This is a genomic window from Siphonobacter sp. (assembly GCF_048595215.1).
In the GTDB taxonomy this organism is placed as follows: Bacteria; Bacteroidota; Bacteroidia; order Cytophagales; family Spirosomataceae; genus Siphonobacter.
Genome location: NZ_JBMDWJ010000010.1, coordinates 1 through 52,997 on the forward strand (window position 1 = coordinate 1; position 52,997 = coordinate 52,997).

Sequence of the window (52,997 nt, forward strand, 5' to 3'; positions counted from 1 at the left end):
ATCAGCGAATCCCGAGTGGTTGTAGAATTTACTGCGGGGATCGTCGCCTTTCAGCCATTCCCCGTTCTTTTCATCCTGATATTCACCGAGGTATAGTTTGCCGTTCATGACGTGCGAATCCGCGTATCGGCGTAATTCATCGAAGAACTGAGCCCGGCTGACGGTTTTATTATGCTGGTAATTCGTCAGAAAATGCGACAGGGCTTTCAGGGTTTGCGTCGTAGCGAAGGGCCAGAGCGGACCGTCCCACTCGCAACCGTGTCCCGAACCGTGCGTCCGGAAACCGGGATGGCGGCGTTCGGCTGTGGTCAGGCCCCAGGGAGCCTGAAACCCAGTCGTATCACCGAGTTGTTTCCAGGCGGCGGCGTATTTAGCACTATCGTCGGGCAGGTTGAAGTACCAGGGAATGAATCCGATGGCTTCGCGGGCGTTGGCAAAGGTTCCGTTTTCCAGTTTCACCTCGAAAAACTGATCGGCGTCGTTCCATAAGGTCTGCTGCGTCAGTTGCTTCAATTGCAGGGCTTTTTGCAGATAGGTTTCCCGCAGCGTATCGTTTTTCAGCAGTTGCCCCAGAGCGGCCAGGGCTTTGGCGTTGCCGTACATGTAACTGTTGATGGTAGGTCGCACGTTTTTCACTTTTCGTCCCCCACTGATGGATTCCTCCATGGCATCTTTCACGTCGTGTTGCCAGAAAAGCTGATTGGGCAATTGCCGCTCCGACTCCCAGCGGCGGTAGTCGGCGGCCAGAGCGGGAGTAACTTTCCGCACAAAAGCCTCGTCCGTATTGACCAGATACCGCTGGTACACGGCGTCGGCGAGCCAGCTACTGAAGGAATGGAACCGCTGCACGGTATGCTTGGGATCGACGTACAGCCAGAAGGAAATGTACTCGTCGATGTACTGCGGATTGCGGAGCCAGCGACCTTCGTATACGTGGTGACCCAGGGCACTGCTGATGGCATTGTGCTTCCCGGCGTGTTTTACCGGCGTAATGAATTCCGTGAAAATAAAGCCGTCGGGCGTTTGCTTGAGGTGTTTGCGGAAGGCCCACCAGCGGTAGTAATACAACTGCGTAAGTACGGAATCAGGACTATCGAAGTACGGAATATTCTGGGAAAGCCAGGCCTGCGACTGGGCGTTGGGGACGTAGTTTTTCACGGCCTCTTCGTCGGCTGCGTTGAAGGCCGTTACGTATTTCTGAAGGGACTGATCCGTTAATACGCTTTGAGCGAAACTACTGAAAATCAGACAAGCGAGCATTCCGCTGAGGAGGTACTGACGCATAGAGAAGCTTATTTTTGGCTGGGATGTGCCGGGGTTGTAGTCCTGGTTACTTTTGTTGAACTCCTTCGGAGTTGGGTTGATCGGTTTATTCGAATAACCAGTCGATGTTTTTTTGATTACCGGCCAGTCCACCGTCGAATACCGGAATTTCCTGAGCCCCTTCCGCAAAACCCAGCAGTACGCACTGCCCCCGACCCAGGTGTAAAGTATGATTGCCGGGAGCAAACGTGAATGCATGTACGTGAACGGGTGGGAAGCCTTCAATCTGGATGGCGTTGGAAATCTTGATTTCCGCCTGACCGTAATCGTTGGCACTGGCGTCGGTTTCCAGCTCGGGTGCCCGCAGGTACGCCGGATTTTTTTCGTTGTAAAAACCCACCAGCAGTTTCACGGGTTTATCGGCACGGAACGTCAGCGTAGTACGCTCCGATTGCTGTTGTTTCTTACTCATTTTCAAGCCCTTCAGGTCTTTCAGTTCGGGCGTCAGAGCGACGATTTTTGCCAGCGTATCGGCATAAATGCTTTCGCCTGCTTGTACCGGGAAGTAGCTGGCGTTCGTCAGTTGAACCGTCGCGGGTTTAAAAGCCATTCGCTGCTGAGCGGCGACCCCCGTGTGAGCTTTCAGCGAGTCAATCTTCCGTTCGAAAGTCTGAAGTTCCTTTTCAAAAACGGGCAGCATTTCGTACCAGTTTTTATACGTCGCATTGACACCCCGCATCGGAATTTTCCGCTGGGCCGTTTGCATACTGTTGGCGTAGAGATAGGTGTCTTTCGTCAGCTTGGTTAGCTCCGCGTAATGAGCCACGCTCGATTTCAGCAGCGGTAAGGCTTTTTCCAGATCCTCGACTTTGCCGGAATACTTGTAACGTAGCACCGCCACGGCCGCCCGGGCTTTGTCGGCATAAAACTGAGCCATGGCGTTCTGAGCGTAGACATCGTTTCGTAATCGCTTGAATTCTTCCTGATCTTTAGTGACGGCGGGCGTCGCTTCGTCGATGGCCCGCACGGCGTTTCTGCCGTGTTCAACTACTTCCTCCGCTACCCAAATCGGCGTTTCTCCAATGTGCTTTTCCTGCTTCGCTTCTTTCTCGGCGTACTCAATGATCATCTCGCCCTCGGGAGCTTCCGATTCGTACAACAGCGTGAAGAGGCCGTACCGCCAGGGGTTGATGAGTTGCGTCATCAGCATGCCCAGCGTGAGCGTCTGGCGGTTGCCGTCGGTGATACCGTACCGCCGTAATAACTTCGGTGAAATCTCGCCCGTTTGTTCGTAGGCTTCCAGTACGGCCTTGCCTTTTTCCAGCGGCAATCCGTATTTCCGAGCCAGCTCATTTCCCCAATACGTAACTTCTCCCGCCCGATCGCGATTGGCTTTCCAGGCGTAGCGAGCCCAGGTCTGGTACCAGATCCAGTCGCGATCGACCTGTAACAAACGTTTCGGAGTGGCATCGGCGGCGTAGGGCCAGTCCCAGTACGAAGCCTGCGGGTACAGGTGCAAGCCATTGGCTCCGTAAACGTTGTGCATGGCCTGTACGGACTTTTGTACAAAGTCCGCCGAACCGTAGCGGAAAGGCTCCAGATTGGCCAGAATGTGGACGTTTTCGATGTGTACCGTACCGATATTGCTCAACGTGCGATGCAGCTCGGCCCACTTTCCCCGGGGAGTATACGTCGTCAGAGCCTCGCCGTTAAATTTTGCCATCGTGTACAGATTCTTGTACAAAGGCAACGCTGATTTCATCACGCGGGGGGCATCCGTATCGTGAGCCCGCAGTACAATGGGCGGTTCGGTTTTCTGCCCAATCGTTTTTAAACCGTCCTGTACACCCGGAATGATGGTTTTCGTAAACCAGTCCACATCGTCCTGACCAACGCCTTCCATGGCTTCGCCCAGCGTGATGAGCAAACCAACGTTGGGATACTTAGCCACGAAAGCGGCGATGGATTTCCGCGTGTAATCGGACATGAGCGGCATGATGGGTCGCTCCCGATCCTGCGTTTTCAGGTTATGTTTTTCGGCGAAGGGTTTCGACAACAGAATGTTATAAAACATCTGAATCACCCAGATGCCGCGTTTGTCGGCTTCCTGCGTCAGGAAACGGAACATTTCTTCATTTTTCTTAAACGTCGCATCGTCTACCTCTACGGCGTACGGGTATTCCTTGAGTTTTACCAAAGAAGCAAAGGGGTGGCCGTTCCAGAGGTACAGGGAGTTATAGCGGTTTTCCACCATCATATCCAAGTACTGAATCCACAGCTCTTTGTCGTAAAACCAGGGAAACGTTTCGGGCGTGTACGGATACTCATACACCGTACGTCCCGGCAAATAGTACGGTTTCTGGATGCCAATGCAGGTACCTCGCAGCACCATTTCGGGCTGGTCGGTCAGATGCAGGGTTTCGGGTAGTTTGGGTTGCAGACGGGAAGCCAGTTCCAGGCAACCATACAGGGCTCCGGAAGCGTCGCTGCCTTTGATGAACCAGGGCTGCCCTTTTTCTTTGTGTAGAACGAACCCTTCCTTGCCGCTTTTTTCGGTAATGGACTGAACCAGAACGTCACCGGCAATTCCGATACGAATTTGTGAAGGGTCGGCTTTTAACTGATCCTTGCGGACCAGGGTGACCTGATAGCCCGCCGATCGTAATTTCTGCTGTAGTTTTTCGGCTCCGAAGCTGACCCGTTCCGGGCTTTTCGACGGCAGTACCAGGGTCAGTTTTTGCTGAGCCTGCCCCTGGATATGGAAAGCAAAAAGAAGGAAAAGGAATAGAAAGAATCGATTCATAGTACATGTTCAGAGCGAATGAATTACAAAACTACCAGCGTAAGTCAGCCTGATTATCTAACATTTTCTCTTTTAATTGTACCATCTTAGCCAGAGCCTTGCGAACATTTTGAGCGTAATGGTCAGCGTATGTTTCTTTAGTCTTTTCTAAAGTATTGTCAGGCTTCCTCACTTGTCACTACCCTTTTCAGGAATACTGGCTTCTTTTTTCCAGAGATTTCGCTGACTATTCAATTTACTGCATGATGGGTATATTCAGACTTTCGTTGATTGCTGTACTTCTGTGGTCTTGGGCCGGAGTTTGTGCTCAAACGCCTTCGCTAACATCCTACAATGTAGTCTGGGATACGCCCAGTCGAAACGCTGCAGAGTCTATGCCCTGCGGCGGCGGCGACGTGGGCCTGAACGTCTGGGTAGAACAGGGCGATCTGCTTTTCTACGTCGCTCGCAGCGGTACCTTCGATCACAACAATACGCTACTAAAACTAGGACGCGTTCGAGTGCGACTTTCCCCCAATCCTTTCGAATCTGGAACCCGTTTTCGACAGGAACTTCGGCTGCAGGAAGGCCACGTACGCATCACGGGTAACAAGGGTACACACACGGCTCAGATCGATGTTTGGGTAGATGTTTTTCGACCCGTCGTTCATGTAGATATAAGCAGTAATCGGGCCGTTCAAACCCAGGCAACGTACGAAAGCTGGCGGTACGCCGACCGTCCCGTAAAAGGCAAGGCTAACCATGCGAACTCGTATAAATTTGCTCCGCAGGGTGAAATCGTCACGCGAAAAGACCAAGTACAGGCTCAGGAAAATGAAATTTTCTTTTACCACGCCAACGGTTCCGGCCCTTCGGTATTCGACGTAACGGTACGCCAACAGCAACTCGATTCGGTCAAGAATCAACTGTACAATCCGTTGAAAAACCTGACGTTTGGGGGCGTCCTTTCGGGACTAGGGCTGAAAACGGCGGGTACGGTTGAAGGGAAGTACCAGGATACGGACTTTCGGGGCTACCAGCTCGTCAGCCTTCGCCCCCAGCGGCAACAGTCGCTCACGCTTCATTTACATACGGCTCAACATGAGTCGTTTCACGAATGGAAAAAAGGATTAACGGCCCTTCAAAATGAATCCGCCCAAACGGCCCGTTCGGCCCGAAAAGCGACGCTGGACTGGTGGAAAGCCTTCTGGGAACGAAGTTTCATTTCCATCGGAGCGGCAAATACGCCCGAATGGAAGGTAGGCCGCAATTATCAGTTGTTCCGCTACATGCTAGGTTGTAACGCCAGCGGGCACTGGCCGACCAAATTCAACGGGGGTCTCTTTACTTACGATCCCGCTCTGACGGATTCTTCGATGCATTTCACGCCCGATTTCCGGAACTGGGGGGGCGGTACGCATACGGCCCAGAACCAGCGGCTGGTGTACTGGCCGATGCTGAAAAGCGGCGACTGGGCCTTGATGAAACCCCAGTTTGCCTTTTACCAGCGGACGTTGGCTAACGCCGAACTACGGACGCGGGTGTACTGGAAACACGCCGGAGCCAGCTTCACGGAACAATTGGAAAACTTTGGCCTGCCCAACCCCGCGGAGTATACCTGGAAGCGGCCACCGGGTTACGATCCGGGCATGGAATACAATGCCTGGCTGGAGTACGAATGGGATACGGTACTGGAATTTTGCCTGATGATGCTGGAAACCGAACGGTACGCTGGAGACGCCATTCAGGCCTACGTACCGTTCATTGAAAGCTGCCTGACGTTCTTCAATGAGCATTATCAGTATCTGGCGAAGAAACGCGGGAGTAAGACGTTTGATGGAGCGGGAAAGCTGATTCTCTATCCCGGTTCGGCGGCAGAAACGTATAAGATGACGTATAACGCCACCTCCACGATTACCGCCCTGAAAACGGTAGTAACCCGACTGCTCGAACTGCCCGATTCGTACCTAAATCCGGAAAAGCGGCAACACTGGCAATTGATGCTGAGTCGAATTCCGGGTATCAGTTTCCGCAGCTTCGAAGGTCATCCGACGCTGGCACCCGCCCAGCTTTGGGAACGCATTAACAATACCGAAACGCCGCAGCTGTATCCGGTATTTCCCTGGGGTACGCACGGCATGGGTCGGGCCAATCTGGATACGGCGATTAACACGTATCGATACGATCCCGATGCGTTGCGGTTTCGGAGTCACGTGGGCTGGAAACAGGATAATATCTTCGCTGCCCGGCTCGGACTTCGCGATGAAGCCGCTCGCCTCACCTTACTGAAACTTCAGGATTCGGGCCGTCGCTTTCCCGCCTTCTGGGGTCCTGGCTACGACTGGACACCCGACCACAACTGGGGCGGCTCGGGGATGATTGGATTGCAGGAAATGCTCCTACAGGCCGATGGCCGGAAGCTGTACCTTTTTCCCGCCTGGCCTCAAAACTGGGACGTACATTTCACGCTCCACGCTCCTTACCAAACGACGGTGGAAGGGGTACTGAAAAATGGAAGGCTGGAACAACTGAAGGTATGGCCCGAGGAGCGACGGAAGGATGTGGTGATGCTGTTGCCGGAGTAAGTTCTGGTATTCCCCGCATTGCATGCGGGGAATACACATCCACATCACGAAAAACTTTACCGCACCACCGGTAGCCATACCGCCATTTCTGAATGCCCCCGGTTACTCCAGGCGTAGTACGGAATGAGGCGAACGGTAGTAGGTACAGGCTTGAGCGTCTGGAGCGGTCGGTAGAGCTGCTGGTTCCAGTTCGTAGGCCTTAGCGGGCGAGCCTTTCCTTCCAGTACCATCACTTCGGTCCCTTCCACTCGCAGCGGCTGGGTTTTCCAGGTCGTTTCGGCTAGTAAAGCCACCTGATCCGTGGGTACAGAAGGGTTATCTACGGATTCCAGGCAGTACACCAGTGGTCCGCGTTTCACGGCCACCTGATTGCGGGTTTCTTCCACCAGCGGGTTGGATTCCATCAACTGTACGGGCATGGGCAATTTGATTTCTACCACATCGCCTGTTTTCCAGATTCGGCGGATTTCGGCGTACGTGCCAGACGTCGCGGATTGCGTTTTCCCATTTACGCTCAACGTCGCTCCCGTACACCAGCCCGGAATTCGTACAAAAAGCGAATAGGCCCGAGTCGGTACTTTCTCCATGCGTACCTTGATCGTACCCTGCCAGGGGTATTCCGTTTCCTGCGAGACGACCAGCGGCGAGCCATCGGGCAGCTTCGTATTTAGCCGATTACTGCCGTATAAATTCAGCCATAAGCCCTGATCTGACGTACTATACAGATAATTACTGACCTCGGCAATCGTCCGGACGGCATTCGGCGGACAGCAGTTGGACAAGGCGATGTACGGCGAACGGCCACCCATCCAACGCATCTGGTACGGATATGCATCCGAAGCCCGCAAAGGGTTGGTGTAGAAGAACTTCGTCCCGCCCAGATCAATGCCCGAAAGAATGCTATTGTACAAAGCCAGCTCCATCACATCCGCGTATTTAGCATCGCCCGTAATTTGTAACATCCGGTAATTCCAGAGCAGATTACCAATATTCGCACAGGTTTCGTTATGGGCCGACAGGTTGGGTAGCTGATACGCTTTTCCATAAGCCTGATGGATTTTCTGAACGGTATCCGGCTGGTACGAAGTGCCCTCGGGCGATACGCCATCGTACAAAGCTCCGCAACCACCCGTGATATACATTTTGCGGTTGACGACGTCGTCCCACACCAGATCGAGCGTGGACAGCAGCGTACTATCTCCCGTTTCAGCGAATACGTCAGCGGCTCCGGCAAAGAGATAATTGGCTCGTACGGCGTGCCCAATCACTTTTTTCATCTCGCGAAACGGTACGCGGTCGGAGTTGTCGTCCGTACCTTCCGTCATCCCCCGAATATCGATAAGCTTCTGGGCCAGAGCCAGGTATTTCGGCTCGTGCGTGGTTCGGTACATTTCCGTAATGCCCATGTAGTGCGAGGGACAGATGGCGTTACGGGCCTGCTCAGGACTGGCTTTGGTATAGAAATCAATCAAAAAATCGGTGGCTTTTCGGGCAATGTCGAGAAAGCTCGTTTGCCCCGTAGCCCGGTAATGAATGCAGGCGGCGGTCATCAGGTGGCCGAAGTTGTAGGCTTCAAAACTGAGTTTGTCGTCAAACATCTGCTTCTTACCCGTCTTCTTTTGCTCGATGATCGCTTTCGTATAAATGTATCCGTCGGGCGTTTGAGCCTTGCCGATGACGGCAATCGCCTCGTCCATGTGCTTTTTCAGCTTCGGATCTTTGGTCAGGGCGTACATACTCGCCACCGATTCAAGCGTCTTGTAGAAATCACCATCGTGAAAAGACGGTCCTTTGAAAGCTCCGGGTTGAAGTCCGGCGGCCACTTCAAAATTGCGGTAGGCGTGACTGACGTCCGCGTCGGTGTAGGTCTTCCAAAGCTGGGGCACCATTGAATCCCGGCATACCCGGAAGCGGTCGGCCCAGAAGCCCGTCGTCCACTGCACAGCATCGAGATCCAGGCTACGGAGGCGGGAAAATTTACTTTGGGAAGTATTGACCAGACTGTTGGTCTGGGCCAGACTCAGGGTACTGCAACCCACCAGTCCGGCGATGGAAATACGGCGAATGAGGTTAAGCATGGTAAGCAGGCACTTTAGTACGAACAAACGCGGATACAGGGCGTAGTCAAAAGTAGACGATTACCACCCGGCAAAGCTCCGGGAATTTTACCAGAGGCTGTAGGATGTTAGCCTCTTTGCCGGGAACCGTTTATTTTTGAAGGTAATCAGCGGCACCGTACGCCGCCTGTCTTTTACTCGCATGTAGTTATGAATCAACGACGGCCCATCCGCGAACAGGAGCTCGCACTCATCCATCATATGCTGCAACACGTACAGCTCAATCCGGCAGACTATCCCATCGATGAACTAGTCGAAGAATACGAAGGTGGAAAAATGGGCAGTATCTCGCTCGGCGGCAATCCCGAGGCCTATGCAGGTGACGTGGTACAGGTCAATTACATCGACTCCGACCAGACGCCCGTCGTTATTACCCTTACGAAGGACGAACATAACCGCCTGCTGGATTTGGACTTCTGGAAAGTAGATTTTTCGAAATTACTGGAGTATCCCACACCCGAAAAGGTAGTGTTTCAGTAAGTCGCTCAGACGTAGAAATCGGGTCGCCCGGCCTTAACCACAATTCCTTCATAACACTAAAAAGGCTCGGTTGATTTCTCAACCGAGCCTTTTGGGATCATGTTTATTAGTTAGCTGACGAACTCAACTTGTTCATCGAAGCTTTGAAGTTCTTCAGCATTTCATCCAGGTCAATTTCTGAGGGCTCCATGGTTGCCAGATATTTGTTATTTGTCTCCATATTCTGCTGAATCTCAGCGTACAGTTCTTTCGGCATCCCCTTTCTGACAAACGCTTCTTCACTCATTTTAAATACCAGCTGATTCTGCTCAACGACCATATGATCCGCTACGATTTTGATTAACTGGATGAGCATTGTCTTCTGCTCCAGCGTTCGTAAATGATCTGGGGCTTTGCGGGCCAGGTCATAGTCAGAAAAGGTATACCCCGCTTTCTGACTTGTTTTTACACCAGAGCTACGTCCGCTCCTGCACGCAGTAAAGCATACCGCAATGGCCAAGATCAACAGTATTTTTTTCATACGATTGTAGTAAAAAGGTTATCGATAGGTTTCATATCAACCTGATCCGTAGAATTGGATGCATGAATCAGAAACGCCATTAGTGTTTTGCGAAGTTGTGCGATAGCTGTTCTTCTACACGAGTTAAGACAGGAAACCCCATAACTTATTTTCAATAAATTATAACTATTTATATAAAATACATAATTAAACATATAGTATTTTAGACATTTAACAGAATCTGTAGCAATGTTTTTATGTAAAAGAACTTGAACCTCTTATCCGCATCGTCCTTATAAGATGATAAACAATAATCCAATTAGATTTAGTATTGAAATTAGAATATAGAGAAGCGTTATTCAGCAGTCCTTCAAGATGAGTGAAGAAGCTATTTTCTTAAGGTATTACCTAAGATGTATACTTTTACAAGCCTTGTATTTAAAAACAAAACTAAGTCGTATCTTTAATTATTATTTATCAACTCATTAAGTAAACTTTCATAGTAATCTTGCAAAAATGAATTATTCTCAGGATTTCACTCCCTTTATTTGGTATCTAACTCATAAGGCGATAATTTCCTGACAGCTTATCTTTCAGGAATGGGCTATGTTCATCAAAATCTAGTGAATATAAGCAATTTGTACCTGTGAGAACTACTAGAAAGAATTGCTTCAGAAGGCATGAAAGAAGTAAAGTTTAAGTATACACACTTAAAAAATTATCATTTCATGATTAACTCTTCATAATACACACGCATGCAGAAATGAACAGTCGTCGCCAGACTGCCTATTAGAAGTAGCCTCACTAGTAAAAAAGATCGGTACTCATCTTGAAGAGTTCAGGACCAAGACCAGATCAAGTTTAGTTAAATCGCCAAGTCCAAGGAGCTTATTAGTTGCCCATGCAAACCTTTATAAATGTCACGATGCTAGCCGCATCCGGTGAAGGCAAGACTACGTTTTTGTCTTCGATGGATGATACTATCCGCCGCGATTTGGCCAGTAGTATTGGTTTAAATCTAAACCTGGACTCCCAGTTAGCTGCTCAGTTAGATCAAAATAGAGAAAAACTCATCGCATCGCTGGGCAAGGGAACCATCACTTACTTTGATGGTATTCAATCAACGGAGGCAGTAGCTACCTATCCCTTAGAAATTTCTCACAAAAATTCAGAACCTTTTCTGGTCGTTTCGTTCAACGATATTCCGGGAAACTGGATTACCGATGCTACGGAGAAAGTAGTAAAATTCATTCAGGAATCTTCCGTTATTGTGATTCCTATTGATTCCTCGGCCGTCATGAACGACATGCAGGAATGTGAAGCCAACGTCCAGAATTTATTGCAGGTACTAAAGCTGGGACTGGAGAAAAATTCGGATACAAAACTGGTTTTGTTTATTCCCACCAAATGCGAAACGTACCTGGTCAATGATACGCTGACCAAGGACTTAACGCTAAAAATTCATGAAGTGTACCAGAAAATTTTTGACTTTCTGGGTCTTCAGGAAAATCTTAAAGCAGCCCTTATTCCGATTCAGACGCTGGGGAATGCTTCATTCATGTACCATAAAAAGGTGCAACTCATCCATACCAATACGGAAGTATGGAAACCCGTATTCAGTGTAACCCAACGCAATCAATACAATCCTCAGCATATTGAATATCCTTATCTCTACTTATTCTCCTTCATTTTCGAACAGTATTATTTAAAAAGAAAAAAAGGCTTAATTGGCTTTTTCAGGAACCTGTTTAAGGAACTGCATTACCTTAAATTAACCAATGAACGTTTGCACTCCCGGTGTCTGACTTACAGTAACCTAAAAGTGCTCCGATAAGCTGTGAGGTGATTTCGCTCAGCGATTAGGCTGGGTACTCATTTCCGGAATACTACTCAGAAAGGCTACTTTCGATGTATGTTGTCAGGGAAATTCACTGGATCGTTCTATGGTCAATTAAAGATTTGAGCAGGCGTTCGGGGTTCTCTTTGTATTTTCTTCCACCATTCGTATTGAATTAACTCAATGTCTAATTTCATTGTATCCAATATCCAGCAGATCATTCAGAAGCGGGGGCAGTTTGCGGATAAAATCACGCAGGACATGCAGCGGCTTTCGTTGATGAGCCACTCGATGTCGGTGTTGGAAAACGTCAAATTAAAAATATCGGATCATGCTTCCGACCAGGTCATCCAGGCAATTGACCGAGCTAATTTGCCGGCTTTGCTCAAGCGAATTGAAAAGGAGCAACAATATCTGGCTCAGCTCAACCAGCGATTTTCCCGGAAAACCATTAGCATTGGCGTAATTGGCAGAGCCCGCCAGGGGAAAAGCAGACTTTTGCAAAGCCTTTCCGGTCTGAACGCTCAAGTCATTCCCGACGGCAACGGACCGCACTGCACGGGCGTCATGAGCGTCATTGCTAATGATAGTCACAGAGCCCGGGCCTTGGTAGAATTTCACAGCCGGACGAGCTTTTTCCAGTCAACCGTATCCCCTTATTTTCAGGAACTGGATCTAGCGTATAGTCCTGAAAATCTGGCTGAATTCGTTTCTCAGGCCTTGCCGGATCAGCCGCAGGATCCTAATCCGGTTACCGTAGCCCGATACCAGAAGCTACAGGAAATTCACCGTAACTTTTCCTCGTTCAATCACTTACTAACCGGGCTTACGCAGGAAGTACCCCTGCATCAGGTACGTCAATACATTGCCCAGGTCAATGAAAACCGGGAGGCTAGTTACGCGTATCTGGCCGTTAAACAGGTGCACATTGATACGCCCTTTCCGTTGGCGGAGGCTGGACCCATTACGCTCATCGACATGCCGGGTTTGGGAGATACGGGGCTGGTCAATGAACAGAAATTGATTCGATCGCTGGCCAGTGATATTGATTTTATTCTCTTCGTTCGTAAACCCGATGCATTGGGAGCCGTTTGGGAACCCGCCGATCTGGACCTGTACCAGTTCTGCGAAAACTCCCTGGAGCAAATGGAGATTCCCGGAATCAGTCTGCCGGCCTGCTCCTTCCTGCTACTGAATCATACCCGAACCTTAACCGACAACGCCCGCAATTGCCAGGACTTAGAAGAAAGTGCGGGTCGTAATGGCCTGTTTTTCAGCAAGATCGTTACGGTAGATTGTGCGAGTGTCGAAGAAGTCGAAGAAAAAGTACTACGGGCCGTTCTGGATGACATGCAGGATAAACTCGATGACTGGGATCAGCAATATGCTCTGGAATACCAGCGAAAGATGTCCAGTATCGACGGAGCCCTGCATGAGGTAATCAACTATTTTAACGGAATTTTTACGCCTACCGACGACATGACGGATTTCGCCATTTTTAAAAGCTTATTCAATACCCTCTGGCAGGAACTGACCAATGCCTGCGAAGAGAATCTGAAGGAACTCAACGCCCAGCGTGACGCTCCCAACGTACAGATTCAGGAGAAATTCGATCAGATCAAACAATCGTGTCTGCAATACGCCGCCAGTCTGACGATTCGGGATATTGAATTAAGCCGGAATGCCCTAGGTTCTTACAACAAAACGTACGAAGAGTATCTCAACGAACACCGTACGTTCATTACCAAAGAGTTTTTGAAACTGGGGGATACGCTCAATGAAGTCATCCATCAGGTTCGTCAACGGATTTTCGAAATTCTCAAAACGGAAGGTCGTCTGGCCGGAATCGCTCAGGCCCATGAGCCTTTTGAGGTAAGTCTGCTACGCGAGCTGGAATCCATGCCATCGTTACACCTTCCGTTGCAGTCGTTCGCCCAGTTTCAGTTATCGTACCTCGGTTTTCTGCACTTCCGGATTCGGGAACACCTGGATATTCTGACGCCGGATTACGTTTCGGTTCGTCTGTCCCGGGAAGATACGGCCGAAGATATTCTTAACTACATCGTCAGCTCCGTTGAGGCCTGTCTGTACAAGATTCAGAATGAATTCGACGTCTGGGCGAAAGATCTGAATAAAATGTCCTTTGCCTTGGTGGAAGAACTACTCGATCAGCTCTTCAAAGCTAAAAACACTAAGGACAACTGGGAGATTTTCTATCAGCGGAATCGCGTGCGAATCTGGGTGGAGACCTACGAAAAAGTCAATTTCAATCAGCAGGTGCTTCAGCAAAGCAATGAACAGGTAGATCGGTTGAAAAGCATTCTTTCGGCGGAATCCGAAGTACGGTAGTCCTCTACGGCCTTAGCATACTAGTAGAAACCTCATCAATCGCACTCGGATTGGTGAGGGTTTATTTTATCAAAGACCTGCGAGTGTTCAGAACGCTACTTTCACTACGCAGGCGTACTAGCGAGCCCAGCGATACGCCAAAGAGAAGCCACCGTGCACGCCTGCCCAATTCATTTGTCCCCTTTCGCTATTGCCGGTATCGCTGCCTAAAGAGAACAGGTAAGTGCGTCGGTAGGTGTACGCTTTATGTCGAAACCCAATCCCCAGAAACGGGGTAATGTACACGGCCTGATGAGTAGAGAAGGAAAGCCGTTTTCGATTCCATCCCACCAGTACTTTTCCTCCCCAGACATCCATTTCTTCGCTTTTTTGGGCCCGAACGTAGGTACCCTTTGGATTGAGGTACTGTTCATCCAGGCGACTCAGCCACCAATACCGCATAAATAGCTCCGCCGAGACAAAAAAGGATTTACGGGTATCCAGATAGTAGCGGGGGCTAATGGAGAACTTAAAGCCCTGATAATACGGATTAGCCATATTTTGCAAACGGTAATCAGCCGTCATGATTCGCATTAAATCCGCCACCTCTGACGTACCACTGTTCTTGCGAAACCGGTATCCCGCCCCCAGTCCAACGGTCAGTTTTTCCGTCACTGGAAACTCGTATTCTACCACCAGCTCTCTACACAGTACTTGCAAAGGTTGGATTCGCAAGTACTGATTCCATACCGTATCCGACTGGGCGTACGTACCCGTCGAGAACGTGAGTAGTATCCATAATAAGCCTAGTTTGGGCATGGTTTTCAAAGTGATTGGGTTCATGTATACCGCTTGGCTTCGAGACCCTCAGCGAAGGCGATACGCCAGCGATACGCCCAAATGAATACTGGGCGACAGGCTGACAGTACCCCTCTCTTTCTGGTAGGTTACGGGCGTATCATCCAGGGTTCCGTCCCAGGTTTCATAGGTGTAGGTTTTGGACCGAAGTCCGAAACCCAGGAAAGGAGTCCAATACACCAGGTTTTTACCTAGTGAAAACAGTTTACCATTCGTACCTATCAGTAGTTTCCCTCCCCAAACATTCATTCGTTCGGTTCGTACTGCGTCAAAACGGTAGCCTTCTGTATTATCAAACTTAGCCTGTACGTTGTCAAACCACCAATGTCTGACAAACAGCTCCGTTGCTAGAAAAAAGGTTTTGCGGGTATTTAGATAATAACGGGGCGTAATCGAAAATTTTACGGCCTGATAATGGGGATTCCCCATATTTTGCAGGTTATAATCACCCATCATCCCCAGGGCCAGTCCTTTAATTTCTGGCGAATGACTAAACCGACGAAACCGGTACCCGACTCCTACTTCGAGAGTGAATTTTTGAGTGAACGGAAATTCATAGCCCACCACCAGTTCCCTAAACAAAAGCTGTAAGGGCTGTAGCCGTACGTAGTGATTCGTTAGCGTGTCCGACTGGGCAGAAGCCCGGGCAGCAAACGCCAGCAACAGGACGAGTAAGGGTTTATGCATAGATGAGGGTTCTTTTCGTCAGCAATATAGTACCTCCCCCGCTTCATTCTTTGCCGGTCCTTTTATACCAGCGTTTAGATGCCTAGATTTGAGCATTCGTAATACGACCATTAATCTTTTCAAATCTCTATGCTCTCCTCTATTTTACGTACCCTGACCCTTGCCACGGCTACGCTTACTACGATTGGCGGATCCGCGTACGCCGATGATAAAAATCCGCCCGCAGCTCCGGCGGCTACGTCTCTTGAAGGGCGGTGGGATCTAACCGTTCAGTCGGGAAACAACACCATGCCCTCCTGGCTGGAGGTGACACATTCGGGTCATAATACGCTCGTGGGTCGATTTGTGGGCAGCAGCGGCAGTGCCCGTCCGATTTCTAAAGTAACTTTTGCGGATGGTAAACTTAGCTTCGCCATCCCGCCGCAGTGGGAACGAGCCACGCAGGATCTGGTCGTGAATGGTACGCTGGAAGGCGATAAGCTCAGTGGAACCATGACCACACCCACGGGCCAAAGCGTTTCCTGGACGGGCGTACGGGCTCCTTCGCTGGCCCGCACCAAACAACCCAACTGGGGTAAAGCCGTCGATCTCTTCAACGGAAAAGACCTGAAAGGCTGGAAGGCCATGGGCCAGACCAATCAGTGGGTGGTGGAAAATGGCGTACTGAAAAGTCCCAAATCCGGCTCGAACATTCAGACGGAGCAGAAATTTTCAGACTTTAAACTGCACATTGAATTCAAGTATCCCAAGGGAAGCAACAGCGGCGTATATCTGCGGGGACGTTACGAAGTGCAGATTGTAGATAGCAAAGGACTCGAACCACAAATTGACATGCTCGGTGCCGTCTACGGTTTCCTGGTACCCAATGAACTTCCGGAGAATGACGCGGATACTTGGCAGAGCTATGACATCACGCTCATTGGCCGCCGGGTGACGGTAGCCTTGAATGGAAAAACCATTATCTGCGACACAACCATTCCGGGTATTACGGGTGGAGCCATCGACAGCAATGAAGCCGAGCCGGGTCCGATTTACCTCCAGGGTGATCACGGTCCGATTGAGTTTCGGAATATCCGAATTACGTTGCCGAAGGAATAGTAGCGTTTCCTGTCATTCAAGAAAGAAGTCCGTACCTGTGGTTACGGACTTCTTTCTTTGGGGCTAGATCGAGTTAGAAATTCAAGGCATAAAATAATACCGTCTCAGCAATTGCATGGCTTCGGTTTCATCTTCAGCACAGGCTTGGCAGAAGGTTCCTACGCCATTAACGGGCCCTTCGTATTGCCAGGAAAAGGTTTTCGCAGCGTACTTCCCCTTCAAATCGTACACCCGTAACTGATTTCCTTGGGGTGAAAGCAGTAAAACGAGTTGGTTGGGAAACCGTACCTGAAAATGCGTTTTATCCTGTTTTACGTAGCGTACGCGAAGTGTTTTACGATCCTTGCCATACACGTACTGAATTTCAGCAGGTCGATTATTTTTTACCCAGAACGAGAATTCTTCGTAATTCTCCTGCCCGGGTGTACCGTAAGAAAAATTAGCTACGCGGTCATCGGCAACCCGCACGCCCAGCGTAAGTATCAGAAAGGTGAGTAGCGGTTTCATGGGTTTAAGGTTTTGCAGATTCGATACAAAATTGATACCATTCATTCTGGTGACCGAATCGATCCTGTACTTACCACCGAAAGAAAAAAGCGTACAGAAACAAGCCTACCAGAATAAACTCCACCAGCCAGATGTAGAGTACATTACGTTTTAGCATTCCCCAGATAATGATGTGAACGACTACTGCTCCGAACAACAGTGGAACACCGAAGAAAAATTGTAGTACGTTGTTTTCTTCCCCCAGATGCAGCAGGCCCTGACCAATGATGAGCAGTCCGGCTCCGGCCATGAGGGTGAGCGGGGTTATAAATTCAAATAGCTTTTTCATGGAGAAACCTTTTCAAGTTCGCTGAACTAAAGACTAGTTCTGAGCGAAAGGATTAAGCTAAGCCATTGATCATAAATCCATACACAATACCACGACTGATATTTACGGAAATTTGGAAAAAACAATGCCCACCATCTCTTACCACGACCTTGTTTTTTCTCCAGGAATCCTGCTCTTTATCGAATGGATTTAGCATACACAGACAATTCATTGCTACTACTTTATCGCCCTCATCATTCACAGTTAGTATGTATTGCCTGTAATAGTGTTCGAACTGAATGGTATCACTTTCATAATGCAACGAGTCGCCCGTTGTATACGCAAAATCAACATTTCGAGCCTTCATTTCAGCGTTATAGACATTCAGGCGTTCTTTTACTAAACGTTCAGCCAAAAGCAAATCCTGATCGGTAGGTACAAACGTTTTCTCCGAAGTGGACAGAATCGCAATTTTCTCCCGATTCAGCTTAGTGGCTTTCTGTGAATCTCTACAAGCCGTCAAAAAGACTAAAACTAGTAGACTATAGATCCGTTTATTCATACTTACGGTCATTGAAGTATGCGAAGCAACGCTTTTTTTATAAAAGTCAAAAAAAGTTGCCGGTCAGCATACCTTCTTGTACTAAGCTTTTATACTTACACTCGAACATTTTAATAGAAAAGCTGTATTCTTGGCATCGAAATTTTACAGAGCTACATGTTCAACTTTTATACTACTATCTATCTATGCGTTGGTTAGGAGGTCGCGAAAGCGATAACGTCGACGACCGTCGGAGCAGTGGCTCTGGTGGCTTGATCATTGGCGGCGGCATTGGTACCGTCGTCATTGCTTTAATTGTTACCCTGTTGGGTGGCGATCCTTCCAGTATTTTAGGCAATCAACAGGCCTCGACGCAGGCTCCCGTCGACCAGCAAGCCGATGACGCCGCCGCTCAGTTTACGCGTCGCGTACTGGCCAGTACCGAAGACGCGTGGACGAAGATCTTCGCCGAACAGAATGCTCAGTATCCCAAACCGGTACTGGTCATGTACCGGGGCGTCACCTCCTCGGGCTGCGGTACGGCTCAGAACGCCATGGGGCCTTTCTACTGTCCGGCGGATGAGAAAGTCTACATTGATCTTTCGTTTTATGATGAACTGGCCGAGCGTTTTCAGGCACCAGGGCAGTTTGCCATGGCCTACGTCATTGCCCACGAAATTGGTCACCACGTACAGAAACAGATGGGTACGACCGACAAAATGCAGGCCATGCAACAACGGCTGAGTGAAAAGGAATATAACCGTTTGTCGGTACGACTGGAATTGCAGGCCGACTTTTACGCGGGCGTGTGGGCTAACCGGGCTCAGGGCCAAAGTGTAGCACTGGACGAGAAAGACATTGAGCAGGCCATCAACGCCGCTCATGCCATCGGCGACGACAAGATTCAAAAAGAAACGCAAGGCCGCGTGGTTCCGGATGCGTTTACGCACGGCAGTTCGGCCCAACGCGTGTACTGGTTTAAAAAAGGGTTGAAAACCGGCGATATTAAACAGGGAGATACGTTCAACAGCAACGAAGACGCCAACCTTCAGTAACATCATTTCTGCTTGATACAGGCTGCTATGGATTTTTAAAGAATCTATAGCAGTCTTTTTTTATTCCATCCTGCATCCTTTTTCAAGCCTACACTTACCGGATTGAATTCTTTATCTTGTAGGCATGAAAAAACCTCTGCTCTTTATTCTTACGCTCTGGTTGAACGCAAGTTTTGCTCAATCGACGTTACCCCGCATCGCCATCGCTGGATTGGGTATTGAATCCAGTACATTTTCGCCCGCCGTTACGCACGAAGAGGCGTTTCACCCCAAAACGGGAGAGCAGGTTTTTACCTCCTACCCCTTTCTGACGCCCGATTCACCCCTGCGGCAGCAAGCTCAGTGGTTTCCTTCGCTAGTTGGCAAATCTATTCCCGGCGGAGCGGCTACGCGGGAGGCCTACGAATCGCTGGTTACGAAAATGCTGGATCTGCTCAAGCAAAACGCTCCCTATGATGGCCTGTACCTAGACATTCACGGAGCCATGAGCGTACAGGGCCTCGACGATCCCGAAGGCGATCTCATTACGCGAATCCGGCAGGTGGTGGGGTACAAAACTTTACTATCTACCTCGATGGACTTGCACGGTTGCGTCACCAAACGACTGGCCCAAAATACCGACCTCATGACCTGTTACCGTATGGCTCCCCATGAAGATGCCATGCAGACGAAAGAACGGGCCGTCCAACACCTTATTGACCGCCTGAAAAATGGGAAGGGCAAACCCGCCTACAAAGCCTGGATTCCTGTACCCATTCTGCTACCCGGTGAACAAACCAGTACCCGCATCGAACCGGGCAAAAGTCTGTACGCCGAAGTAGCTCCCCTGGCCGACAATAACTCCGGTATTGTGGATGGCGGCATCTGGATCAGCTACGCCTGGGCCGACGCTCCTCGCAATCACGGCGTCATCATGATGGTGGGCGACGATCAGGCGAAAGTGGCCAAAGCAGCGGAGAAGCTGGCGAAGCATTTCTGGAACGTTCGCTCGAAATTCGATTTTGTGGCTCCCGTAGGCAAGCTGGATGAAGTGCTGACGAAAGCCATCGCCAGCCAGAAAAAGCCCTTTTTTATCAGCGATACGGGCGACAACCCAACGGCCGGAGCTGCCGGTGATGTGACCTGGACGATTACGGAAATCCTGAAACGTCCGGAGTTCCGGAAAGCCGACGGTCCGACGCTGATTTACGCCTCCATTCCCGATCCTGCTTTTGTGAAGAAAGCCCAGGCCGTGGGTGTCGGTGGCTCGATTGAAGGTACGGCGGGAGCCATCGTCGATCATCGCTTTGCCAAACCCGTGGCGTTGAAAGGTACGGTTGAGTCCATCATAGAAGGCGACCGGGATGCCGTCGTGGAAGTGGTGGTGAAAGTGGGCAGCGTACACGTCATCGTGACGCAGAAACGCAAGCCCTATCACAAAGAAAAGGACTTTACCCGCCTCGGACTCAAGCCCCGCGAAGCGGACATTGTGGTCGTAAAAATCGGTTACCTCGAACCCGAATTATACAACATGCAAAAAGACTGGATCATGGCCCTGACGCCCGGTGGCGTCGATCAGGATTTGTACCGTCTGCCCTATAAACACATCCAGCGGCCCATGTATCCGCTGGATAAAAACATGAAAACGCCGAATCTGTCGGCTCAGTGGATTCCGGTGTCGGGAAAGTAGCTGTATTCCTACCGAACTATTGGGTGAAGCTTGTTTTCAGCAAAGGAAGAAGCCCCATGGTTCCAAGTGACGCCTGAAACCATGGGGCTTCTTCTCCTTCCAATTGTACATCCGCCAATCCTCCGCTCCGCTGATCCCGATTTACAATCGGGATCTTATGGGTCCAGCGTCTCCGACGCGTTATTCCACCCCCACAAATCCGTTCGTCGCAACAAAGAGCGGCTTCCCCTTACTCCGCTTCCACAAAACGACGTTCAAACTTCTGATACTGCCGTTCAAATGTCGTCTCGTAATTCTGGGCCAGCGTTTCCAGTTTCGCTTCGCGTAATTGCTGGACGATCCGGTTCATCTGAAACAAATTGACCCGTATATCCTCAGCGTCGCCATTGCTGGAAAAGTAGTAATTCAGGTTCTCATCGCAGCGTTTCATCATCGTTTGAGCCATCTCAAGAGCCTTCTGTTTTTCACCCACGGAAATCAGAGGTCCAATGAAGCTCGCTGAAATCTGATCGTAGGGAATCGCCTGATCCGGCATCACTTCCAAACAACGATGCAAAGCCGCTTTCGCCGTATCCAGCTTTCCTTCCTGAATCAACTGGGTCGATAAACGATAAAAAGCCAGTCGGGCCGACACGACGGGGATTCCGCGAATGGTATCATCGTGGTAGACATCCGGGTTGTTCATGCCCCGCCAGGCCATTTTGTGCATCATTTTATCGTACATCAGGTCCGTATTCACGAAGCCATCGGTGGCTCCGGCCACCTTGAACGGCATCAGTCGATACGCGTATCCTTCGATTTGCATGAATTCTTTTAAACCCAGATAATTCGCCGGCGAGAGCGTCGAGGCAAAGTACACGGGCCGTTTGAACTGATTCTGAGCGATAATATCCAGTTGAATCAGTCGATCCTTAATGATGTCGTTCGTACCAAAATCCCAGGTCATCCGGTCTTCCGTAAACAACGGCTCCATGCCCTTCGCCACCACGCCCGATTTCTGAATCGTATCCCGGTCTAGTTTCAGCGAGAAAACCCGCGAAGGCAACACATTGATCGTTCCCAGCGACGTTTCGGCCTGAATGGCGGGGTTGTTTTCCCGAACCAGTTTCAGGTATTCCGTCAGATCAATGCCTTGCTTTACATTCGGATTTTCCGAGAAGATGATCTGATCGTTGATACCCGTCCGGAAATTGTCCATCGCCAGTGAAATCGGCAACGGCTCCGATCCATCCGCTGGCTCCTTCATTTGCTGAATGTACCATTCCGTACCCAGTAACGAAAGGCAGCACACGCGTACATCCTTCCGAAAACCTTCGACTTCCTGCACGTACCAGAGCGGGAACGTATCATTGTCGCCTCCGGTAAACAGAATCGCATTCGGAGCACAGGAACTCAACAGATTTCGGGCAAAATCAACGGCCGTGTACCGATGGGAACGGTCGTGGTTATCCCAGCTTTTCGCCCCCATCAATACGGGTACACCCAGGGCCAGTGCACCCGCCAGCGATCCGGACAGTACCTGATGTTTCGTGATCTTCTGAACCAGATTTTGCAGGGTCAGTACGCCCAGTCCGGCCCATAAAGCGAAGAAATAAAACGACCCCGTGTAGATGTAATCGCGTTCGCGAGGTTCCACGGGTGGAGCATTCAGAAAAAACACCAGAGCCAGACCCGTCATCAGAAAGGCAACGGCAATCACCAGCCAATCCTTATCCCGTTTGGTAAACTGCGTGAAAAAGCCCATCAGTCCTAGCACCAGCGGCAGGTAATAAAAGTTATCGTGTCCTTTGTTCGTACGAATACTTTCGGGCAGAGCCACGCTTTTGCCCAGCCGTGGGTACCAGTCGGCCCAGAGTTGATCACTTTCCCGACCCACGAAATTCCACAGAAAGTACCGCATGTACATAAAGCCCATCTGGCGACTAAACATATACTGCAGATTCTGAAAAAACGTAGGCTTCTGGTACCGCGAGGGGTCCGTGGGGTCTTTGGCTAAGCCCAGCGAGGCGGCATACAGGTCGGCATGACCGGGCAGCTGCGAGCCCATGCGGGGCAGGAAAGACTGCTGGTCTTTTTCCCAGATGTAAGCGGGTTCGTAATCGTAAATCTGGTAGCGTTTTCCTTCCGTTTTGTACTGCGGTTTGCCCCGTTTAAAGTCCGTAACCCGAGCCGTAAACTGCGGTCCGTATAGCAAAGAGCGACTTCCGTACTGATCCCGATTCAGGTAATGCAGGTAATTGATGAGATCAGACGGGTTGTTTTCATTGATCGGCGTATGAAAGTTCGACCGGATCACGATAGATGTGTACGAACCGTACCCAATCAAAATAAACAGCACCGACAGCAGAGCCGTACTGAGCATCGGTCGTTTGCGTTGCTGGGCGAAATAAACGCCGTAGCCCAAGGCCCCAAACAACAGCAGCAGCCACACGACTACGCCCGAATTGAACGGAAAACCGAACGAATTGACCAGCAGACGATCCGTAGCAAAGGCAAGAGCCCCAAGACCGGAAAGCATCCCTCCATTGATCAACCCTACCAGTAAGACCCCAGCTAGTACCGCTCCTATACTCTGTAAAAACGAAGGATTCTGCTTCTTTCGGTGGTAATAGACCAAGGTTAGGGCCGGCAGGATAACCAGATTGACGAGGTGGATGCCAATGGAAATACCCGTCAGATACGCAACCAGAATGAGCCAGCGGTTGGCGGCCGCCTCGTCTTCGATTAGTTCCCATCGCAGCATAGCCCAGAATACCAGAGCGATCAGGAATGAAGATAAGGCGTATACTTCCGTTTCTACCGCTGAAAACCAGAAGCTATCGCTAAAGGTGTACAGCAGGGCTCCAACCACGCCCGCTCCGAAGATGCCAATGGCTTCACTTGCAGATACGGTAGCCGCCGTTTTACCGATGACTTTACGGCCCAGTAAGGTAAGCGTCCAGAACATGAACAGAATAGTACCGGCACTCGCCAGCACCGATACCATGTTGACCCAGTACGCGACCTGCAAGTGGTCACTTCCGGCCAACAGCGAAAACAATCGACCCAACATCAGGAAAATCGGTGCTCCGGGCGGGTGTGGTACCTGAAGTTTGTAGGAGCAGGCAATGAATTCGCCACAATCCCAGAAGCTGGCCGTGGGTTCGACCGTAAAAGCGTACGTAAAGCAGGCAACGGCAAACATGCCCCAGCCCAACCAGGTGTTGATACGTAAAAAGTTTTGCATAAGGTACAGAGAACATTAAAAGGGCTTCGATGAACAGCCCGAAAGTAGAACGCTGTACCAACGCTCTAAAAATCAGAACGTTAATAGTTGTTAAGGACTATGTTAAAAGTTGTTAGCGGAAAATGAAGGGTACATTCGGAGCAGGTTGCTTTCGGATTACAAATCTGAAAGAGCGTGGGGATTATAAAGTCGGAAGAGCTACGCTATTCAACGGCTAACAAAAGCTTTTTTGAGCGTAACGGATTGTTACGAAACGATTGTCTGCCGTAAGAGTGTCACTTTGCTGGCAATAAACGAATGCCTAAATAATCACCGGAAGTCATTCCTAAAAACGAATGTGTACTTTTACAGGCACGCTAACTATATACGCATGCTTTCCCGACTTTTTTGTTTAGCCTTCATTGTTTTAGTATTCAGCAGTTTCAGTAGTGATCCCATTGAGAGAATCGGGATTAAAGGCCCGTTTACCTTCAATCAAACCCAATTCAAATTGGCCTGGACCGCTAAGCCAAACGACTTTTATTACATTCAGGAATACCTGCCCGCGGGCGAAATCCCGGAAAAATTTAACCAGATGATCACGTATTATCTGCTTGATAAAAACGTTGAAGTAAAAGCAGCGGTAAGTCAGAAAGTAAAGGAATTAGAAAATCGCAAAAAGACGGACCCAACGTGTAATTACGTAGTCAGCGAAAGTCCTGACGGAAAAGAATTTATCGTTGATTTTATTCTCAGTGAAAGCCAAGGAAACGAGTTGAGTACGGTCGAATTCAATGTCTATCGGTACCAACGGGTTGAAATTAAGCCAGATCAGCCGGGTGTTCTGGTTTGTGCGTACTCCAAACGGGCGTATGAAAACGAGATTACTACGTTCCTGAATCGCTTGAAAGACGACCGGGTAGCGTTTATCAATGAGATGATTAGCCTGAAGATTCCGACCGTTAAACTGAGCAAATAAAAGCTTTTACTCCGCTTGTCGTTAAACGTATTAGAGTTCTATCGTTTTATGAAACGTCTTCTTATTCCTGATCATAATACGTATAATCTTTGGTAATTTTCCCCTTTTCAATCGTAAAAACGGTGCAAATGGGTAACTCCCATTTATTACCATCGGGCATAGAGCCGGACGATACAAACTCGACAATCACCCGCTTGTCACCGGAAGGGTACACGCCCGTAATTTCATCGTGAATATCCGGCGTTTCTTTGTGCATGGCGGCGTACTTTTCAACGATTTGCTTTCGGGATTGCATCACGGCTTTTGTACCAAAGGCCGGATCTTTGAATTCGGTAGAATCGCTGTAGAGAGCCGCCATCCCTTCCCAGTCATGGGCGTTGAAACGTTCGTATACCTGCCGAGCAATGGTTTCGTTTTCAGGCATCTTCTTTTTTTCAGCATCTGGCTGACAGGCGAAAGCAAATGAGGCAATCAAGCCTAGTAAGATTCGTTTCATGAAGAATAGGGAAATAAGTTAGTACTAGGTAGGCAACGACGATTCACTCGTTATCAATCATTTTATTCGCCTATAGCGGCTTTATGCAATCTTACCTTTTTGATTTTGCCCGATTTTCCTGCATTCGGAAAACTACCATTTTCTCAATCAGCTCGTAGGGAATGGGTTGTGTAAGGGGAAACTGGGCAGAACCTTTCGCTTTTTTGTACGGAGCGAGTTCGGCTTCGAAGGTACTAATACCCGAAGGTGTCGGATAAAAGCCGATGTGATGTTTGTAGGCCGCAAAATGCACGAGGTTACCCTGCAGCCTAAACGTAGGAATGGCGTATTTGATCGTTTCTTCGGCTTCCGGAGCCGCTTTTTTCACTACCGCACGAATTCGCTGGAGAATCGTCTGAACGTCGTCGGGAAAACCGGCGATGTATTCATCCACGCTGGCAGGTGCAGTACTTTTCATACCGATCGAAGGTTTTCGCTTTCTGATACAGCAAGGTACATTTAATTTTGGCTTGATTTATGCTTTAGGCTGAGGGGGTTGGGTTAAAAACCCAACCTTACTAAACGGGTCGAACCTACGACTCTTTGATGTTTAACTCCTGACGGATACAGAGTCGTAGGCTCGGCCACCTCCTAAGAACGGATTTTAATCCGTTCCCACAATTAACGAGAGCGAGCTTCTTCGCCCCTGATTCGTATCTCATTTACTTTTTTAATATTTTCTGGATTTTTACTTAATATTTTAATTAGAACCAGATTTGTCTTTTCTTTTTTGTCTGAAATATGATCAATAATGATTCGAAGCAGATTACTCTCGTCAATAAAGTATTCCGAGTAATCAGAAGTACAAACTTCTCCATCTATACTAAAAATAGCCGACTTATCGCTTAGATCGGTGTATTTGGCTTTCAAATCACTTAACGAAATAAGATTAGGCTTGTACGTACTTTTAGTCTTGATGTACAGCTGATGCTCATAATCGATTCCCTTTACCTGTATTTTCTTGTGCTCAACCGTTAAACTTTCTATTTGTTGAGGCGGTATACCTGCAACGGGAATATTTCCCGCAAATTGATCATTTACAAAAACAGCCAGATTCTGATTTTTTAGTTTTGCGGATTGATCCAGATGAATTACCCGAAATACCGTATCCGGAACTACTGCAATCGATGGGTTAATCGCGTTTCCAGCAACCTCTTTAGGCATTTGTCCATACACGGCTGTCACCAGAAAAGTAAGTCCTAAGCAAAAAAGGTATTTCATCGTTTTAGGGTTTAAAAGGTATTGAGAATTAACGAATCAAGTACGTTTATACGGCCAGATATCCTTTGGTTAAACCTGTAATCCGGCAGTCTAAAAACCTTGGTCTATTCTTTCACTTACGGCCCAACCTGGTACTTTTGCTCTTTTTGAAGACTTCGCACTGCGTACGAAGCAAATTAAATATCCTACGTATGTTTGACGTATTCTTTAAGATTTTTTAACCTGTCTTTTCATTTATTCCGGGCATACTTTTTCTTGCCTACATTCCTCAGCCATGACCCGTTATCTCATTGCCGCTCTCCCACCCGAATCTATCGCCGAACCCATCTGGGCCTACAAACGCTACGTAGCCGAGCACTATGGCAGTGTTCGGGGTTTGCGGGTACTGCCGCACATTACCTATGTAAGTCCATTTACTTTGCCCGAAAACGTATCTAGCTCGGTATTGGAAGAACAACTGGAATCTTTTCTGGGAAGCTTTCAGGCCGAAACTATTCAGCTGACTGATTTTGGGTATTTTTCCACGAATCGGGGCCACGTGATTTACGTAGCCGTTGAAAAGACGGAACGCATGGAGCAACAGTATATCATACTCGATGCGTTTGTGCGGGAAACCCTGCAAGTAGCCCTGCCACCCATCCACCCCGTATTCACACCGCACCTGACCATTGCGTACCGGGACCTGAGTCGCAGGCAGTTTGAACAGGCCTGGCCCTATTTTGAGCAGGAATCCTTTTCCGCTCGCATGCCTTTAGATGCCCTCTGGCTGTTGCAACACACGGGCAAGCAATGGGAACCGCTTCGAAAATTTGACTTTGTCCGTAACGTTTAACTTTTAGCACGAAGTAAGCAAAAGCCTCACGAAGAAACGTTGCTAAATCAGTCACTGATCTACCATAGTAAACGTTTCAGACAATCCCTACCGAGTGATAATCTGTACCGGTCCCCGCAAGCCCGCCTCCAGCAACGGTCTGCCTTCCAGTCGGTACGGAGCGGTGGTATGGGTGATGCGTTGTTTTTCGGGCAATCGATGGTCACCGATGAGCCGATTCGCCCAGGTATTACTCACCTCGATTTGCAGTTGATTTTCCCCGGCTTTGAGGTACTGCGTGAGTTCAACGCGATACGGAAACGTCCAGGCTACTCCGCAGGACTGACCATTAAGCTTCACCTCAGCCATATTGGCTACTTTCCCCAAATCCAGCCAGTAGCGACCTTTTTGATCTGACCACTGAAAGGTTTGCGTATACGTAGCCGTCCCCGAATAGTACCGAATGGACGCGTCGGTATGCTGGCTCCAATCGCTAAGTGTTGTAAAGATTTGAGGCTGGACGGGACCGCCGAACGCCGGATCAAACTGTACCTGCCAGGGTTGTGACAGGGTTTGTACGCGTTGCGGTTCCTTTGCTACCTGACCCGTACCTTCGTTTTGCTTCGTCGGTTTCCGGAAAATGACGAATACCGAAGCGTTGGGTTCCAGACGAAGCGTTACCTCCGTCCGGTTGGAGTGCATTCGCCACTGATCGGTGTTCATAAGTTCGTCGGTGACGGCATTGTACAGTTCCGGCTGTTTACCCCTTATACGAAAAGAAGCCGTAATTTCCCGTACTTTTTCCTGCTGATTTCCAATAAAATACAGATCCATATCAGCATTTCGGCGGTGCGTCCAGGCGAGGTCTTGTGCATACGAACCGTTCGTTTCTGTGAACGCTACATCCCGTTCAATTCCCAGCGATGCGAAAGATTCCAGTTCATAAGGCAATTGAATCACCCGGCCTTTGCCTAATGTCTTGGCGACCAGTCCGTTTTCCATTTCAAAACGCCCTTCCCATAATTCATTGCTAACCTCCTTCGGTCCTTTTCCGGCGGCAAACAAAGCCTGATCTTCGATCAACACCGTGGCTCCGGCTTTCACCAGAGCAACCAGCTTGCTGGCCGTTTCGGGCGTCACGAAAGGCTGATTTACGTTCAGTGGATGCCGGCCAGGAACGACCACAATCCGATACGCCGTTCCCGGAGCAAAACGTACGCTGGAATCGCTTACGGTAGCCAGTCGGGTCAACGCATCGGTACTGAACGAGTCGTAGGTATAACCCCGCAGGGGGTCGACCCAGTGTTCGGGATCCGCCATGTTGGCCGAATGCGATACACCCAGGGGTTTGACGCGTAAGGGTTCGCCCGCATTCGCTAGTCGCCGGGCCTCGCTCTGCACCCGCTCGTTGCCGAAAATACCCGGCAAGGTGTTTATCAGTCGGTCGGGCAGTACCGAACGCCGGGGCAAGTCGTCGCCCGTAAACACGGCGATATCCGCCACGGGTTTTCCCAGTTGCAGTAAGGTCTGGCAACGCCGGGCGTACTCCACCCAGGCCCGACCGGGTTTCCACCAGGTTTGATCGCGTTGAAAGTACAGTCCTACGCCGTCGAGCGTCATACCAGGCCTGCGGTCCAGCCAGGGATTGTGCGAGAAAACGTGATAGACCAGTTTATTGATTCCCAGGGCATAATTTCGATCCTGCAAGGTTTTAAGCATGCCGGGGTGCTCCGACCAGTCCATGCGAACGGTGGTAAATCCCTCGGCCTGTACGATATTTTTGCCGTAAATGTGAGCCGCCGACGTGGCGTCGAGCATGTCGTTGGGTTTATCGTGCGTGGGACTATTCAGCCAGAATTCGCCCATCGGAATATCGACTTTCCGGTAATGAGCCAGTCCATCGCTTGTCATCGTTGGAGCCACGCTTTCCGCCGAAAATTGTACCCCGTGCTGTTTCGCCAGTCCGGCCAGGGTAGTATAGAACTTATCCACGACCAGTTCCGCTACCGTTCGCCGCAAGTCGTATAGTACCTGTTCGGACGTTTCAGCCGATACCAGCGGAATCCCCGCCAGCACGGGCAGGTACGGCAGCATATCGTAGCCCCGGCGTTTTTTAAATTCGGCCGGAAATGTGACTGACCAGTTCTGACTCCCGCATTCCCAGCTATCCACGTGCAGTACTTTCAACACGTCCTTACTCGGCCCAATCTGCCGCTGGGCCTCGCCAAACCAGCGATTGAATTGCAGCGTAATGGCCTGTGGGTTGAATTTGTCACATTCCAGTCCCTTGCCAGCTCCGGCGGTAGCGTTGGTGTGTCCGGTGGAGGTATGGCCCATCCGGATGATCGTCCAGGTACCGGCGGGAGCCTGCCAGTCCAGTCGGCCATCGGCCTTGAGTTTACTCGTCAGGTTAATGATTTTATTCAGCGGAACGCATAATTCCCGGGGAAGCTGCTGTTCGGTCGAACGCGGACTCACCCGCCAGACCAGAGCCGATTTTCCTTCGTACTGATGAATTTTGGGTTCGGCGGACAATTCCAATCCGGTAAGCTTTAGGGTAGGTTTCCACTTCGCCGCGTCCAGATCTTCGGCCCCTGGTTCCGAGCCTTTTTTGTCGTAGATGAACCGAAAGTACCGGGCCGTAGTGGCCGGAATGGCGTGGGTTACATCCGCGTCGGTATCCTGCCAGCCATGCCGGGGCGGCTGTAGCTGCGTCACGGGCCGAAAGGTTTTACCATCGTTACTCGCTTCGATTTTCAGCCGATGGGCCTGTACGTTGTTGCCGGGCGTTCGCACCAGTAGTGACCGAACCGTAACGGGCTGTTCATACGCGTACTGAATCCAGCAGACGGTATCGCTTCGGAAGGCCTGCTTGTTGGTGGGATCAATCAAAAACTGCGGAAGATTCCCGGCTTGACTGGAAGTTATGACTGGTTGGGAAGGAATCGTAGGTGGTGCGGGAATGGCGAATACGGCAATGTCTTTGTAGTAGTTCTCCTGCGTGGGCGGTTGCGGCAACACGCCCGAAAATGGCTGATTCCCCTGCACCTGCGTTGTGGCGTATACCACTTTCTGCATCGATAATTCCGGCGTAATCCAGGGTCCTCCGGCCAGAGCAAAACCATCGCTGACGTGCATGCCCATCTCCAGTTTTAGCCGCTTGGCTTCCTGCATGGCGTGGCGTACCAGATCCCACCAGTGCGGCGTGAGTTGTTCGGCTACGGGCGTGTACACGGGCGGATTTTTCGCTCCCTGAATCGGCATCAGGTACGCCCCCCCGATCCCCGCCGCCTGCATGGCTTCCAGATCGGCGGTGATGCCCGCTTTCGAAACGCCCGCCTGCATCCAGTACCAGAATACCCAGGGTTTGGCCGATGAAGGCGGATTCGGCACGAGTTGCGTCAACCCGCTACCCGACTGGGGAAAACCTGCCGTACTAAGAAGCCAGCATATAGTGAAGAGTAATTTCGGAAAACGGATAAGCCTCATACAAGTAAATTACGGTATCAACCCAAAACCTTCTCCTTTTTCTAAAGGCCCGAACGCTTTAGGGGAAAGACGGATTTTAAGTTTTATTCTTTGGAAAAGAACGGTATTATTCTTTTGCCTGCAACACGACTTCTGATCCCTTCAAGCCTTCCGCGGAAGCTTTCAGCCGAATGGTCCCTGCTTTTTCATGGGTGCGAATGATCGCCAGACACAGGCCATTGTACGCCCGGTGGTACGAGGCCTGGAAGGGTTCGGTGCTGGCCGGGAACCCATTATCAACGCCCGCAATCGTTCCTTCGCCTTCGAGGTCGAAGTGCACCAGATGCCCGGCATTCGGTACCAGATTTCCCTGTTCATCCAGGATTCGAACGGTTACGAAGGACAAATCTTTTCCGTCAGCGGCCAGCTCTTTCCGATCGGCCACCAGTTCGATCCGGGCGGCTTTTCCAGCGGTATTGATTTCTTTGGTCAGAACCGTTTGTCCGTTTTTTCGGGAAACGGCTTTCAGAGTTCCGGGTTCGTACTTCACCCGCCATTGCACGTGCAGGCGTTCGTCCGTTTTCTTTTGGGTACCGAGTGATTTTCCGTTCAGGAACAGTTCCACTTCGTCGGCCTGATTATAGTAGGCCCAGACGTCCACGGTCTGGTTTTTCTCCCAGTTCCAGTGCGGAAACAGGTGTAACATCGGCGTATTAGTCCATTCCGACTGATACATGTAGTACACATCTTTCGGAAAGCCCGCCAGATCAATAATGCCATAGTACGAGCTGCGGGCGGGCCAGGGATACGGGTGCGGTTCGCCCAGAAAATCGAAACCCGACCAGACGAAACACCCCGCCAGATGCGGATATTTTTTGATGACTTTCCAGACGTCTTCGTGGGTGGAACCCCAGTACGCGAACACGTTATCGTAGGCCGAAGCCGTAAAGTCAATATTGCCCTCCACCAGTTTCGATCGGCCGCTGCGGGGCCACAGTTGCAGGGAGTCTGAGGGCATGATATAGTCGCCACGGGTTTGCAGGCCTGAAACGGTTTCGGAAGGCAGGAAAAGCTGATTAGGAAAGGTTTTGGGTAGATCGGCGTAGGCTTCGTGCTTGTAATTAAAGCCCAAGATATCGAGGGCTTTCGACTGATAAATGAAGTTTTTCTCAGGAATATTTTCCGTCAAGGCCGACGTTACCGGACGGCTGGTATCCAGGCTTTTAACGATCTGTACCAGCTCTTTCGCAATCGTAGTACCCGTGGAGTCAAATTGTTCCCGAATCTCATTGCCAATGCTCCAAAGGATAATGGAGGGGTGGTTACGGTCACGTTTTACCAGATCTTCCAGATCCCGGCGATGTTCCTGATCCCAGAACATGGAATAATCTTTCGCGGACTTTTTCTTCTTCCACATATCAAACGCTTCATCCATCACCAGAAAACCCATCCGGTCACACAAATCCAGAAACTCTGGAGCCGGCGGATTGTGCGAGGTACGGATGGCGTTGCAGCCCATGGCTTTCAGCAGTTCCAGTTGCCGCTCCATGGCCCGCCCGTGAACGGCCGCTCCGAGAGCTCCGAGATCGTGGTGCAGGCATACGCCCAGGATCTTCATCGGCTGATCATTCAGATAAAAGCCTTTGCTGGCATCGAAACGGAAAGACCGCACCCCAAAAGGCGTTTCCACCTGATCCACCAGTTGATTGTTCTGGTACAACTGCGTCCGCAAGGTGTACAGATACGGGTTTTCGATGGACCAGCAGGTCGGCTTGGAAAAGGTTAGCTGGATGGGTTTCTGAACATTTTTAGCCTGTTGGGTAGCAATTACTTTCCCCGTCGCGTCCAAAATGGTTTGTATCAGCCGGTCGCCACCCGATACCTGCGTCTGTACCTGCACCTGGGCCTGCTGAACGGTCACGTTCGGCGTCGTTACGAACACACCCCAAGGACGGATGTGCATGGGTGACGTAATAACCAACCGAACATTACGGTAAATCCCGGAACCCGTGTACCAACGGGAATTCGGCTGAACGGAGTTGTCAACGCGAACGGCGATGACGTTGGGTTCGGTACCGAATTTCAAATGTGGCGTCAAGTCGTACTGAAAGGAGCTGTAACCACTCGGTCGAATGCCTAGCGAGTGCCCGTTAATCCAGACTTCGCTGTTGCGGTGTACGCCGTCGAATTCGATGGACACGCGTTTTCCCTGAGCCGTAACGGGCACGGTAAACGTTTTCCGGTACCAGCCGATGCCCGTCGGTAAGGCTCCGCCCTGCGTAGTAGTCAGGTGATCTTTACTAAACTGCCCACCGATACTCCAATCGTGGGGCAGGGTGACGGACTGGCTTTGGGGGTGATGGAAACTAATTTCCCTGGCCTGCGGTACATCCGCAAGGACGAACGTCCAGTCTTTATTGAACGACTCCGTTTGTCGGGGGGAAACCTGGGCGTGCTTGTGGACCGTTTTGACTTCGTCGTAGAACTGCTGCGTTTCCGTTACGGAAATACTGGTTTTCTGGGCAAAAGTAAGAGAAGCGAAAAGAGAATATACTAGAATCAGCGGCGAACGAATCATGGGCAATAGACCTGTTTTGTGCAGTTCCTTCTTTGAACGTTACAAATCTATGGGTACAGCCGCCTGATACTCTCTATCATTTTTTCTAAAGATTGTATGAAATTACCGCTGGTCATTCAATTGACGTTTTGTAAAAAGTGTTTTCCTGCATAAGGTCCACAAAGTTTTCTTTAGATTACTTACTAGCATATTCTTAGTGTTTATAAAGAAAAATAGCTCGCTTGTGACGAGCTATTTTTCTTTATAATGTAGACGATTTATTACTTGGCAACAATCGTCATATTCGTTGCTACATGAGCGTTAAATTCAAAACCAGCGGGAACTTCGGCATTCTTACCTTTCATCGTTAAAAATAAGATACAAACCACGATGCCCAGTACAATCGCCAGGGTTTGTTTATCTTCTCCTTCCTGGTACAAATTACCACCCGTTAAAAAAACTTCCTGTTGATCAACCGCCTGCACGGATTTAATCTGAATTTCAACAAATCCTTCTTTTCCTAAACCCTTTGCTTTTTGAGCCCGCATCACTTGACCCTTTGCAATAGATCCGGCCGGAATGACGACTTGATCCTCTACTTTAACGTCGTATTTAACCCGAAAGTCAATGACCTGTCCGGGAATAACCTGGTCGGATCGAATCAGAGACATCGTTTCCATCGGAATGGGCGTTCCCGCTGACAATACTACTTCGGCATTACCACGCATTCGAAAAGACATGCAGGTACAGCAAATTACTAACAGTAAAGCAACGTACTTTACGTAAGTGGATTGGTAGATTGACTGAATCATGGAGGACAGATTATAGGTGAGAATTATATTGAAGTTTTCGAACGATAGTTTCTTTCCTTTTTTCATTAAATCGTCTGGCACTCTTGACTGCTCCCGTGATGTTTCCGAGGTAAAAACTTAAATTAAACACTCCGGTTAGAGCAGCCATTCCGTAATTTTCTTTCTTTATATTAGAATACGTAGCAAACGTTAAAAGTCCATTGATAAGGAACGAAGCGACTGCCGTTTGTTTGTGGCCCGCATACCAGTATCCAGCCCCTGGAATAATGGATAAAGCTCCCGATAAAGCAGGACTGCGATACTGAATCTTCTCCGCATCGGCAAGCGTTTTAAGGGCTGATTTCGAATTTACTACGTCTGAATCGAACGAAGAAAGAAGTCGGTACGTCTGAGCAGAAGCCTGCCAGTTGTATTGTTTAGCGTATACTAACGCTCGCAGAGCCAGAAACTTAGGTTCTGCACGACAATGCTGACATTGCGTTAATCCTTCCGTGATCAGCGTAAGCGTCTGCGTATAATTTGAAAGCTTATCCTGAACAAGAGCAATCTGGTAGATCAGTTCAGGATCTTTTTTAAGGCGGTCGGAAGCTTTCGTTTCGTACTCAAAAATAGCCTTCTCGTAGTGCCCTAAAGCGTTTAAACAGATAATCTTATTGATAAACAGTTCATTTCCAACATTCTTGGCACTATTCTCTAGGCGTACCATTTCTAAAAGAGCTTCCTGATAGTATTCATTATTTAATAAATTTCTGATTAATCGCAGACTGGAATCCGGTTGACTTATACTGGTATAAGCGTAGAAATAACGGTTAGCAGTATACTCCAGATTCCTGGGAATCGTATCATACGCCGGATAATCGATGTATTTAAATCCAGTTTTACTCAATGTTAGTCCGTAATGATCGCGGTCATGTCCACACCTCAGTAAGCGATCAGAAGTTAATAGAAAGGCATTCACAAATGACGTTTCCTGAAATACTTTTATCCCGTAATTAGAACAGCTAGGATACATGGGACACTGATGTCCTCTAATCGCACTGATATGTTGCTGGTAAATAGAAATATAGTCCGTTACTGAAGATTCTTTGGTGCGTTTTTCATTAAAAAAAGATTGCTCAGTACTTATTTTTTGCCCATCGGAAGTATAGGTAAAAGCCTGAGCATTCAGGCCAATGCAATAAAAAATACAACTAATAAAAGTAAAAAAATACTTCATTTATGGACAGTTAATCACGTCCAAATATAAATTCATTTTTCAGGTTTAATAAAGCTGGGCAAGCAAAGTGATTAATTTTAACTTATCTTAACTATTTGTTCTTTTTATAAGAAATTTTAATAAAATGAACCTCAGCCTTTTGTGGAGATGTATAAAAAATGCGTACCTACTAACTTCTCTTTTTCTATTTCCGGTACATCATAATTAATTTCCATTCGTACGAGTTACCCGAAATTGGTAGTTTCCGGACCCTATAGAGATTTTTATTTTTCCAGATTCTGGATTCATCATCTTCACTTCTTTCGCTTCCTTGATTGGTCGATTATTTTCAGTAATTACGTCCGTTTCAGCCACTGGAAGTACTACCGTAGCCGTCGTATTCGCCGGAATTTCCACGGTTAGCTCAAACGTATTTCCGGACTTTTTCCAGTCACTAACGATCAAGCCGTACGGAGACTGATAGGTCGCTTTGGCCTGCGTTACATCGCCGACAGGTTGCGGTTCGATGACGATTTGTTTGAAGGCAACCGACGATGCTTCCTGCTTGATTCCCGCCAGTCCGGCGTAGAGCCATTCCATCAAATGGCCCAGCATAAAATGGTTGTTCGACGACGTGGGCAAGGCCTCCCAGGATTCCGTCAGAGCCGTCGCTCCTTTCGCCAGCTGATAGCCATAGCCCGGCACGTCGCTGCGGCTGTTCATATCGAAAATCACATCCGAGCGGCCCGCATCTTCCAGTACCCGAAGCAGGTAGCGGTAGCCAATATCACCAGCAGTCAAACTATTTTTCCGGCGTTTTATATCCTGGATAAGGTGTTCAATCACAGCTGGTTTATCCACTTCTTCCACCAGTTTCATGTACACCGCCATGGCATTGGCTGTTTGACTATTGGTGGCGTATTGTTTGGTTTTCGGGTTGAGGAAGGTATCGTTGAACGCCTTTTTCACTGTTCCGGCCAGAGCCTGATACGCTGCTGCATCCTCTGGTTTGTTCAGCAACGTAGCGATTTGCTGAAGAACCGTCAGGTCGTAATAGTACATCGCCGTACCCGTTACGCCCATGGGCGTCAGCTGCGAAGTGCCCGGCGGTTTGGGGCCCAGGTCGTACCAGTCACCTAAGCCCTGCGAGAGAATATGATTTTTCGCTTTCGTCCCTAAATATTGGATATAGCGTTGCATCATCGGGTAACTCGCCGCCAGTTCGCTTTTCTCACCGTACCACTGATACATATACCAGGGAGCCATAATGGCACTGCTCCCCCACTCCGGCGAATCGCGGAAAATGCCGTCACCCCAATGAAATTCCACGTATTCCGGGGCGATTTCCGGAATCAGTCCGTTCGCCAGCTGCGAGGCTTTCATATCCTGAATGGACTTTTTCAGCAACAACGCAATGTCATACGGATACCGAACCGAGCCGCCCATAAGGTGTACCTGCTCCAGCCAGCCGAGTTTTTCGCGGTGTGGGCAGTCCGTAAATACACTCGCCATATTACTCTTGATGGCCCAATCGATCAGCGTATGGGTTTGATTGAAGAGCGGATTCGAACTTACAAACGTGCCCGTATTCGGGGCCACGTTTCGCGTATGCAAGCCCCGTAGCTCCAGAATTTCGGGTTGCCGATCCGGGTTGTTTTGCTTCGTGGGTACGCCGCCTCGCACCTGTACATACCGGAAGCCGTAGTATGAAAACCGCGGCTGCCAGGTTTCGACGCCCTGTCCTTTCAGAATATATTCAAAGTAATACGGTCCGCCCGTCGTTCGCTGGGTAATGAGGCCGTCTTTCAGTAATTCAGCCGGATACATTCGTACGGTATCGCCTTTATTGCCCCGGACTTTCAGATAAATAATTCCGGAGAAGTTCTGTCCGAAGTCGTATAACCACTCACCCGTTTTCGTTTTCGTCACCGATTTCGCCGTGAATACGTCGGCTACTTTCAGCGGCTCCTGTAGTTGGAACGTGAGTACGGGCGAACCCGTTACGCGTAACGGTTTCTTCCAGGATGCATCGTTGAAACCGGCACTATCCCAACCGACTTGCTCGAGGCGGGCGTCGTAATTTTCCCCGCCGTATATGCTGGAAAACGTAAGGGGGGATGGTGCCGTTTTCCAGGAATCATTCGTAACAATATCTTCCGTCGAACCATCCGCATACGCCAGTTGCAGCCGAGCGATGAGCTTGGGATACCCGAACTGTACTTTAAGTTTTCGGAAACGGCCTTTTACGGGCGGCACGTAGTAAAAGCCATTGCCTAGCATGACGCCAATGACGTTTTCACCTTTTTGCAACTGATTGGTCACGTCGAAAGTTACGTACTGGGCTTCCCGGTCGTATTTGGTCCAGCCCGGATCGAGGAAGTGATCGCTTACCTTTTTTCCGTTCAGGCTCATTTCAAAATGGCCCAGTCCACAAACGTAGGCTGTTGCTTTTCGAAGGGGTTTCCGCAGGACGAAGGCTTTCCGAAACAGCGGCAGAACGTTGCTTCCCGTCACTTTATCCTTCACATCATCCCAGGGCAGCGGATTTACCAGCGAATCGGCCAGTTTTTCGTACGCGATCCATTGACTCTCCTTCCAATCGGCGGGCGTGAGCAAGCCCATGTGCCAGGAAGCCGGGGCCGACCATTCGGACGAGTGCTTTTGGGTGTCCCAGACTTTTACTTTCCAGTAATACGTTCGGGTGGAGGCTAAGGGTTTTCCCCGATAGATAATTTGAAGGGACGAATCAGACGCAATTTTTCCCGAGTCCCAATACGTACCCTGCTCGCGGCTTAAGGCCTCTTCCGAGTCGGCTACCAGAATCTGATACGCTCCCTGCCGGACATTCCGGGTATCGGCTAACAATTGCCAGCTCAGGGCCGGATGCTTGCTCTGAACGCCCAGGGGTTCCGTTCGGTACTCGCACCGCAGGTTTACTACTCGCAGCGACTGAGCAGAAAGCTCGAAAAATGCTCCACTTAGGATACTGAATAAAACTAGAAAAAACCGTCGATAACCAATCATTTTAACAACCCATAAAAATGAACAAACTACTCCAATTCTACAGCGAGTAATTCACTCGATAACTTTTCCCCTTTTCAATCGTCATTTCGTACAAACCGCCCCCCGACGATCGGATTTCGCCCTGCTTGCTGGTGGGTTTCTTTTTGCTTTTGAAGCGAAGCGTCCCCGTTCCGGCGGCACCCGTCACCTTGATTTCTTTGGCACTGCAATACACCTCTACCTCTCCCTGCGGCGTCGGCACTTTTCCTTCGATCCACTGCAAACCACCCAAATTTGGTTCAATCAGATAGGTCTGATACGCCGGGGCCGTTGGTTTTACACCCAAATAATACTTGCCCAGCAGGTACAGCGGACTGGCTCCCCAGGCGTGACACAGGCTCTTACCAAATTCGCGACCGTACATGGCGTAATGTTCGGCTCCTTTTTTGTCCGGATTATATTCTTCCCAGAAAGAGGTCGCTCCGAGTTTGAGCATTCCGCCCCAGTAGTCCTTCATTTCTTTGGTTACGTACGGCTGTTCGCCCAGGGCACAGAGGGCTTCCAGCTCGTAAAAACGCATGTACGGCGTTGTGATTTTCGGTACCTGATTGTTCAGTAACACGTGTTGTTTCACTTCCTGCTTTTGGGCGGGGTTGAGGTAATCGAAAAAGACGGCGAACATATTCGCGTACCGGGTTACGTGCGGAGTCGAAACGCCGTCCACCCGACTGTGTACCAGAGCGTGTTTCTCGGGATTCCAGTAGTATTGAAAAAGCTTGCCTTTTACTTCCTTGGCCAGTTGGGCGTACTGACTGGCGTCGTCGGAATGGTTCACAATTCCAGCACACAAGGCCATTGTTTCCAGACTCCGGGCGAAGAGTAATTGTTCGAAACTCACCTCTCCTTTTTTGCTCAGTCCCTCCGCCCAGTCGATAAACACCCAGTCGCCGGACAAGCCTTCCAGCAACCCGTTTTTATTCCGCCGGGTCAGGCAGTAATCCATCAGACTTTTCATCCGGGGATAAAACTGCTGAATGAAGGCTTTATCACCCGTAAACTGGTAGTAATCGTAAATGCTGATGAACCAGTAAAAGGTGTAATCCATGATGGTATTGATGTGGCTCGTTACGGGGTCTTTGCCGCGTAAGGCCAGCATGGTACGAGCTACGGAGGGCGAATCGAAGAAGGAATAGTAATTCATCAGGTAACTCTGGGAGGCATCGCCCGACCAGATCCAGCGGTCGCGTTTGATGCCGTCGATGAAAAATTCCCGGGTATTCAGATGAAGCGTATAGAGAGCAACGTCGTAAATTTTATTGATTTCTTCGTCGGAACAACGGAAGCCGCCCCGCTCCGTAACGGGCAGGAATTCGTAGAGCATGGAAACGCCGTCGATGGCCACACTGCCGTCAAACTGCACGTTGACGTACCGAAAGGCTTTGGTCAACTCCATCACCGAATCGCGTTTGGCGGATTGGTTGATTTTCAGAAAATCCGTGGTTTCGCAGGTCTCCGTTGCCAGGGCTTCTTCCTTCGATTCACCGTAATAAATCCGGACGTTTCCTTTTCCCGTCAGACCTTTCAGCTTCAGGAAGCCAAAGGTTTCTTTCCCAAAATCCAGTAAAAATGACTTTGCCTGCTTATCAACCAGCACGGGGTTTTCTTCCTTCGTATTCAGCTTGAATTGCGAAGGCGGCACGAGCGGATCGTTGAAGTTCCAGGAGCCCGCCTGTAACCAGGTCGTTCCCGACTGGTCGGAGGCTTTTCCCGTTTCGTCGATCCATTCTTTATCCTCGAACGTTACCCGCCAGGAAGCATCGGACTGGATGGTTTTTCCGCGAATAAACACAGCCGGAACGTGGGCCTGGTTAAAGACTTTGAGGTTGATTTTATGTTTTCCGGCGGGTACCGTAATGCGTTTGGGATAGCCCGTGAGAATCTTGCCGTCGAGCTTGACATTGTACCGTCCTTCCACAAAAAGTTCCACCTCTTCCGGTTGGCTCAGGGTAAACTCCTTGTGGAAATCTATGAGGTTGTAATGACTGTCGAGCTTCCAGAACGGCGGCATGAAGGTCGTGCGTTCGGTGCGTCGATTCTGCATCTGGTTCCCCAGCCAGATTTCGTAATCGCCGGGATACCAGATCCAGGTCGCCTGAGCGAATACCGAAACGTTCATCAGGAGCAGGCTTAGGAGGAAGAGGTTCTTTTTCATTGGACTTGAATCAAAAATGTTAATCCGTCAGTACTACAGACTCTTGCACTAGTTTACTTTAACCCTGCTTCTGTTGCTATCGAAACAGCAGATACAGCGTCAGCATCGTAATCATCAGGGCAATCCAGGCCGCCCAGACTTTGGGTGTGGGTTTGACTACCACCTGCGTGGGTTTGACCTGATAAACCGTCGGGTTCCGATCCAGTACGGAAATCAGCATCGCCAGCACCAGCAGGCTTACAAAAATCAAAAACGAAAGCAATAGGTAATGCGGCCAGAAATCGTAGCGGTCGGGCGGTAATACCCACAGATACACAATGCCGACGCCGAGGCTGAATACCGAACCAGCCGACAAAACGGTATTGACGGCCCGTCGCGTAGTTCGCTTCCAGAATACCGTCAGCAGAAAGACGACAGCCAGGGGCGGAGCGATGAAACCCAGTACGGATTGAAACACATCGAATAGGTTCAGTCCTTTGATACTGTCAATGGCCAGGGCCATGCCTACCGCAAACAGGCAGCCCGCAATGACCGTCAGGCGGCCTACCCGAATCAAGTCTTTGTTAGTAGCCGAGGGGTTGATTTTCCGGGCGTACACATCCATCGTAAACACGGTACTCAGCGAATTGAGCGACGAACCAATCGTACCGACCAGTACAGCAATCAGTACCACAATCACCAGTCCGTTTAGTCCGGGCGGGAAGAGGTTGGTCACCATGGTCATGTACGCCTCGGCCGGATCGTTAAGGTTGGGGAACAGGATGTAACAGAGAATGCCGGGCAGAATAAACAGCGGCAACGAAAGGATTTTCAGCCAGCCGATGAAGTTGACGCCGAGCTGTCCCTGCTCCAGATTGCGGGCTCCCAGTACCGACTGGACCATCGCCTGATCGGTACAGAAAAAAGCAATCGCCGCTACCGGATAACCCAGCAGGATGGCGTACCAGGGATATTTCGGATCGTCGGCGGGATGAATCAGGCTCCAGTAATCGGCGGGGGCTTTGGCGTAAACGGCCTCCAGTCCGCCGACTTTCTGAATTCCTAACAGAGTCAATGTCAGCGATACGCCGATCAGCAACAGCATCTGAAAAACGTTGACGCGGGCGATGGCTTTTAACCCGCCGGTATACGCAAACAATCCGGCAAAAGCGACCAGTACCACCACCGACGGCCCCATGGGTAAGCCCAGAATCTGTCGTACCAGAAATCCTCCGGCGAACAGGCCGAGCGAAAGCCAGGAAATCAGAATCTTGATGAGGGCATACCAGGCCAGGATGGTTTGCGTGGATTCGCCATACCGCTGACCCATGAACTCGGGCATGGTACTGACGTTGGCAGCCAGGTATTTCGGAGCGAAAACGATCGCCAGCAGAAAGAGAAAAACGAAGGCATACCAGTCAAAATTAATGGCAACAATCCCCGTACTATACCCGATACTCGCGAAGGCCAGCAGCATCGACGGCCCGACGTTGGTCCCCCACATATTGAAGCCAATACTCGCCCAGCCCAGCGATTTGTTCGCCAGAAAAAGTGTTTCTTCATCCGCCGATTTTTTGCTTATACTGGCTCGAAAACCGATGAAAGCTAAAATCAGAACGTAGGCCGCCACGATCCCGTAGTCCAGCAGCGTTAAGCGATCAATGATGTTGTTCATACGAAGATTAACTTCCCGGAAAATGATCGTTTTTCGGGAGATCGGGAATGAAAGTTAAAGTCCGTGTTCACGCAGCAAATCCGCCACTTTTACGGGTTTTCCCGTTTGCAGAGACTGGTCCATTGCCTGTAGCAAGGCCACGGTTCCGATGCCTTCTTTTACGTCGGGGTACGCCGTCTGGCCGCTTTCCAGGCAGTCGGCGAAGTATTCGAGGTAGTTCTGGTATTCGCCCGCGTGATGACTTTTTCCCTCAAACCGGAAATAGTGCTTGAGTTTGTGTTCCCAGGTCAGGATGCGTTCTTCGCCGGTTTTGTCGGTGATGGCGTACCGCAAATCCATGTAATCTCCCTGACTACAGCCTTCCGTACCCCGCAGAATGCAACTCATTTCGCTGTCGCGGGTAACGGGCTGTACGGGTCCGGTATAGGCTCCACTAACCCGGGCGATGCGTCCGTCGGTAGCCCTGAAAATAAAGTGCATGGTATCGGCGTTTTTGAGGCCACCGTTTTTCCCGTTCGAACTTAGCATTCCATAACCCATTACTTCTTCGATGTTGGGCAGGTACCAGCGAATGAAATCGACGGGGTGACTCAGACCGCCGTACAGCCACTTGAAGGCGTTTTCGAGCGACCAGCCTTTGTCCAGAAACCAGCGGTGATCGGCGTGGTAATAACTTTCGATGGTGATCAGCTCGCCAATGAGTCCGGCTTCGTAGTCGGCTCGCTGTTTTTTCATGGGCTCGAAGAAGCGGGAACTTTGACCGACGAAGACGTTCTTACCCGTCTGCTCGCTCAGTTCGATGAGTTCTTTGGCTTTGGACAGATCGTCAATGAAGGGCTTGGTACAGACGACGTGCTTGCCGTGCAGCAAGGCCTGTTTAGTATGCTCGGCGTGAAATTTATCGGGGGTATAAATGGCGATGGCATCGATGGTCGGATCATCGAGCAAGTCCTGATACTGCGTGGTATAGGAGTAAAAATCAAATTCCTTGGATCGTTGCAGACAGAGTTCGAGCTTCTGATCACAGACTTTGACGAGTTCGATTTTTGTACTCTGCAACGCTGCCGACATGGTACTACGGCCCTCGCCCAATCCTAAAATTCCTAGCTTCAACATGGATGTATTTTTAGATCTTTTTTTATTATTCTGAATTGCCTAGACTAAGTAAAGCCTTGCTCTTTTAGAAATTCGTTATTCACCTAGACTAGGTTTGGTACTTATACCTAGCTGTTTGGTAGCATGTCAGCCACTCCACGACTAACAACAGCCTGCTTTAGGCCATCGCATTGCGGCTGTTGTAGGTCGTTCCGCGGCTGACATGTGGGAGAGGTTTTCATCTTTTGACAGTTGTTTGTTTCCAGTAGTTAGAATCGCATAACTGCATGGACGATTCAAAACCAGGCCCCGTCCTATCCCATTCCATGGCGGAATTCCATTCTGGGACTCAAGCCGCCTTCCATTCCATGGTGGTTTCATCCGCAATGCGGTGGCCTAAAGCGGGATGAAAAGAGCGGCGTTCGCGATACGGACTAAAAGACCAGCCGTACCTGCGGGACGAAATAGGTCCTAGTATGAGGTCTTAGTATAAAGCACTACAAAAACAAACGAGCTCTACTTCATCTGTACCCAAACCTCCCCCGCCTTCGTACCCGGAACGCCTTCCTGATACTTCTTCATGCGTTGGTTCCATTCGATTACGCGGGGATTGTTTTCGGTGGTTTTGGGGTCTAGCTTCTCCAGGCTTTCGCCTTTAGGTGTACTGATGACCAGCATCAGCTGCCGCCCGTTTCGGAATAGTAATAACTGCTGAAACTGGGCATTACAAAAGCCTTTGGAGACTTCCGGCCATTGTTCGAACTGCGTGGCGTGGTAATCGAGGTACTCCTGTTGCAACTTCGGACTCGCGACGAGATTTGCCGTAAGGATCGTGTGTTCCCATTCCTTCGCTTCGGATCCATCCGCACATTTTTTCCGGTTGAATTCGTAGAATAAGTCGTCGTAGGTTTTGATCGTCACACCGGGAAACGCTGCTTTTAGCCGTTCGCGAAGCAGGTATACATCCTGAACTTTCTCAAAAATGACGTAGTGATTTTCCCAGCGGTACAAGGCCGTAGCGGGTACGTTTCCTTTCGCCATGACGGCCCGTAGTTTCTCCTCATCCAACGACTGAGCAGCAATTAATTCTACGATGACGGGTTTCTCTTCATTGATTTTCCAGTACGCATCCGGCTTTGAATTGTCTTTCAACAGATGCCGATACGGAGCTTCGAGTCCCGCCCGGTTTTTGATGCTGTCGGGTACGGCGGGGCCGTTGTGTGTCCAGACGTTGTTCGGGCCGTTAGCGTTTTGCAGGTACTTTTCCGTCGGCGTCCAGTTATCCCGAATGGTGAAATACGCGGAGCCTTCGTCGGTGTACAGATAAAACCAGTGCTGCGGAATGTGGGCGTACGGAGCTTTGTAAATACTGTCGATGGCGTTTTCAATGATCTGCGAACCGGGCTGGGCTGAAAGCGTATAAATCGCCGCTACGTCGTACATGTGCTTGCCGTAGTGGTAGATTTTGTTGGCCCGGATGCGGTTGTTTTGCATAACGTTAATGGTCGGCGTCCAGCCCCAGCCCATACTAATACCGCTATAGCCGACTTCGTTGATTTCGTTGTGCTCGATGCTGAGATTCCGGACGAAGCCCGCTCCAATGCCCACGCACCCCCAGTCTTCATTGGTTACGTTGGTAATCAGATTATTTCGGATACTTAACTGGCTACAAAATTCCCGTTCATCCTGGGGTTGATACGGCAAATGAGCTTCCACGGCTTCGTCGGAAAAAACGCCCGCCTGAATGCCCGTACCACCGATATCCCGGAACAGATTTCCGGTGATGTGGTTATGTTGAACGCCCCGGTGGTAGTCCAGCCCCGTAGAAGCCAGATGCTCGAACCGGCAGTTTTCGAAGCTCGTGTGCGTGGCGTAGGAAACTTCCACCGCCGCCGTAGGCCGTCCCACCCAGGCCTGATTTTCCAGCGTTTTCTTCTCGGGCGTACCCGGAATTTTCAGCTTGTACGCATCCAGCATGTACAAACCCGCCTGATGCGGCACGTGCCCCTGCCGCGAGGGTCGCAACCAGCCCGTATGCTCGAAAGCAATGCCTTTGAACTGTACGTGCGAAACCGGATGGTCAATGGTACCCGTCATGCGTACCAGCGTTTCGAGGTGCGGAGCGATGACTTCGGCGTTACTCAGATTCTCGTCCGCTTTTGGATAGTAGTAGAGTTTCTGGGTTCGGGTATCGAGGAACCATTCGCCGGGTTCGTCCAGAAACTGAATCGCATTGGTCAGGTAATAGGCAGAGTTGCCCGTTTCTTTCGAAATCCAGGGAGCGGGCCAGGGGTGTTCGGACTGAATCCGGCTTTCGGGCTGGTGAAAAAAGAGTTGGGCACTGTCGCCCTGCACTTCCATTTTCCGAACGCGTAAGGTCGCTACGGCCCACCACTGATGAATAAAAAATTCGAGACCATACGCCCGGGATAAGTCGCCGAACTTCGGAGCTGGAATCCAGCAGGTTTGTTCGGCTTTATTCCAGGACAAAATCCGGTTCATCGTTCCGTAGGGCGTATCCTTTGCCCGCGTGGCTTTCTGCCCATTCACCCATAGCTGTCGAAATTCAAAAGGTCGCCCGCCGACCAGGGGAACGTCCGTCACCCAGACTTTTCCGGTACTAGTTTTGGGCAATCCCGGTACGGTTCCTTTCACTTTCTGCCAGCCCGTTAGCGTTACGCCGCCGCTCAGGACGGGCCTTTCGTTGGGAGCCGCTTCAATCCAGGTGGGACTTTCAGCCGTTCCCGAATCTTCGGGCCGCAGGAAGACGGGTTCTTCCAGCGAGTACCGTCCACCCGCCAGATAAATATGAGCCCCAAAGCGTACGGAAGGATCGGCGAGCCGTCGTAATTCCCGGACTTTCCGCAAGGCCATCGTCAGACTCGCCAGCGGTTTTTCACGGCTACCCCCGTTCGCGTCCGAGCCGGTAGTCGATACCCACACTTCGGCCTGCTGGGCGAAGGTAAGCGTCGAACACAGGAGCATGCCAAGTACTATGAAAATACATTTATTCATCGAAGGTACCTGGGGTTGAAACCCCAGGCTATTGATAGGGAACACCCCGGTGGTTAATGGTTACGCCTGAAAAATGGATTTGAGATACGCTGTATTCGCTCCGAAATTTTTCTTTACGTTGCGGGGATCGTTCGCATCGCGGGACCGTTCGATGACGAGCCAGCCTTTCCAGCCCATGTCGTCGAGCGTTTGTTTGACTTTCTTCAGGTCCAGCCGCTTATTGTTTTCCAACCATACGCCATCCTCGTCGGTGCAGTGAATCATGCAGATGCGTTTTTTACCGAGAACCCGTAGTTCTTCATTCAAGTCGCGGCCCGATTTCAGGGGATTGGAGAAGTTGAAGTAGCTTTGAATGTGTTTCGAGCCGATTTCATCCAGCAATGCTACTTCCCCTTTGGCATCCAGGGACGTTTCAATACCGATGACCACGCCCGCTTTTTTCGCCATCTTCCCCACCACTTTCAACCGCTCCACAATCGCCGGACGCAGCTCCGGATTTTTGACCAGATCACCCTGCGTACCCAGGGGCAGAAAGGCAACCTTTATCTGCATGGCTTTCATGGTATCGATGCAGTCCTGCACCATTCGCTCGTACGTCGGTCGCGTCGCGAAACTCTGGGCATAAAAACCACTCATCGCCAGCGAACAGATTTCCAGCTTCAATTCTTTGGCTTTATCCAGAAACTGCTGCCGCACTTCGGGTTTGGCAAGCTGACTATCGAAGGTTTCCCGATTACCCAGTCCACCCATATCCACTTCGAGTCCGTCGGCTCCGATTTCTTTGGTCAACTGAAAAGCTCCAAGTTTCTGCCGCTTTAGAATCATCAGATCTACTACGGCGATTTTGTAGGCTTGTTTTTCTTTGGCAAACACCTTAAACGGCGAACTATACAGGGCCGTCAGCACCAAAGCCGACTGACCCAAAAACTGACGACGATTCAGGTTTTTCATACTATTTTCTTGCTTTTAATGAACTGCAACGCTTTATACGCAGGAGCGAACGGGCATTCATCACCCACGTCCAGCCCTATTTGAGTCCGATTTTCTGCTCCAGTTCCTCAAAACTCCGCACAGCATTCGCGGGTAGGTTCTCCCCTTTTTCACCGAATACATACATCGCGGGATACTTCTCAATCGTGCATTTCGATTCGTCGAATTGGCCCGCTGCGTTTTTCACTTGCTTCGTATCCAACTTGAACTGATCGGCCAGAAACTGGTACAGAGCCAGTCGCTTATTGATGCCGTAATCGTGGCCTTCTTCCGACAAATGGACGTTTTTAATCACCTTCGAAGGGCCGTAGAATCCGTAGGTTCGTTGCAGGAAAGGAAACTCATGTTCGGGAACGTACTGGGTCCAGTCTTTACCGTCGGAAATGACCAGTTGCGGACGCGGAGCCGCCATAGCCGCCATCTCCACGTTGTTGGTCCCGTGGCCGCAGAGGTGCACGCCCATCCCACTTTCGCAAGGGCAGCCGCCGCTGTGGTACGAAGAAGTCATGACCACCGGAACGCTTAAATCTATACGATCATCGAGAGCTGTCAGCAGCATCGTCTGGCTACCGCCGCCCGAACCGCCCGTTACCGCAATGCGGGCCGGATCGGCATTTTTCTGGGTCAACAGCCAGTCGAGAATTCGCATCCCGTTCAGGATCTGAATCGTATTGGCCAGACTCCGACGGTGGTCGGCGGATTTGAATTGCAGCAGTGATTCACCCCAGGCAAAGAGGTCGTAACTAAACGCCATCGCTCCCATCCGGGCCTGCATGGCACAGCGGTACTGGGAATCAGAGCGGTAGCGTCCGTCGCCAAAATGACCGTCGGGATTGAGGATAACGGGCATTAGCCCTTTGGCATGCGTGGGTTTGTACAACGATCCGCAGACGTACATCCCCGGCAAGGTTTCGATAGCTACATTTTCGACGGTGTATCCATCGAAAGTTCGTTTGTTGGTAATGATGGGTTGGCTTTTCGGAGTCGCGGGTAGCTGGTCCAGCTTTAACGCCGCCCGCATACAGCTTTTGAGTTCGGTTTTACGCGTTTCCCAACTCGCCTGATCGTGGTACAAGGAGGACAGATAGTCGAGCTGCTGCTTGCCTTCTTTCGGGGTTTTCAGGTGATACTGAAAGGCCTGCAGTTTGTATTTTTTGTCGCCTTCCTTCGTAAACGTAATGTCCTGCGAAGCGAAGATATTCGTCATCGTCTGCTCGACATCGGGGCGAAACCGCCAGTTGGCGTAGGTGATCTGCCGATCCTTCACCAGGTCTTCAGGATACCGGATTTTTACCGCGTACTGGGTTTCGATTTCCTGAATCACCTCTTTCAAGGATTTTCGGAAGGCGTCGTCGGAGCTTTGAGCGTAGGTTTTCGCCCCCAGCAGCAGGAATAAAACAAGAATTCGTTTCATGGATTTAGAGGGATTCATTTCGTGGATTCAAACGCGTCCTGATCGGCTTATCCGTCTTTCGTCATCTCGCCGCCCTGTGGGGGCGTATAGCCTTTGATCGACGGCCAGACGCCGTCTTTGATCGGAATCAGTTTCATCTTTTTCGGGTCGATCACGGCGTGTTTGATTTTCTGGCGACGCCAGGTATAGACGATGTGAATGAGTCCGTCCGACGTTTGAATAATCGACGGATAGGAATACTGACTGATGGGCGAGTCTTCAATAATCACCGCCGCCGACCAGTTCTTGCCGTCTTCAGAAATGGAGAGGTTCAGGGGCGTCCGTGGTCCTTTGGCTTTGTCGCCCGGCGGCAATACGTGGTTATACACCAGGGCCTGCCGACCGTCCTTCAGGGTGACGGCATCGGTACCGGAGTTGTTGTTGGGCAAATTGGTTTTCGCCAGCGGCGACCAGGTTTCCCCATTGTCGTTCGACCAGGATTCCAGAATAGCCCGGTCTCTGCTACGGGCCAGAATCTGTAGCTTGCCTTTCCCGTGTTTGAGGATGCTGGGCTGAATGGCATTGAGCGTTTTTCCGTCGTTGATCGGTCCAACTTTCCGCCAGGTTTTTCCCTGATCCTTGGTTACTTCAAAATGGATTTTCCAGCCGTTGCCTTCGGTGCTCGTCGGACAAAACAGGTTACCATTTTCCAGTATGATGGGTTTGTTTTTGACGGGGCCGATATACCCTTCGGGTAAGGATTTCGCTGCCGACCAGGTTAGGCCCCCGTCCGACGAGGTTTTCATCCAGCCCTGCCACTTACTGGGACTCGGGCCGATTTTGTAAAATAACAGCAGATCTCCGTTGGGTACCTGGTACAACACCGGGTTCCAGGTAGGATACCGCAGGGTATCGTTTACGATGCCATTGGCGACGTTTTGGGGAGTTGTCCACTGCCCTTTTTCCAACCGACTGACGTAAATACAGACGTCCGGATTCCGCTCTTTCGTCCCCCCAAACCAGGCCGTTACCAGACCTTTGGGCGTTTCGACGATGGTGGCCGAGTGGCTTTCCGGGAAAGGGGCCGACTCAAAAATGGCTTCGTGTTTGACTAAGCCGCTCTGCCATTTTTCGACCTGGGCCTGGGTTAACGGGGCGGTCAACAGACCACCCGCCAGAAGTAGGTAGGTTTGGAAGGTGTTCATGGTTTGTTGTTGCTATTCCGGATTTTCATCGGTTTCCGGGGTTTTTAGTTTTTTTGGGTTTCGGGGAGGGGACCGCCCCCCCCGGGTTACACCCGAGGCTATGCACATTGAAGTCCTCCAGACTTCTTGCTTCGACTTTTCTTAGGATCGGATTCTAGGATTAGGTCCGTGGGTATCCCCGCTAAATCATGGGTTGACCTCAAACCGGTACGTTCCCGAACCCACGTCCAGCACTACGCGATCGCCTTGTTTCTTTACCAACTTCACCCCTTCCACGGCCGTCACCTTTTTGCCGTTTTCTTTGATTTCATCCACGGAACGGGCGGGGATATAGACCTGTGCCCGGGTATTGCCCGGAATCTGGATCGACCAGCTTAACTGTCCTTTTTCTTTCTTCCAGGTGGATTGAATCAATCCGTAACCCGAGCGGTACGAGGCGTCTACTTCCGTCAGTCCTTCCGGAAAATCTGGTTTCATTTCAATGACGTTGAAACCTGGTGCCTGAGCCTTAATTCCCGCGATATGCTCGTAGTACCAGATCAGTAAATCTCCCAGCAACATCACGTGATTGGCCGAATTCATTTCCGGATTCGCCGTATTGCCGTTCCATAATTCCCATATGGTCGTTGCCCCGTTTTCCACCATGTAGCCCCAGCTCGGATAATCGCGGTTGGTTGCCAGCGTGTACGCCAGATCGGGCCGACCGTGCTGGGCGAGTCCCCGCATGAGCCACTGCGTACCAATCACGCCCGTACTGATGTGCGATTTCTGTTCCTTCACGATCTTATCGACGATACTAGCAAACACCTGCGACTGCTGTTTTTCGGGTACAATGCCGTACATCAGCGGTAGCAAATTCGCTGTGACTGTATTGTTGCTGTACTGACCCGTAGAAGCCTGGAAGAACTTCTCATTGAAAGCCTTTTTCATCGCCACTGCCTGTTGCTCGTACGTCCGAGCCTCTTCCGGTTTCTGTAGCAACTGAGCAAATTGCTGCATCAAATCCAGTAGACCGATGTACGTAGCCGAAGCCAACAGTACACCATCCGTTTGCAGAGCCGGGTCTTTGGCGTGGATGAGCTCTTTTGATTCCGGCGGTACGCACCAGTCGCCGTATTTATCCTTGGTAATGAGGCCATCTTTGGTGTACTGAGCGGCCATGTAGGCCATCCATTTGTGCATGGAAGGATAATGTTTCCGTATCGACTCTGTATCCCCAAACTGCCGATACAGCATGTTTGCCACCATCAGGTACGTACCCGGCCAGGTCACGTTGTCACTGTAGTACCGCCAAAAGGCCGGAGCGACGTCGGGAATACTCCCATCGGCTTTCTGGGCCTGCTGAATATCATCCAGCCACTTGGCGTATAGCCGACTGTTATCAAAAAGAAAACTCTCTCCGTACGCCCCCGTGCTCCTGTCACCCAGCCAGGGTTGCCGCTCGTTGCGTTGCGGACAATCGACGGGCATCCCTTTGTAGTTACTCCGAATGCCCCAGTACGCATTTTTGAAAATCTGATTCAGCGTTGGGTTGGAAGAGGTAAACGTACCAATCGTCGGTATATCATCATAGACTACGCGTCCTTCAAAATTTTCGAGTTTGGGTACGCCCGGAAAACCTGTAATTTCCACGTATCGAAACCCGTGGTACACAAACGTCGGCTCCCAGGTTTCCGTACCGCCGCCTTTCAGCGTGTACACGTCCGTCACTTTGGCATCGCGGAGGTTGCGGACGAACAGTTCGCCGTTTTCCTGCAACGTTTCGGCAAAGCGGAGTTTGATCCGATCACCGCGTTTACCCTGTACCTTCAGCCGAACCCAGCCCGCCAGATTCTGACCCATATCCAGCACGTAACCACCCGTTTTTAAAGGTTTGATCGATACGGGTTTTACTGTCTCCATCACCTTCATGTTTTCATTCATCTGGGCTTCGTAGGCTCCGCCCGGCTCCTGCACAAATTCCGCTTTCAGCCACTTCTGATCGTTGAAACCTGCGGTACTCCATCCCGGCAGTTCTTTCGTCGCGTCGTACTCTTCGCCGTCGTATTCGTTGTTGGTACGAATCGGGCCGTCAGCGGTGGCTCTCCAGGAATCATCGGTTGTGATCCACTCCGTCGAGCCATCGGCATAGGTTAATACCAGATTCAGCAGCAGTTTTGGGTAACCAAACGTCTTGATTTTGTAGGGCTTGTACGCCTGCCGCATCGTGTAGTAACGGCCATTGCCGAGAATGGTCCCGATGGCATTCTTCCCCGATTTGAGCAGTGCAGTAACGTCGAAGGTATTGTACTTGACGCCCTGCGTGTAATCCGTCGGAGCGGGAGCCAGGACCTGGTCGCCTACTTTCTGTCCGTTCAGGTAGAGTTCGTACAAACCCAGTCCGATGATGTATACCTTCGCCCGTTTGATTTCTTTTTTCGGGGTAAACTCCTTGCGGAAATACCGGGCCGACAGGCGGGAAAACTGCGTTTCCGTATCCCAGGCAAAGGCCCGATCCAGCCCAATCCAGCGGCCTTTCCAGTCAACTGCGTAGAGCTGCCCTACGCTGAAATGCTGCGGCGTACTCCAATCGCTTTCGCCCTGATTGGTCCAGATTTTCACTTTCCAGAACGCCTCGGTCCGGCTTTTCAACGTTTTCCCCTGATACGGATTCTGGATACTCTGGTCGGCGTTTACTTTTCCCGAATCCCACAAATCACCTTCATTCGCCGCCAGTTTCTCTTCACTCGAAGCAACCAGAATCTGATAGGCCGTCTGGTGCAGATTTCGTTGCTCGCCCGTGAGCTGCCAGCTGAAACGGGGCTGTCGGGCATCGATTCCTTCCGGATTCACGCGGCCCTCGATTCGCAGGTCACTGACCCGCAAGGCCGTTGGTTTCTGATCGAAGGCGAACAGAAAAAAAGGCAGCAGCAGGATGAGTACGTAGCGTTTCATGGTATCTGTTAAACGTTCGAGAGGCTAAGGTTATCTGTTTGTATAGCGTTTTGCTTTCCCGAGCATGTACTAATTTTTTCCGGAGAAATTGAAATAGACA

At 50.2% G+C, this 52,997-nt stretch carries 35 protein-coding genes; 9 read left to right on the forward strand and 26 right to left on the reverse strand.

The features are described 5' to 3' along the window. Both ACOJTG_RS00570 and ACOJTG_RS00575 read right to left on the reverse strand, forming a co-directional pair. Window positions 1–1,284: MGH1-like glycoside hydrolase domain-containing protein (locus ACOJTG_RS00570; protein WP_420152014.1), on the reverse strand; the 1,284-nt coding region annotated here is incomplete at its 3' end. Window positions 1,285–1,369: 85 nt separating this feature from the next. Next, window positions 1,370–4,066, reverse strand: coding sequence for an alpha-d-galacturonidase (locus ACOJTG_RS00575; protein ID WP_420152015.1), 2,697 nt, complete (start codon window positions 4,064–4,066; stop codon window positions 1,370–1,372). A 242-nt stretch (window positions 4,067–4,308) separates the two neighbouring features. Between ACOJTG_RS00575 and ACOJTG_RS00580 the strand changes: the two genes are divergently transcribed. After that, window positions 4,309–6,630 carry a DUF5703 domain-containing protein gene (locus ACOJTG_RS00580; RefSeq protein ID WP_420152016.1) on the forward strand — a complete coding sequence of 774 codons (2,322 nt, stop codon included), beginning with the start codon at window positions 4,309–4,311 and terminating at the stop codon, window positions 6,628–6,630. A gap of 56 nt (window positions 6,631–6,686) precedes the next feature. Here the strand turns inward: ACOJTG_RS00580 and ACOJTG_RS00585 are convergent, their stop codons facing one another. Further along, window positions 6,687–8,708: an aceric acid hydrolase gene (locus tag ACOJTG_RS00585; RefSeq protein WP_420152017.1), complete on the reverse strand. Its 2,022-nt coding sequence runs from the start codon at window positions 8,706–8,708 to the stop codon at window positions 6,687–6,689. 189 nt (window positions 8,709–8,897) lie between these two features. Between ACOJTG_RS00585 and ACOJTG_RS00590 the strand changes: the two genes are divergently transcribed. Beyond that, entirely contained in the window at window positions 8,898–9,227 is a 330-nt protein-coding gene (locus ACOJTG_RS00590; protein WP_094808777.1) for a DUF6984 family protein, read from the forward strand. A 106-nt stretch (window positions 9,228–9,333) separates the two neighbouring features. Here ACOJTG_RS00590 and ACOJTG_RS00595 read toward each other — a convergent pair whose 3' ends face one another. After that, complete coding sequence (locus tag ACOJTG_RS00595) at window positions 9,334–9,747, reverse strand: hypothetical protein (protein WP_420152018.1); 414 nt, start codon at window positions 9,745–9,747, stop codon at window positions 9,334–9,336. A gap of 904 nt (window positions 9,748–10,651) precedes the next feature. Between ACOJTG_RS00595 and ACOJTG_RS00600 the strand changes: the two genes are divergently transcribed. Further along, complete coding sequence (locus ACOJTG_RS00600; RefSeq protein WP_420152019.1) at window positions 10,652–11,560, forward strand: hypothetical protein; 909 nt, start codon at window positions 10,652–10,654, stop codon at window positions 11,558–11,560. Between the two features lie 186 nt (window positions 11,561–11,746). Continuing rightward, window positions 11,747–13,912, forward strand: a complete 2,166-nt coding sequence (locus ACOJTG_RS00605; RefSeq protein WP_420152020.1) for a dynamin family protein — start codon at window positions 11,747–11,749, stop codon at window positions 13,910–13,912. A gap of 117 nt (window positions 13,913–14,029) precedes the next feature. Here ACOJTG_RS00605 and ACOJTG_RS00610 read toward each other — a convergent pair whose 3' ends face one another. Continuing rightward, window positions 14,030–14,734, reverse strand: a complete 705-nt coding sequence (locus ACOJTG_RS00610; RefSeq protein ID WP_420152021.1) for a hypothetical protein — start codon at window positions 14,732–14,734, stop codon at window positions 14,030–14,032. Between the two features lie 24 nt (window positions 14,735–14,758). Then, a complete protein-coding gene (locus ACOJTG_RS00615; protein ID WP_420152022.1) occupies window positions 14,759–15,436 on the reverse strand; it encodes a hypothetical protein in 678 nt (225 codons plus the stop codon). A gap of 129 nt (window positions 15,437–15,565) precedes the next feature. Here ACOJTG_RS00615 and ACOJTG_RS00620 point away from each other — a divergent pair, with 129 nt between their 5' ends. Then, window positions 15,566–16,534 carry a 3-keto-disaccharide hydrolase gene (locus ACOJTG_RS00620; RefSeq protein WP_420152023.1) on the forward strand — a complete coding sequence of 323 codons (969 nt, stop codon included), beginning with the start codon at window positions 15,566–15,568 and terminating at the stop codon, window positions 16,532–16,534. Window positions 16,535–16,615: 81 nt separating this feature from the next. Here ACOJTG_RS00620 and ACOJTG_RS00625 read toward each other — a convergent pair whose 3' ends face one another. The 3 genes from ACOJTG_RS00625 to ACOJTG_RS00635 all read right to left on the reverse strand — a co-directional run bounded on the left by ACOJTG_RS00625 (window position 16,616) and on the right by ACOJTG_RS00635 (window position 17,910). Continuing rightward, the gene (locus tag ACOJTG_RS00625) at window positions 16,616–17,041 is read right to left on the reverse strand and encodes a hypothetical protein (RefSeq protein WP_420152024.1); all 426 of its coding nucleotides are present in this window, start codon (window positions 17,039–17,041) and stop codon (window positions 16,616–16,618) included. 70 nt (window positions 17,042–17,111) lie between these two features. Then, a complete protein-coding gene (locus tag ACOJTG_RS00630; RefSeq protein WP_420152025.1) occupies window positions 17,112–17,369 on the reverse strand; it encodes a hypothetical protein in 258 nt (85 codons plus the stop codon). A 52-nt stretch (window positions 17,370–17,421) separates the two neighbouring features. Then, window positions 17,422–17,910 carry a hypothetical protein gene (locus ACOJTG_RS00635; RefSeq protein WP_420152026.1) on the reverse strand — a complete coding sequence of 163 codons (489 nt, stop codon included), beginning with the start codon at window positions 17,908–17,910 and terminating at the stop codon, window positions 17,422–17,424. Between the two features lie 185 nt (window positions 17,911–18,095). Here ACOJTG_RS00635 and ACOJTG_RS00640 point away from each other — a divergent pair, with 185 nt between their 5' ends. Together ACOJTG_RS00640 and ACOJTG_RS00645 are read left to right on the forward strand one after the other, a co-directional pair. Beyond that, on the forward strand, window positions 18,096–18,944 hold the full coding sequence (locus tag ACOJTG_RS00640; RefSeq protein WP_420152027.1) for a neutral zinc metallopeptidase: 849 nt from the start codon (window positions 18,096–18,098) through the stop codon (window positions 18,942–18,944). 124 nt (window positions 18,945–19,068) lie between these two features. Next, window positions 19,069–20,613: a M81 family metallopeptidase gene (locus tag ACOJTG_RS00645; RefSeq protein WP_420152028.1), complete on the forward strand. Its 1,545-nt coding sequence runs from the start codon at window positions 19,069–19,071 to the stop codon at window positions 20,611–20,613. A gap of 229 nt (window positions 20,614–20,842) precedes the next feature. Here ACOJTG_RS00645 and ACOJTG_RS00650 read toward each other — a convergent pair whose 3' ends face one another. Beyond that, window positions 20,843–23,839, reverse strand: a complete 2,997-nt coding sequence (locus tag ACOJTG_RS00650) for a protein O-mannosyl-transferase family (protein WP_420152029.1) — start codon at window positions 23,837–23,839, stop codon at window positions 20,843–20,845. Between the two features lie 490 nt (window positions 23,840–24,329). Between ACOJTG_RS00650 and ACOJTG_RS00655 the strand changes: the two genes are divergently transcribed. Continuing rightward, window positions 24,330–24,797, forward strand: coding sequence for a hypothetical protein (locus ACOJTG_RS00655; RefSeq protein WP_420152030.1), 468 nt, complete (start codon window positions 24,330–24,332; stop codon window positions 24,795–24,797). 61 nt (window positions 24,798–24,858) lie between these two features. Here the strand turns inward: ACOJTG_RS00655 and ACOJTG_RS00660 are convergent, their stop codons facing one another. From ACOJTG_RS00660 to ACOJTG_RS00670, 3 genes are all read right to left on the reverse strand, one after another. Further along, window positions 24,859–25,293, reverse strand: coding sequence for a nuclear transport factor 2 family protein (locus ACOJTG_RS00660; protein ID WP_420152031.1), 435 nt, complete (start codon window positions 25,291–25,293; stop codon window positions 24,859–24,861). A 91-nt stretch (window positions 25,294–25,384) separates the two neighbouring features. Then, window positions 25,385–25,750 carry an iron chaperone gene (locus ACOJTG_RS00665; RefSeq protein ID WP_420152032.1) on the reverse strand — a complete coding sequence of 122 codons (366 nt, stop codon included), beginning with the start codon at window positions 25,748–25,750 and terminating at the stop codon, window positions 25,385–25,387. 203 nt (window positions 25,751–25,953) lie between these two features. Further along, window positions 25,954–26,553: a hypothetical protein gene (locus ACOJTG_RS00670; protein WP_420152033.1), complete on the reverse strand. Its 600-nt coding sequence runs from the start codon at window positions 26,551–26,553 to the stop codon at window positions 25,954–25,956. 274 nt (window positions 26,554–26,827) lie between these two features. On the opposite strand from ACOJTG_RS00670, the gene ACOJTG_RS00675 reads away from it, so the two are divergent. Beyond that, the gene (locus ACOJTG_RS00675) at window positions 26,828–27,385 is read left to right on the forward strand and encodes a 2'-5' RNA ligase family protein (RefSeq protein WP_420152034.1); all 558 of its coding nucleotides are present in this window, start codon (window positions 26,828–26,830) and stop codon (window positions 27,383–27,385) included. Window positions 27,386–27,472: 87 nt separating this feature from the next. Here the strand turns inward: ACOJTG_RS00675 and ACOJTG_RS00680 are convergent, their stop codons facing one another. From ACOJTG_RS00680 to ACOJTG_RS00740, 13 genes are all read right to left on the reverse strand, one after another. After that, window positions 27,473–30,853: a glycosyl hydrolase gene (locus tag ACOJTG_RS00680; RefSeq protein WP_420152035.1), complete on the reverse strand. Its 3,381-nt coding sequence runs from the start codon at window positions 30,851–30,853 to the stop codon at window positions 27,473–27,475. A gap of 106 nt (window positions 30,854–30,959) precedes the next feature. Beyond that, complete coding sequence (locus ACOJTG_RS00685) at window positions 30,960–33,410, reverse strand: glycoside hydrolase family 2 TIM barrel-domain containing protein (protein ID WP_420152036.1); 2,451 nt, start codon at window positions 33,408–33,410, stop codon at window positions 30,960–30,962. 260 nt (window positions 33,411–33,670) lie between these two features. After that, window positions 33,671–34,129, reverse strand: coding sequence for a hypothetical protein (locus tag ACOJTG_RS00690; protein ID WP_420152037.1), 459 nt, complete (start codon window positions 34,127–34,129; stop codon window positions 33,671–33,673). Window positions 34,130–34,211: 82 nt separating this feature from the next. Next, window positions 34,212–35,417 carry a membrane protein insertion efficiency factor YidD gene (gene yidD / locus ACOJTG_RS00695; RefSeq protein WP_420152038.1) on the reverse strand — a complete coding sequence of 402 codons (1,206 nt, stop codon included), beginning with the start codon at window positions 35,415–35,417 and terminating at the stop codon, window positions 34,212–34,214. Window positions 35,418–35,621: 204 nt separating this feature from the next. Further along, window positions 35,622–38,420, reverse strand: coding sequence for a family 78 glycoside hydrolase catalytic domain (locus ACOJTG_RS00700; RefSeq protein ID WP_420152039.1), 2,799 nt, complete (start codon window positions 38,418–38,420; stop codon window positions 35,622–35,624). Window positions 38,421–38,457: 37 nt separating this feature from the next. Beyond that, window positions 38,458–40,611 (reverse strand): alpha-L-rhamnosidase C-terminal domain-containing protein, encoded by a 2,154-nt coding sequence (locus ACOJTG_RS00705; RefSeq protein ID WP_420152040.1) that lies wholly within the window; start codon window positions 40,609–40,611, stop codon window positions 38,458–38,460. Window positions 40,612–40,687: 76 nt separating this feature from the next. Further along, window positions 40,688–42,265 carry a sodium:solute symporter family transporter gene (locus ACOJTG_RS00710; RefSeq protein WP_420152041.1) on the reverse strand — a complete coding sequence of 526 codons (1,578 nt, stop codon included), beginning with the start codon at window positions 42,263–42,265 and terminating at the stop codon, window positions 40,688–40,690. A gap of 54 nt (window positions 42,266–42,319) precedes the next feature. After that, window positions 42,320–43,381 (reverse strand): Gfo/Idh/MocA family protein, encoded by a 1,062-nt coding sequence (locus tag ACOJTG_RS00715; RefSeq protein ID WP_102202174.1) that lies wholly within the window; start codon window positions 43,379–43,381, stop codon window positions 42,320–42,322. Window positions 43,382–43,876: 495 nt separating this feature from the next. Further along, on the reverse strand, window positions 43,877–46,375 hold the full coding sequence (locus tag ACOJTG_RS00720; RefSeq protein ID WP_420152042.1) for an L-rhamnose mutarotase: 2,499 nt from the start codon (window positions 46,373–46,375) through the stop codon (window positions 43,877–43,879). A gap of 60 nt (window positions 46,376–46,435) precedes the next feature. Next, entirely contained in the window at window positions 46,436–47,326 is an 891-nt protein-coding gene (locus ACOJTG_RS00725) for a sugar phosphate isomerase/epimerase family protein (protein ID WP_420152043.1), read from the reverse strand. A gap of 76 nt (window positions 47,327–47,402) precedes the next feature. Then, on the reverse strand, window positions 47,403–48,779 hold the full coding sequence (locus tag ACOJTG_RS00730; RefSeq protein ID WP_420152044.1) for an acetylxylan esterase: 1,377 nt from the start codon (window positions 48,777–48,779) through the stop codon (window positions 47,403–47,405). A gap of 47 nt (window positions 48,780–48,826) precedes the next feature. Then, window positions 48,827–49,963, reverse strand: coding sequence for a sialidase family protein (locus tag ACOJTG_RS00735; protein WP_420152045.1), 1,137 nt, complete (start codon window positions 49,961–49,963; stop codon window positions 48,827–48,829). Between the two features lie 186 nt (window positions 49,964–50,149). Beyond that, entirely contained in the window at window positions 50,150–52,897 is a 2,748-nt protein-coding gene (locus ACOJTG_RS00740; RefSeq protein WP_420152046.1) for a family 78 glycoside hydrolase catalytic domain, read from the reverse strand. Between the last annotated feature and the right edge of the window lie 100 nt (window positions 52,898–52,997).

Coding starts and splice junctions, on each gene's coding strand:
- ACOJTG_RS00575 (WP_420152015.1), bottom strand. CDS start 4,066: ATGAATCGATTCTTTCTATTCCTTTTCCTTCTTTTTGCTTTCCATATC.
- ACOJTG_RS00580 (WP_420152016.1), top strand. CDS start 4,309: ATGATGGGTATATTCAGACTTTCGTTGATTGCTGTACTTCTGTGGTCT.
- ACOJTG_RS00585 (WP_420152017.1), bottom strand. CDS start 8,708: ATGCTTAACCTCATTCGCCGTATTTCCATCGCCGGACTGGTGGGTTGC.
- ACOJTG_RS00590 (WP_094808777.1), top strand. CDS start 8,898: ATGAATCAACGACGGCCCATCCGCGAACAGGAGCTCGCACTCATCCAT.
- ACOJTG_RS00595 (WP_420152018.1), bottom strand. CDS start 9,747: ATGAAAAAAATACTGTTGATCTTGGCCATTGCGGTATGCTTTACTGCG.
- ACOJTG_RS00600 (WP_420152019.1), top strand. CDS start 10,652: ATGCTAGCCGCATCCGGTGAAGGCAAGACTACGTTTTTGTCTTCGATG.
- ACOJTG_RS00605 (WP_420152020.1), top strand. CDS start 11,747: ATGTCTAATTTCATTGTATCCAATATCCAGCAGATCATTCAGAAGCGG.
- ACOJTG_RS00610 (WP_420152021.1), bottom strand. CDS start 14,734: ATGAACCCAATCACTTTGAAAACCATGCCCAAACTAGGCTTATTATGG.
- ACOJTG_RS00615 (WP_420152022.1), bottom strand. CDS start 15,436: ATGCATAAACCCTTACTCGTCCTGTTGCTGGCGTTTGCTGCCCGGGCT.
- ACOJTG_RS00620 (WP_420152023.1), top strand. CDS start 15,566: ATGCTCTCCTCTATTTTACGTACCCTGACCCTTGCCACGGCTACGCTT.
- ACOJTG_RS00625 (WP_420152024.1), bottom strand. CDS start 17,041: ATGAAACCGCTACTCACCTTTCTGATACTTACGCTGGGCGTGCGGGTT.
- ACOJTG_RS00630 (WP_420152025.1), bottom strand. CDS start 17,369: ATGAAAAAGCTATTTGAATTTATAACCCCGCTCACCCTCATGGCCGGA.
- ACOJTG_RS00635 (WP_420152026.1), bottom strand. CDS start 17,910: ATGAATAAACGGATCTATAGTCTACTAGTTTTAGTCTTTTTGACGGCT.
- ACOJTG_RS00640 (WP_420152027.1), top strand. CDS start 18,096: ATGCGTTGGTTAGGAGGTCGCGAAAGCGATAACGTCGACGACCGTCGG.
- ACOJTG_RS00645 (WP_420152028.1), top strand. CDS start 19,069: ATGAAAAAACCTCTGCTCTTTATTCTTACGCTCTGGTTGAACGCAAGT.
- ACOJTG_RS00650 (WP_420152029.1), bottom strand. CDS start 23,839: ATGCAAAACTTTTTACGTATCAACACCTGGTTGGGCTGGGGCATGTTT.
- ACOJTG_RS00660 (WP_420152031.1), bottom strand. CDS start 25,293: ATGAAACGAATCTTACTAGGCTTGATTGCCTCATTTGCTTTCGCCTGT.
- ACOJTG_RS00665 (WP_420152032.1), bottom strand. CDS start 25,750: ATGAAAAGTACTGCACCTGCCAGCGTGGATGAATACATCGCCGGTTTT.
- ACOJTG_RS00670 (WP_420152033.1), bottom strand. CDS start 26,553: ATGAAATACCTTTTTTGCTTAGGACTTACTTTTCTGGTGACAGCCGTG.
- ACOJTG_RS00675 (WP_420152034.1), top strand. CDS start 26,828: ATGACCCGTTATCTCATTGCCGCTCTCCCACCCGAATCTATCGCCGAA.
- ACOJTG_RS00680 (WP_420152035.1), bottom strand. CDS start 30,853: ATGAGGCTTATCCGTTTTCCGAAATTACTCTTCACTATATGCTGGCTT.
- ACOJTG_RS00685 (WP_420152036.1), bottom strand. CDS start 33,410: ATGATTCGTTCGCCGCTGATTCTAGTATATTCTCTTTTCGCTTCTCTT.
- ACOJTG_RS00690 (WP_420152037.1), bottom strand. CDS start 34,129: ATGTCTTTTCGAATGCGTGGTAATGCCGAAGTAGTATTGTCAGCGGGA.
- yidD (WP_420152038.1), bottom strand. CDS start 35,417: ATGAAGTATTTTTTTACTTTTATTAGTTGTATTTTTTATTGCATTGGC.
- ACOJTG_RS00700 (WP_420152039.1), bottom strand. CDS start 38,420: ATGATTGGTTATCGACGGTTTTTTCTAGTTTTATTCAGTATCCTAAGT.
- ACOJTG_RS00705 (WP_420152040.1), bottom strand. CDS start 40,611: ATGAAAAAGAACCTCTTCCTCCTAAGCCTGCTCCTGATGAACGTTTCG.
- ACOJTG_RS00710 (WP_420152041.1), bottom strand. CDS start 42,265: ATGAACAACATCATTGATCGCTTAACGCTGCTGGACTACGGGATCGTG.
- ACOJTG_RS00715 (WP_102202174.1), bottom strand. CDS start 43,381: ATGTTGAAGCTAGGAATTTTAGGATTGGGCGAGGGCCGTAGTACCATG.
- ACOJTG_RS00720 (WP_420152042.1), bottom strand. CDS start 46,375: ATGAATAAATGTATTTTCATAGTACTTGGCATGCTCCTGTGTTCGACG.
- ACOJTG_RS00725 (WP_420152043.1), bottom strand. CDS start 47,326: ATGAAAAACCTGAATCGTCGTCAGTTTTTGGGTCAGTCGGCTTTGGTG.
- ACOJTG_RS00730 (WP_420152044.1), bottom strand. CDS start 48,779: ATGAAACGAATTCTTGTTTTATTCCTGCTGCTGGGGGCGAAAACCTAC.
- ACOJTG_RS00735 (WP_420152045.1), bottom strand. CDS start 49,963: ATGAACACCTTCCAAACCTACCTACTTCTGGCGGGTGGTCTGTTGACC.
- ACOJTG_RS00740 (WP_420152046.1), bottom strand. CDS start 52,897: ATGAAACGCTACGTACTCATCCTGCTGCTGCCTTTTTTTCTGTTCGCC.